At 45.5% G+C, this 57671-nt stretch carries 54 protein-coding genes (1 of these 54 running past the window's edge); 29 read left to right on the top strand and 25 right to left on the bottom strand.

From position 1 onward, the window contains the following. From KIV41_RS03360 to KIV41_RS03345, 4 genes are all read left to right on the top strand, one after another. A protein-coding gene (locus KIV41_RS03360; protein ID WP_285335669.1) for a LapD/MoxY N-terminal periplasmic domain-containing protein crosses the window boundary here: on the top strand, window positions 1-1426 show its 3' portion. The gene continues 488 nt to the left of window position 1, outside the view; 1426 of the gene's 1914 nt are visible here — the last part of the coding sequence; the start codon falls outside the window, past its left edge; it ends in the stop codon at window positions 1424-1426. A gap of 12 nt (window positions 1427-1438) precedes the next feature. Then, window positions 1439-3553, top strand: coding sequence for a type I secretion system permease/ATPase (locus KIV41_RS03355; protein WP_285335668.1), 2115 nt, complete (start codon window positions 1439-1441; stop codon window positions 3551-3553). A 393-nt stretch (window positions 3554-3946) separates the two neighbouring features. Beyond that, window positions 3947-4534, top strand: a complete 588-nt coding sequence (locus KIV41_RS03350; protein WP_285335731.1) for a mechanosensitive ion channel family protein — start codon at window positions 3947-3949, stop codon at window positions 4532-4534. Window positions 4535-4685: 151 nt separating this feature from the next. After that, complete coding sequence (locus tag KIV41_RS03345) at window positions 4686-5252, top strand: flavodoxin family protein (protein WP_045385776.1); 567 nt, start codon at window positions 4686-4688, stop codon at window positions 5250-5252. A gap of 61 nt (window positions 5253-5313) precedes the next feature. Here KIV41_RS03345 and KIV41_RS03340 read toward each other — a convergent pair whose 3' ends face one another. The 3 genes from KIV41_RS03340 to KIV41_RS03330 form a co-directional block, all read right to left on the bottom strand. After that, complete coding sequence (locus KIV41_RS03340; protein WP_128826962.1) at window positions 5314-5586, bottom strand: hypothetical protein; 273 nt, start codon at window positions 5584-5586, stop codon at window positions 5314-5316. Between the two features lie 565 nt (window positions 5587-6151). After that, a complete protein-coding gene (locus KIV41_RS03335) occupies window positions 6152-6478 on the bottom strand; it encodes a hypothetical protein (protein ID WP_231571978.1) in 327 nt (108 codons plus the stop codon). Between the two features lie 48 nt (window positions 6479-6526). Then, on the bottom strand, window positions 6527-7426 hold the full coding sequence (locus KIV41_RS03330; RefSeq protein ID WP_045385775.1) for a LysR family transcriptional regulator: 900 nt from the start codon (window positions 7424-7426) through the stop codon (window positions 6527-6529). A gap of 92 nt (window positions 7427-7518) precedes the next feature. Between KIV41_RS03330 and KIV41_RS03325 the strand changes: the two genes are divergently transcribed. Further along, window positions 7519-8178, top strand: coding sequence for a CatB-related O-acetyltransferase (locus KIV41_RS03325; RefSeq protein WP_285335667.1), 660 nt, complete (start codon window positions 7519-7521; stop codon window positions 8176-8178). A 321-nt stretch (window positions 8179-8499) separates the two neighbouring features. On the opposite strand, the gene KIV41_RS03320 is transcribed toward KIV41_RS03325, so the two are convergent. The 4 genes from KIV41_RS03320 to KIV41_RS03305 all read right to left on the bottom strand — a co-directional run bounded on the left by KIV41_RS03320 (window position 8500) and on the right by KIV41_RS03305 (window position 15390). Beyond that, a complete protein-coding gene (locus tag KIV41_RS03320) occupies window positions 8500-10176 on the bottom strand; it encodes a DUF342 domain-containing protein (RefSeq protein WP_285335666.1) in 1677 nt (558 codons plus the stop codon). An 874-nt stretch (window positions 10177-11050) separates the two neighbouring features. Then, window positions 11051-13075, bottom strand: a complete 2025-nt coding sequence (locus tag KIV41_RS03315) for a tRNA(Met) cytidine acetyltransferase TmcA (RefSeq protein WP_285335665.1) — start codon at window positions 13073-13075, stop codon at window positions 11051-11053. A 115-nt stretch (window positions 13076-13190) separates the two neighbouring features. Beyond that, on the bottom strand, window positions 13191-14165 hold the full coding sequence (locus KIV41_RS03310) for a ParB/RepB/Spo0J family partition protein (protein WP_045385772.1): 975 nt from the start codon (window positions 14163-14165) through the stop codon (window positions 13191-13193). A 7-nt stretch (window positions 14166-14172) separates the two neighbouring features. Continuing rightward, entirely contained in the window at window positions 14173-15390 is a 1218-nt protein-coding gene (locus KIV41_RS03305) for an AAA family ATPase (RefSeq protein ID WP_285335664.1), read from the bottom strand. Window positions 15391-16631: 1241 nt separating this feature from the next. Here KIV41_RS03305 and KIV41_RS03300 point away from each other — a divergent pair. Further along, window positions 16632-18602, top strand: coding sequence for a replication initiator protein RctB domain-containing protein (locus KIV41_RS03300; RefSeq protein ID WP_038887746.1), 1971 nt, complete (start codon window positions 16632-16634; stop codon window positions 18600-18602). Between the two features lie 637 nt (window positions 18603-19239). Here KIV41_RS03300 and KIV41_RS03295 read toward each other — a convergent pair. The 3 genes from KIV41_RS03295 to KIV41_RS03285 are packed head-to-tail and all read right to left on the bottom strand — an operon-like array spanning window position 19240 to window position 21487. Beyond that, the gene (locus KIV41_RS03295; RefSeq protein ID WP_010453696.1) at window positions 19240-19704 is read right to left on the bottom strand and encodes a hypothetical protein; all 465 of its coding nucleotides are present in this window, start codon (window positions 19702-19704) and stop codon (window positions 19240-19242) included. Continuing rightward, window positions 19704-20636 carry an ATP-binding cassette domain-containing protein gene (locus KIV41_RS03290; protein ID WP_045385769.1) on the bottom strand — a complete coding sequence of 311 codons (933 nt, stop codon included), beginning with the start codon at window positions 20634-20636 and terminating at the stop codon, window positions 19704-19706. Before KIV41_RS03290 ends, KIV41_RS03295 begins: the two co-directional genes overlap by 1 nt. Next, window positions 20633-21487 (bottom strand): ABC transporter ATP-binding protein, encoded by an 855-nt coding sequence (locus KIV41_RS03285; RefSeq protein ID WP_045385768.1) that lies wholly within the window; start codon window positions 21485-21487, stop codon window positions 20633-20635. Before KIV41_RS03285 ends, KIV41_RS03290 begins: the two co-directional genes overlap by 4 nt. Window positions 21488-21848: 361 nt before the next feature. Between KIV41_RS03285 and KIV41_RS03280 the strand changes: the two genes are divergently transcribed. Next, window positions 21849-22046: a PA3496 family putative envelope integrity protein gene (locus tag KIV41_RS03280; protein ID WP_045385766.1), complete on the top strand. Its 198-nt coding sequence runs from the start codon at window positions 21849-21851 to the stop codon at window positions 22044-22046. 163 nt (window positions 22047-22209) lie between these two features. Continuing rightward, complete coding sequence (ribA, locus tag KIV41_RS03275) at window positions 22210-23268, top strand: GTP cyclohydrolase II (protein WP_082038694.1); 1059 nt, start codon at window positions 22210-22212, stop codon at window positions 23266-23268. A gap of 80 nt (window positions 23269-23348) precedes the next feature. Here the strand turns inward: ribA and KIV41_RS03270 are convergent, their stop codons facing one another. Further along, window positions 23349-24104, bottom strand: coding sequence for an ABC transporter substrate-binding protein (locus KIV41_RS03270; protein WP_045385765.1), 756 nt, complete (start codon window positions 24102-24104; stop codon window positions 23349-23351). 68 nt (window positions 24105-24172) lie between these two features. Between KIV41_RS03270 and KIV41_RS03265 the strand changes: the two genes are divergently transcribed. From KIV41_RS03265 to KIV41_RS03255, 3 genes are all read left to right on the top strand, one after another. Beyond that, on the top strand, window positions 24173-26092 hold the full coding sequence (locus tag KIV41_RS03265) for an ATP-binding protein (RefSeq protein WP_285335663.1): 1920 nt from the start codon (window positions 24173-24175) through the stop codon (window positions 26090-26092). Between the two features lie 90 nt (window positions 26093-26182). Then, window positions 26183-26392 carry a DUF3283 family protein gene (locus tag KIV41_RS03260; RefSeq protein WP_005428896.1) on the top strand — a complete coding sequence of 70 codons (210 nt, stop codon included), beginning with the start codon at window positions 26183-26185 and terminating at the stop codon, window positions 26390-26392. 136 nt (window positions 26393-26528) lie between these two features. Then, window positions 26529-27245 carry a YebC/PmpR family DNA-binding transcriptional regulator gene (locus KIV41_RS03255; RefSeq protein WP_005428886.1) on the top strand — a complete coding sequence of 239 codons (717 nt, stop codon included), beginning with the start codon at window positions 26529-26531 and terminating at the stop codon, window positions 27243-27245. A gap of 83 nt (window positions 27246-27328) precedes the next feature. Here KIV41_RS03255 and rodA read toward each other — a convergent pair whose 3' ends face one another. The 3 genes from rodA to KIV41_RS03240 all read right to left on the bottom strand — a co-directional run bounded on the left by rodA (window position 27329) and on the right by KIV41_RS03240 (window position 30798). After that, window positions 27329-28411, bottom strand: a complete 1083-nt coding sequence (gene rodA / locus KIV41_RS03250; protein WP_285335662.1) for a rod shape-determining protein RodA — start codon at window positions 28409-28411, stop codon at window positions 27329-27331. A gap of 316 nt (window positions 28412-28727) precedes the next feature. After that, window positions 28728-29738, bottom strand: a complete 1011-nt coding sequence (locus tag KIV41_RS03245) for a DUF2955 domain-containing protein (RefSeq protein WP_285335661.1) — start codon at window positions 29736-29738, stop codon at window positions 28728-28730. Between the two features lie 10 nt (window positions 29739-29748). Continuing rightward, a complete protein-coding gene (locus KIV41_RS03240; RefSeq protein ID WP_285335660.1) occupies window positions 29749-30798 on the bottom strand; it encodes an HlyD family secretion protein in 1050 nt (349 codons plus the stop codon). Window positions 30799-30917: 119 nt separating this feature from the next. Here KIV41_RS03240 and KIV41_RS03235 point away from each other — a divergent pair, with 119 nt between their 5' ends. The 9 genes from KIV41_RS03235 (at window position 30918) to KIV41_RS03195 (ending at window position 39241) form a co-directional block, all read left to right on the top strand. After that, window positions 30918-31838 carry a LysR family transcriptional regulator gene (locus KIV41_RS03235; RefSeq protein ID WP_285335659.1) on the top strand — a complete coding sequence of 307 codons (921 nt, stop codon included), beginning with the start codon at window positions 30918-30920 and terminating at the stop codon, window positions 31836-31838. Window positions 31839-31922: 84 nt separating this feature from the next. Beyond that, on the top strand, window positions 31923-32591 hold the full coding sequence (locus KIV41_RS03230; protein WP_285335658.1) for a hypothetical protein: 669 nt from the start codon (window positions 31923-31925) through the stop codon (window positions 32589-32591). Between the two features lie 9 nt (window positions 32592-32600). Then, complete coding sequence (locus tag KIV41_RS03225) at window positions 32601-33299, top strand: ABC transporter ATP-binding protein (RefSeq protein ID WP_005374479.1); 699 nt, start codon at window positions 32601-32603, stop codon at window positions 33297-33299. Then, window positions 33287-34555: an ABC transporter permease gene (locus KIV41_RS03220; RefSeq protein ID WP_009696539.1), complete on the top strand. Its 1269-nt coding sequence runs from the start codon at window positions 33287-33289 to the stop codon at window positions 34553-34555. The genes KIV41_RS03225 and KIV41_RS03220 overlap by 13 nt, the downstream gene beginning before the upstream one ends. Then, window positions 34548-35333 (top strand): outer membrane lipoprotein-sorting protein, encoded by a 786-nt coding sequence (locus KIV41_RS03215; RefSeq protein WP_045385754.1) that lies wholly within the window; start codon window positions 34548-34550, stop codon window positions 35331-35333. Before KIV41_RS03220 ends, KIV41_RS03215 begins: the two co-directional genes overlap by 8 nt. Before the next feature lie 45 nt (window positions 35334-35378). Then, a complete protein-coding gene (locus tag KIV41_RS03210) occupies window positions 35379-36707 on the top strand; it encodes a hypothetical protein (protein ID WP_045385752.1) in 1329 nt (442 codons plus the stop codon). Continuing rightward, the gene (locus tag KIV41_RS03205; RefSeq protein ID WP_045385751.1) at window positions 36708-37730 is read left to right on the top strand and encodes a sensor histidine kinase; all 1023 of its coding nucleotides are present in this window, start codon (window positions 36708-36710) and stop codon (window positions 37728-37730) included. A 15-nt stretch (window positions 37731-37745) separates the two neighbouring features. After that, the gene (locus tag KIV41_RS03200) at window positions 37746-38537 is read left to right on the top strand and encodes a LytTR family DNA-binding domain-containing protein (protein ID WP_252042162.1); all 792 of its coding nucleotides are present in this window, start codon (window positions 37746-37748) and stop codon (window positions 38535-38537) included. A 68-nt stretch (window positions 38538-38605) separates the two neighbouring features. Continuing rightward, window positions 38606-39241 carry a DUF2268 domain-containing putative Zn-dependent protease gene (locus KIV41_RS03195; RefSeq protein WP_038883347.1) on the top strand — a complete coding sequence of 212 codons (636 nt, stop codon included), beginning with the start codon at window positions 38606-38608 and terminating at the stop codon, window positions 39239-39241. 103 nt (window positions 39242-39344) lie between these two features. On the opposite strand, the gene KIV41_RS03190 is transcribed toward KIV41_RS03195, so the two are convergent. From KIV41_RS03190 to KIV41_RS03175, 4 genes are all read right to left on the bottom strand, one after another. Next, the gene (locus KIV41_RS03190; protein ID WP_171359114.1) at window positions 39345-39839 is read right to left on the bottom strand and encodes a peptidylprolyl isomerase; all 495 of its coding nucleotides are present in this window, start codon (window positions 39837-39839) and stop codon (window positions 39345-39347) included. A gap of 122 nt (window positions 39840-39961) precedes the next feature. Then, a complete protein-coding gene (locus KIV41_RS03185; RefSeq protein WP_285335657.1) occupies window positions 39962-41623 on the bottom strand; it encodes a methyl-accepting chemotaxis protein in 1662 nt (553 codons plus the stop codon). Window positions 41624-41798: 175 nt separating this feature from the next. Then, window positions 41799-42185, bottom strand: coding sequence for a thiol-disulfide oxidoreductase DCC family protein (locus tag KIV41_RS03180; RefSeq protein WP_285335656.1), 387 nt, complete (start codon window positions 42183-42185; stop codon window positions 41799-41801). Between the two features lie 41 nt (window positions 42186-42226). Next, a complete protein-coding gene (locus KIV41_RS03175; RefSeq protein WP_171359111.1) occupies window positions 42227-43000 on the bottom strand; it encodes a DUF4344 domain-containing metallopeptidase in 774 nt (257 codons plus the stop codon). 198 nt (window positions 43001-43198) lie between these two features. On the opposite strand from KIV41_RS03175, the gene KIV41_RS03170 reads away from it, so the two are divergent. Beyond that, a complete protein-coding gene (locus KIV41_RS03170; protein WP_285335655.1) occupies window positions 43199-43831 on the top strand; it encodes a CatB-related O-acetyltransferase in 633 nt (210 codons plus the stop codon). 561 nt (window positions 43832-44392) lie between these two features. Next, on the top strand, window positions 44393-45628 hold the full coding sequence (gene gltS / locus KIV41_RS03165) for a sodium/glutamate symporter (RefSeq protein WP_010453649.1): 1236 nt from the start codon (window positions 44393-44395) through the stop codon (window positions 45626-45628). 90 nt (window positions 45629-45718) lie between these two features. Here the strand turns inward: gltS (KIV41_RS03165) and KIV41_RS03160 are convergent, their stop codons facing one another. The 4 genes from KIV41_RS03160 to KIV41_RS03145 all read right to left on the bottom strand — a co-directional run bounded on the left by KIV41_RS03160 (window position 45719) and on the right by KIV41_RS03145 (window position 48502). After that, window positions 45719-46237 carry an RNA methyltransferase gene (locus tag KIV41_RS03160; RefSeq protein WP_045385743.1) on the bottom strand — a complete coding sequence of 173 codons (519 nt, stop codon included), beginning with the start codon at window positions 46235-46237 and terminating at the stop codon, window positions 45719-45721. A gap of 209 nt (window positions 46238-46446) precedes the next feature. Beyond that, window positions 46447-47277, bottom strand: coding sequence for a hypothetical protein (locus tag KIV41_RS03155; RefSeq protein ID WP_285335654.1), 831 nt, complete (start codon window positions 47275-47277; stop codon window positions 46447-46449). Next, entirely contained in the window at window positions 47277-48134 is an 858-nt protein-coding gene (locus KIV41_RS03150) for an ABC transporter ATP-binding protein (protein WP_285335653.1), read from the bottom strand. The genes KIV41_RS03155 and KIV41_RS03150 overlap by 1 nt, the downstream gene beginning before the upstream one ends. Further along, complete coding sequence (locus KIV41_RS03145) at window positions 48131-48502, bottom strand: GntR family transcriptional regulator (RefSeq protein WP_009706721.1); 372 nt, start codon at window positions 48500-48502, stop codon at window positions 48131-48133. Before KIV41_RS03145 ends, KIV41_RS03150 begins: the two co-directional genes overlap by 4 nt. A 446-nt stretch (window positions 48503-48948) precedes the next feature. Between KIV41_RS03145 and gltS (KIV41_RS03140) the strand changes: the two genes are divergently transcribed. Both gltS (KIV41_RS03140) and KIV41_RS03135 read left to right on the top strand, forming a co-directional pair. After that, window positions 48949-50175, top strand: coding sequence for a sodium/glutamate symporter (gene gltS / locus KIV41_RS03140; RefSeq protein WP_020195065.1), 1227 nt, complete (start codon window positions 48949-48951; stop codon window positions 50173-50175). A gap of 198 nt (window positions 50176-50373) precedes the next feature. Continuing rightward, complete coding sequence (locus KIV41_RS03135; RefSeq protein ID WP_045385738.1) at window positions 50374-51240, top strand: glycerol kinase; 867 nt, start codon at window positions 50374-50376, stop codon at window positions 51238-51240. 86 nt (window positions 51241-51326) lie between these two features. On the opposite strand, the gene nagB is transcribed toward KIV41_RS03135, so the two are convergent. Continuing rightward, window positions 51327-52127: a glucosamine-6-phosphate deaminase gene (gene nagB, locus KIV41_RS03130; RefSeq protein WP_252042170.1), complete on the bottom strand. Its 801-nt coding sequence runs from the start codon at window positions 52125-52127 to the stop codon at window positions 51327-51329. A 385-nt stretch (window positions 52128-52512) separates the two neighbouring features. Here nagB and KIV41_RS03125 point away from each other — a divergent pair, with 385 nt between their 5' ends. Continuing rightward, entirely contained in the window at window positions 52513-52764 is a 252-nt protein-coding gene (locus KIV41_RS03125; RefSeq protein WP_010453585.1) for a DUF3081 domain-containing protein, read from the top strand. Window positions 52765-52863: 99 nt separating this feature from the next. Here the strand turns inward: KIV41_RS03125 and KIV41_RS03120 are convergent, their stop codons facing one another. After that, window positions 52864-53217: a DUF413 domain-containing protein gene (locus KIV41_RS03120; RefSeq protein ID WP_010453583.1), complete on the bottom strand. Its 354-nt coding sequence runs from the start codon at window positions 53215-53217 to the stop codon at window positions 52864-52866. Between the two features lie 147 nt (window positions 53218-53364). Here KIV41_RS03120 and KIV41_RS03115 point away from each other — a divergent pair, with 147 nt between their 5' ends. Next, entirely contained in the window at window positions 53365-54258 is an 894-nt protein-coding gene (locus KIV41_RS03115) for a LysR family transcriptional regulator (protein ID WP_010453580.1), read from the top strand. A 197-nt stretch (window positions 54259-54455) separates the two neighbouring features. Here KIV41_RS03115 and KIV41_RS03110 read toward each other — a convergent pair whose 3' ends face one another. Continuing rightward, on the bottom strand, window positions 54456-54659 hold the full coding sequence (locus KIV41_RS03110; protein WP_081469201.1) for a hypothetical protein: 204 nt from the start codon (window positions 54657-54659) through the stop codon (window positions 54456-54458). 192 nt (window positions 54660-54851) lie between these two features. Between KIV41_RS03110 and KIV41_RS03105 the strand changes: the two genes are divergently transcribed. From KIV41_RS03105 to KIV41_RS03095, 3 genes are all read left to right on the top strand, one after another. After that, window positions 54852-56219, top strand: a complete 1368-nt coding sequence (locus tag KIV41_RS03105) for a DNA-3-methyladenine glycosylase 2 family protein (protein ID WP_252042171.1) — start codon at window positions 54852-54854, stop codon at window positions 56217-56219. Next, window positions 56216-56698 (top strand): methylated-DNA--[protein]-cysteine S-methyltransferase, encoded by a 483-nt coding sequence (locus KIV41_RS03100; protein ID WP_252042173.1) that lies wholly within the window; start codon window positions 56216-56218, stop codon window positions 56696-56698. The genes KIV41_RS03105 and KIV41_RS03100 overlap by 4 nt, the downstream gene beginning before the upstream one ends. Window positions 56699-56806: 108 nt before the next feature. Next, the gene (locus KIV41_RS03095) at window positions 56807-57628 is read left to right on the top strand and encodes a hypothetical protein (protein WP_252042174.1); all 822 of its coding nucleotides are present in this window, start codon (window positions 56807-56809) and stop codon (window positions 57626-57628) included. The last annotated feature ends 43 nt before the right edge of the window (window positions 57629-57671 follow it).

The following is a 57671-nucleotide window of genomic DNA, read 5'->3' as shown; positions in this document are numbered from 1 at the left end:
TCTAATCTCTATCTCTTACATCTTACGCCGCTCATTAAAGCCGCTCGATGCGATTGTGAAGAAGATGCATGAAATCGCTAACAACCAGTTTGGGGACCCGCTAAAACGTCCTAAGACAAAAGATCTGATCGCCGTTGTTGATGGCATTAATACCATGTCTGCGCAAATCGAGCTTTCTTTTAAAGAGCAAGCCAAAGAAGCCCAACGTCTGCGTGCTCAAGCCTACCTAGATCCAATTTCAAAACTGGGTAACCGTTCGTTCTACATTAACCAAGTAGACCAATGGCTCGCAGAACAAACTCAAGGTGGTATCGCCTTGCTACATGCAGAGTACATTGGTGATATCTACGAAACGAAGGACTACCAACGTGCAGATGCGCATGTAAAAGAGCTTTCTCAGCGTTTGAAGAACACCATTGATGTCCCAGGAGCGACAATCGCACGTTTATCTAGTGATGAGTTTGGTTTGCTATTCCCACACATGGATGAAAGCGAACTACGCCTAATGGCTGATAGCATCATGAACTGTGTGAATGGCCTAAATACTGACCCTACAGGCATGGCTAAGCCAAAAGCCTCTCTGGGTGTAGCACACAGTAAAGAAGAGAAAACCAGAACAGAAGTTATGTCTATGGTGGACAATGCGCTGTCAAAAGCGAAGTCAGAACCAGACAAGGCTTACGGCTTCATCGCTAGTGATAGCGCTTCAAGCTTGATGGGTAAACAGCAATGGAAAGCTCTGGTAGAAGAAGCGATTCATAGCGGTTGGATCAAATTCCGTTTTCAAGAAGCGAAAAACTCTTGGGGTAAAGTCTTCCATAAAGAGGTGTTCTCTAGCATTGAAAAAGATGGTGAGACTTACCGTGCGAACCAATATCTGTTTGCATTAGAGCAGCTTGAAGCAACCAATATCTTCGACCAGTACGTCATAGAATCCATGATTTCGATGCTAGAAAGCGGAGAACTCACGGATCCTGTTGCCATCAACATTGCACAAAGCAGCTTGGCTCAACCGTCCTTTATTCGTTGGACAACCAGTATTCTGGAGAAGCATACCAAAGCAGCGTCAATGCTACACTTTGAGATACCTGAAGACTGTTTTGTTGAACACCCACACCACACCGCACTGCTATGTAATGCCATTCGCCAAGCGGGCGCTGAGTTTGGTGTTGATAACTATGGACGTAACTTCCAATCACTGGATTACATTCAAGAGTTCCGCCCTGGGTATGTGAAGCTAGATTACTTATTCACTCATAACTTACATGATGAGAAACAGAAATTCACTTTGACTTCAATTTCTCGCACCGCACATAACTTGGGCATCATAACGATTGCATCACGTGTGGAAACACAAATTCAGCTAGATTTCCTAACTGAACATTTTGTTGAAGTATTCCAAGGCTTCATCGTTGATAAAGATTAAAAAAGGTTAAGGATGAAAGACCCTTTATTAAACTCGCTCATCTACGTTAGCCGATACTATGGGTTAGCAAACTCGCCAGAGGCCTTGATCAACGGCTTACCGTTATCCGATGGCAAGCTAACCCCATTTTTGCTTCCTAGAGCGGCTGAAAGGGCTGGCCTTGTCGCAAAAGAGAACCGTGCAGGGCTGGAGAATATCTCCAGCCTTATCTTACCGGCCATCTTACTTTTAAAAGGCGGCGATTCCTGCGTCTTAAACAGTATTAACTTAGAAAAAAAAGAAGCCGAAGTCACAACACTAGAAAGTGGCTTGGTGCCTATCGCAATCCCACTAGAAGAGCTATTAGAACAGTACACTGGTCGTTACTTTCTGGTAAAAAAGCAGTTTCGGTATGACGAGCGCTCTCCAGAGGTACTAAAAACCAAAGAAGGTCACTGGTTTTGGTCGACACTGTGGCAATCTAAACGCATCTATCGCGATGTTCTCATCGCTTCTTTGCTCATCAATATCTTTGCTATTGCGGCCCCAATGTTTACCCGTTTGGTATATGACAAAGTGGTCCCTAACCTTGCATTTGAAACCCTATGGGTTCTTGCTAGTGGTATTTTTGTTGTCTTCCTGTTCGACTTCCTCTTAAAAACGCTTCGAAACTACTTTATCGATGTAGCAGGTAAAAAGTCCGATATCCTTATCTCCTCTAAGCTGTTTAGCAAAGTCATGGGAATCCGAATGGAATCGCGTCCTCCGTCTGTGGGTGCTTTTGCTCGTCACTTACAAGAGTTCGAATCTATTCGAGAGTTTTTTACCTCTGCAACAGTAAGCGCGTTGATTGACCTACCATTCGCGATTCTATTCTTGGTAATCATTTGGCTTATGGCTGGTGATTTGGTCTACGTACCAATTGTCGGTGTCGTGATTCTCATCATCCACTCTCTATTGATTCAAGGCCCTTTACGTCGATCAATAGAAGAAGGCTCTCGTCTTGCTTCACAAAAATATGCCAACTTGATTGAAAGTCTATCTGGGTTAGAAACCGTTAAATTACTAAGCGCCCAAGGTCAGTTTCAATACCGCTGGGAAGAAGCGGTCGCGCACATGGCAAACTGGAATATCAAGAGCCGCCGCATCACAGACAGCATCCAAAATGCGGCTGGTTTTGTACAGCAAAGTAGTAACGTAGGGATGATCATCTTAGGCGTATATCTCATCGCCAATGGAGATTTGACGATGGGCGGTCTGATTGCCGCAACCATGTTAAGTAGCCGAGCGATTGGCCCACTAGTGCAACTTTCATTACTCTCGACTCGTTACAACCAAGCAAAATCTTCGATGACCATCATCAATCAGGTGATGGAAATGCCCGATGAGCAAGAAGAAGGTAAACGTTATATTCACCGACCAATTATTCAAGGTAAGGTAGAGCTCGATCGTGTCACGTTCCATTACCCGGATGCACCTGTCGCTTCAATCCGTGGTCTTAGCTTGACGATCAATCCTGGTGAAAAGGTCGCAATCATCGGCCGTATTGGTTCGGGTAAAACAACTCTCGAACGCTTGATCATGGGGCTTTATAAGCCAACTGAAGGGCATGTTCGTATTGATGATACAGACATGGAGCAACTCCACCACGTCGATGTACGTCGCAACATAGGTTGTGTTCCACAAGACAGCAACCTGTTCTATGGCTCAATTCGTGACAACATTACACTGGGTCGCCCGCTAGCAGACGACCGAGATGTTATGGATGCGGCTAACCGTGCAGGAGTGACCGTATTTACTCAAGCCGATCCAGCGGGTCTTGAACGCCAAGTTGGCGAAGGCGGGGCAATGCTATCTGGAGGTCAGCGTCAAGCAGTCACTATTGCACGAGCATTTCTTGGTCGCCCACCAGTGCTACTTATGGATGAGCCAACGAGTGCTATGGATAACCGCTCCGAAATGCAAATCAAACACCAATTGACGCAATTAAAACCAGCAGAAACCTTAATCCTCATAACTCACAAAACTTCGATGCTCGATGTGGTTGATCGAATTATCGTGATGGAGAAAGGCAGCATTATTGCTGACGGTCCAAAAGCACAAGTACTGAATGACTTAAAACAAGGCAAAGTAAAAGCCGTTAGTTAACAGGACAGGCTTTTTATGCAAGCCCCGTTTGATACCCATCAGACGGGGCTTATTTATTTGCCATAGTTAAACCAAAATAAGCGAACTCTTCTAAAAACACCCACAAGAGAACAAAACCAACAATGGCGGCTAATCCCATGATTGCCCTTTCGTCTTCTTCCATCGCATCCCTTCCACTTTACACCACACACGTGAGCTACATAGTTAGCTTAGCAGCAGCCAGCAGTACGATGATCAGGCTTAATTCCATCACCGTTTGGAACTGAGATGCAGGTCAAAAATTGTCCAACACAATTATCTCCCCGCTTTCAAAATAGTTAATTACTTGCGAGCGAAAATCGGCTATAACACGCGCCTTCTTAATATTCTCGAGTTGAAGAAATGAATCATTGGATGCACTTGGAGCAAATTGGCCAGTATTTCACTGCCGGCTCTATCGGTTATAAAGTGTTGATGGGCGTCATCATTCTGATCGCTTATCGCTTGCTAAAGAAAATTGCCAACCGCGCGATTCTGAATTTGGCAGAAGCCAAAGGCGTAAACAAAGCACGCTTGAGCTTTATTCAACGCTGTTTCAACGTCGCATTTTCATTTCTGTTTGCCTCACTCTTCGCTATCGTAACCGGAATTGGGTATGGCGATGTCTCTCTATTTCTATCATCGATCTTTGCGGTCTTAGGTGTTGCCTTTATCGCACAGTGGTCGATTCTCAGTAACATCACAGCAAGTTTTCTTATTTTCTTTGTCTTCCCATACCGCGTTGGTGATCGCATCAAAGTCGTAGACAAAGATGAAGACATCAGCGGTGAGATTCAAGAGATCCGCATGTTCCATGTGTTGATCAAGCACGACAACGGCAACCTGATCACTTACCCAAACAACCTGATGCTACAAAAAGCGGTGTTAAAGCTGGCAAAAGAAAAAGCTAAACCTGAAGAGCCAAAAGCTACTGCTCGTATTTATACCCGTAGACAGAAATAACCTTTACCAAAGCCGATGTGATACATCGGCTTTTTGTTTCCTCGCATTTTTTAAAGCCCCTCTTGACCTCAATCTAGCTTGAGGTTTTATCATCCTTTTCAAGCAACACACTCGGGTCTTGCCCCTAACGACAAAACATGAGAAGGATTGTATGCCAAAAATCGCCATTGTTTACTTCACCAATACCAATATTACTGGCCAACTTGCACAAGCAGTCGCTGCCGGTGTCGAGTCACAAGGTATAAACGTCGTTTCCTACCGTATCTTGGGAACCGACATCATTACAGGTCGATACCAAAACTCTGATCTTTTTCAGTCTATTGCACAATGTGATGCCATTATATTCGGTTCACCAACCTACATGGGCAGCGTAGCTGCGCAGTTTAAAGCATTTGCTGATGCTAGCAGTGAATACTGGGGTGAGCAGGGATGGTCGGGCAAAGTAGCCGCAGGGTTCACGTCTGGAGGAGCATTGAATGGCGACCAATCAACGACATTGCAGTATCTTCTTACATTGGCAAGCCAACATGGCATGATTTGGGTAGGATTAGACTCAGCTCATGGTTTTGCTGACAAAGGAATTAATCGCCTCGGAACACAGCTTGGTGTGGTATCTAAGGCAGAAGATGGGCAACTTCATGAAGTAGATGCTGCAACCGCGCGCTATCTAGGACACCGCGTGGCTCACCTGGTTAAACGACTAGCTCATCCAGAATAGCGAGTCTAGAGCAGCGTTGGCCGATCCAGTATCGCTACAGGTTCGGCAAAAAAACCATGACTCATGTAATTAAATATTTGGTAATAGCGGCCTGAACCTCTGCGACTTGTCGCTCGAACAGTTCGAGACATTGTTCGTTGTGGCACTTAGCAACTGGCACCCAGTGCAAACCAGTACCATCATTTAGAGCAAACTCAATCCTGAGCTCGTACTTAGCACCGAAGTAAACTCCGAAGCCAATACCCATTAACACTGATGCTAGCGCTATCCAATAATACCAATTGGGATAGTTCGTATCCCACGCTAACCAAAGTAATGAGGAAGCGATAGACATCCAACACAATGTCTTAAAAAGCTTTTCTCTTATGCTCAGACATTTAATTTCAATATCGTGGACTCGTGATAGAGGATAGACGTCATTCTTCACATAAAACTGATCCCGCTCTATACGAAAGTCATCCACTTTGTACATGCTCGCCAACCTCTCATAAATCACGCAAATTGATTCGGTCTTATGACGATACTAAAGCGCAAATAGCTGCGCACCTCCAATTCTATGTTTTATAAGAGAAATGAGAGCCTGATTTAATATTCATGGTAGAAAAAATCTACTGAACAACTGATTTTTAACACTTTTCTAATGGTCTTAGTTTGGTTTCATTACTTTAAAAAACAGTTCAATAAGCGTTGGTAAGTATCTAACACCAATACGGCTGCCTTTAGAGAGCATCAAACAAGCGATGAAAACTATGCGCGGCACCAACCAGACCTTTAATTCCCATTAAGAAGTCGGTTTGCTGTTGTATACGAATAACAGAAAAGTCACAGGGGACACAAAATTCATGTCCCCAATAAGAATTAGAACTTGTAGCCAACTAGAAGACTAGAAGACTAGAAGACTAGAAGACTAGAAGACTAGAAGTTGTTGCATCGATACCAGCAAAATCTACAACTGAAATTTGAGCATCCAACGTAATTCCATTTTGGAACACGTAACCACCTTGCACAGCGAAACCAATCGAAGAATCTGAGTCACTGACTGATGTGTATGCGTTGTACACGGTCGCTTCCGTATCAGTAGCAGCTAAACCACCCAAAATACGCCAACCGCTCATGCTTTCATAGCCAACCATAAGGTTTGCTTGCGAAGCCTCTACATGCGCGCCTAGATAACCGATTGATGCACTGTCTTCAACGATAGTTGGAACATAAGAACCAGTGTTCACAAGGCCATTGTTACCACAACAGGTTGTTATTGAATAAAAACTACCAAATCATCTGTTGTTTTTGAAAAACTCAATAAATGCTCGTGTCCGTTTCGGTAGATGTTCACGTTTAGGGTATAGAAGATAGAGCGGAAGTATCGCGTTTGTGTGCCAATCGGGGAGTAAATTGACAAGTTGCGCTCGCTCTTGGGGACTCAGTTTTTCCAGTGCAAACTCATCCAGCATCGCGACACCGCAACCAGCTACTGTCGCATCAAGCATCGATTGGACAAGATTAAAGCACAGCACGCTGGATAACGTGACCTTGATGTTTTGTTGATTTTGCTGGTGATGAAAGTGCCATGTATCCAGATTCAATTCAGTATTGCGATAAATAATGTGTTCTAAAAGATGCAAATCTTCTGGCGTGCTTGGTGATGGTTTTGTAGCTAGATACGCTTTGCTCGCGAATGGTTTACAGTGTAAAAAGCGCAGATGATGTCCGACATACCCTTCAGGGGGAGAGTCGGTAAAAAAGAACGCAAGATCAAATCCAGACTCAATCAAATCGAGCGGTGTTTCAGTGAAAATCACCTCAAACGTTACGTCGGGGAATCGCTTACGAAAAGCGATTAATGAAGGGTTGAGTAACTCGGCACCAAATGAGGCGGAAGCAGCAATACGTAAATGCCCAGCAACCTTATCGCTTTCCATCACTTGTTCATTAATCTGTTCCACGTTTTCCATTAAGCCTTTCACTTGGTGATAGAAACGCAGCCCATCGTAAGTAAGGTTAAATTGTCGCGTGGTACGTTGGATAAGCTGAACAGAGAGTATTGCCTCCAACTGTCTGAGCTGACGACTAACATGTGCATTGGAACAGCGCAGCTTCTTAGCAGCACCAGCAATACTTTTCTCTTCACACAATGCAATGTAAATCGGCACGTAACTGAGCCAGTTTATTTCCATATGGTAATTATGAATCTCTAAAATCAATCTACTGGAAATAATAGAAAGGCTCTACACTTCGCACAACTTAAATTTTTGCATGGAGAATACAGATGAACGCTTTTGAAACTTGGTTAACTGGCCAAGTCATAAAAGATCACGTAACGAATCCAAATATCGAAGTTGGGGATTACAGCTACTATTCGGGGTTTTATCACGGGAAAACCTTCGAAGTTCAGGCTGTTCGTTATTTGATGGGCGACAGCGTGACACAACAAGAGTGGCAAAACGGCGCATATGGAGAAGTCGATAAACTGATCATTGGCAAATTTTGTTCAATTGCCTCTGGCGCGACTTTTATGATGGCGGGTAATCAGGGGCATCGTATTGATTGGATTTCCACGTTTCCCTTTTCCCCGGAAGAGTTTGGCGATGGGGCACAAAGCGGCTTTGAGCGTGCCGGTGATACCGTTATTGGCAACGATGTCTGGATTGGCACAGAGGCAATGATAATGCCAGGAGTAACTGTCGGTGATGGTGCGGTCATTGGTGCACGAGCTGTCATCACAAAAGATGTGGCACCTTATTCGATTGTGGTTGCAAACAACCATGTCGTCCGAAAAAGGTTTGATGAGGTCGCAATTGGATCACTACTCGAAATGAAATGGTGGGACTGGCCTTTAGAGAACATCAAACAAGCGATGAAAATTATGTGCAGCGGTGATATAGAAAAGCTCGCTACCTACTACGCTGAGCATATACAGTCACGTTAGAGAAGTCGCTAGCTAAACCCAAGTAGCTTCCAGATGCAGTATTCAGAGCGTCGCCATTGGCTCAAGTTCAAGTAAAACAACACCGTGTTGTAGCGAGCTCTTACCAAGTTATTTGAAACCGTAATCGGAACAATGACACACTTCCAAAGGGTTCCCTTTGCAAATAATAAGGGCCTTGGTTTGCTTACTTTTCTGCCGATTTTTTATTTAAGCCCGCGAGACGTTTAAATCGCACCTGGGTATACGATATAAAATAGCCCAGTTCTGAACTGGGCTAAGTGTTTTTTACTCTAATCCTAAAACTGAATGAGCGACGACAATTTATACTGCGACGTCTTCCTCTTCTAGGTTGGCTGCAACTTTGATCTCATACTGATTGAAGCTAAAAACGCAGCCTCCATGTGTGCGCTTCGTGATCACTTGCTCATCACCAAACTGAACCGTTACGCGCGTAAAAACTCGCTCAGTGGCTTCTACAACATTTTCTTCTAGCAGAACTTCGAAATCAGTTTCTAACGTATTGAGTTTAGATTTGACGTCTTCAAGATGCTTATTATTGCGTTCTTTTAGATCATCAATTTGAGCTTGCTCCTCATCCGTTCGTTCCGCTTTTGGGCGCTTCTTAAATTCAAGTTCTTTACGAATGACTTCCATCGTACCTTCTTGAGCGAGTTTGTATTCCTCTTTTAACGCGCTGATTTTTTCTTTGTATGCCGTGTAGCGAGCAAAGGCTTCCACTTTTGTAGCCGTATCCCCTTCTACACCAAGCTGCAAACATTTTACCTTGTCGCCTACTTTTGCAACCCCACCACTTAAGGTTCCATTGCGCCCAGAAGCATCCAAGACGGTGAGATTATGGCCGCATTTAATATCATTATTCATGCTGTGTACGGCAAGCTCAATATCTTGGCCAGATTGAAGTTCACTAAATTGAGCGTAGTTAGCCTTGATCGACCCCTTGCTTTTGACATGGCAACTCTTGGGTTCACCATCAGGCACGGTATGACCAATAATGCCTTTACCTACTTCAATGTCACCTTGTGCTTGCACATCTGCCGACTCGATAAACCCACCGACGGTGACAGAGCCTGTCGCTTTTACGATCATACCAGACTCAATATCACCAGAAATAAACACATTTCCTTTAAACTTCACGTGCCCAGTATTAACACCAACGCAATTAAGACACAATGCATTGTCTACCTCGATGGTTTTTTCTTTGATCATTGGCATGCCGGAGACCGTTGCCAGCAACAAGTTAGGATCATGTTTTGCTATTTCAGTGCCTTTACCTGGCTTGATTGGGCTATCCTTACCTGCCTGTGGGGGGATGATTTTCCCTTGAACAGTAAATCCTGGCGTCCCTTTCGTTGCAGGAGTCCGACGCATAACCTCATCACCCGCATCAACCGTAATGGTTTCACCCAGATTTTTTAAATCAATCTTATCGCTGTCCGAATTAGCTTGCTTGGGCTTGAGTACACGCTTGGATATATCTTTAACTAACGGCGTAAATATGGCGTCTTTGCCTTTTATGGGCTGCTTACCAACCGCAACAGGTTGGACAAAAGTTTCCCCTGGCTTGAGTTGTGTGCTGACTACCATGACTTTCTTTAGCGCCAATTTATTGATGCCTTTAGATACCTTAGCATTTGCCAACGCTTGCACTATCTCGGGACCACGCAAGCCGCGACCTCCATGTGCGCCTACAACACACATGCTCGCTAGCATGTCATTGTTGCTAAGTTCGACCGAGACTTCAGCATTACGTAATTCAGCAATGATGATTCCATCATAAGCTTCAGCTTTTCTCTCCCTAGCACAATTAATAAAGCGCACAACTTCAGCTTCATCGACAAACAACTTGCTTGCATCCATCTCAGCAAGTTGCTCAGGCAATTCCTTTTGATTTAGCTCACCACCCAGGTCTACATCCCCAGGAATGTGAGCAATAATCTTCTTTTGGTCTTCAGACCATTTAAGACAGAGCTTCCACATATCAGCCACACCAGCTAAACATTTACTGCTTCAGTCTATCTAAAATCGTTTTTGGAACAAAACTCTCAACATCAAGAATCGGGCTCACATCACTAAAGGAGTGAACACTGATTTGTAAGCGTGTATTAAGGCCAGCAAACTATTATGAACTGCGTTTTACACTGTAAATCTCTTTACGATTTTTCCAATACCTTTGCATCGTTGCTCTTTTACACTATCTCTCATTGAGCTCAACAGTAATCGCAGTTGCAAAAAACTTTTGGTTTTAAGTTTACTTAAACTGGCTGTAATAAGTTGATAGTAGGTTCTTTCGGTTATAGCTCAAATGCTGACTTTCATTGCCGAGTCTAACCAAAGAATGGAGAAAATCAGTCTACATAGCAGTTCAGTTCATCAAGGTTTATCGTAGCGGTGACATTCCAATCTGGTGCTTGGACCTCAATGTCGGAAGAAACATGCGATGATCTATTGTGGCAAGTTTTAATCTATTTTGAGTTAGGATCTGAAGATAATTTGTTTTTAACTGGTTTGATAGTTCAGAGCTGAGCGTAATGCACTTCGCCTATGTATTTAAAAGATGATAGCCATAGGCGCCTAAGCTTCTAATTCGGCATCGAACGAGTCTACAGCCCACTCCCCTTCCCTTTGAACATTACTTGCAAAGCGACTTACGAGCGAAGTCTAATAGCATAGACTTGCGTACCGTTTTGACCGTCCGATCAGTCCTTTCGGTCGTTTACACTGTAAATTTGGATCTGCATAAACGGAGAATTTTGGGGGCCATCGCGATAGTAGGAACCCTAAGTAGTTTGTTTGGATTTACAGTGTAAAATCAACGTGGCTAGTCGTCAGCGGTGGAGTACTCAAATACCGTTTACAGTGTAAATTTTGCCAGCAAAACTTGTAGCTCAGAACGAAGTGTCGACTCTACTTGTTTTCGTCCCAATAGCCCGTATTGTCTTGCACACTGACTCCAGTCTTGATTTAACAGCAGCTTACTGATCATCAAATCAGACGCTTCACCGAGGCCATTTTGCCAAAGCCATTGTTGAAGCCATACAGAGACAGATTCAAAACTATTTCCTCCGCAAGCATAATGCTCGATCAGAGATAGCTTTGTTTGATTCAATGGAGATACTTCCATTGGCAGAAAAAACAAACTACGGATTAAAGAAGGTTCTAATCGAGGATAAATTGAAGAAGCGCTCAACGAAATAAGTTCTTCGAATAGAGCTTTGGCCTCCTCAATCCAGCCTTGATAAGGTTGGGGACTGCACTGACGAATCATCAAAAGTGAATAGCAACCACTTGCAGCATCACGCATAGTTCCGAGGCGAATGGCGTCAAAACCAGAACGTTGCCAGAACCGAATCAACTCAGACGTCGCTCCAAAGCTGGTGGAAAGATAAGAGATATGAGATGGAGCATCCTCTTCCAGTTTTGCCAGCATCTGCTGGCCAATACCTTGTCCTTGAAACTCGGGATGAACAGCAATTCTCATCACACGAAGGGTAGAAAGCGCCCCAACTTCTGGATACCCGAGTTGATTAATAATGCTAACTGGAGCCAAATGCCCTTTGGGACGGCGTCTACCAAGTTGAATCTCTTTAACTAGGTTCTCATCAAGATTGCCCTCTTCCACTGTCATCATCACACCGACCACATCACTGTCATGTAGAGCAACGTAAATTTGGCTACATTCATCTTGCAATAGATGCAGTAAATCGCTAGGAGAAGTTTGATAGTGCGCATTAACCAATAGCGCGAAGCATGTATTCAACACGGAAGGATTAGAAATCAATTCTGACTTACGGAGATTGACCAATGTAATCTCGCCAATCTCAGCCACATTAATCGGTTCAAGCTCAGCGTCCAAAAGAAACGCCTCATATAACCATGTCTCTAGTTTGTCATTGGCGCTCCAACGGATAGGCTGTTGAAGATGGTGACTCTTCATTCCCGGTCTTTGTTCTTTCAACCATTCAACAAACTTAAGCGTAAACCCTCGACCACACCCTTCATAGCCATGTATCGTGCTCGAAAAGACCAAACGATGATAATGTTCCGTGATTTGCTTGAGCATTGGCACAGGGATCGCTGCGGCTTCATCGACCAGCAGTAAATCACAATCTGGTAAAGAAGAAAGTAACTCGTCGGGGGCAATAAATTGGATGTACCCTTGCCCTGCTTCCAAGCGGTCTTTCTTAACTCGTTGTGCGGTTGAAAGCAATCGCAAAGCATGCTGATAAACAGATTCAACTGCTTTAATGTTTGGCGCAGTAACCAAAATACGCATTGGCTTTCGTTCAAGTAATTCCGCGCAAGCAATACCTAAAGCGCTGGTTTTACCTCGACCACGGTCAGCAGTCAGCACCAATGGACGCTTGCGATGTCCAGTTACAACTTTCTCAACCAAAGCTACCGCTTCTATTTGTTGCTCGAACTGGTTTTCCTTCGCACCAGATTGCACACTCGATAACTTCGGCAACGGAAGGCTCTGGTCTATCACAGTTAGTTTTTGCCAATGCATTTGCATCCACAAATCAGCTTCGCTTGGATGCTCTGGTTTATTGGCGATAACAAGCAGCAATCCACCGCCAACCAAAGCACCAAGAGCAGCGGTAAAACTGTTGGCGTCAACTCCGCTTCTCGCATCAAACAATAAAACATCGCACTCACGACCAAGCAGCATATTGCCTTGTTTGCCAGAGACACAAAAAGCCCCTTCAAGAGAGCAATCACCGACACAGAACCAGGTCTGATTCGATTGATGTTTGTAAAAGTCAGCAATTAGCGCATCTTGCCATTCGGGTTCACCATAGATAACCACGCCACGACGTTGAAACGTATCATGAGATTGAGTTTGAAGTTGAGAAAGGAATTCAGATTGAGCGAGCATTAGGTATATCCGAGAATTAAACTGACGCCATGTTATCACATCTCGATGCATGGAGACTTTGCCCAATTACAGACATAAAAAAACCGCCCGAAGGCGGTTTCAAAGAAGAAGAGATTTACTTCATTTTACTCTCAACGAAAGCTAGAATCTCGTCCATCAAGCTGTCGTCAACTTTCTTCAAGTTAAGAGCAAGGTTGTTACCTTTACGGCTGTAGCTTGCACGACCTTTAACAAGGTCGACTTTTTCAGCTTTCTTAGTCGGCTTCGCAGGTGCTAATTCTACAATCCAACTTTCAATGCTTTCTGTCACGTCTTTAGTTAAGCGAGCCACGCCTTGAGCCGTGCTTCGCTGCCACAAGTAGCCTTCGGACGTGCGGCACTTATCCAATAGATTTTGCTGCTGTTCACCCGTCAATGACGAAAATTGCTTATGCAGTTTCACGATAGTTGGTCGACCTAAGTCACCTACATTTGGGTAAGCTTGCAATAGTTCTAGAGGCAGAGCAGCCGCTTTTAATGCGCCGCTCACTAAGGCTTCACTACACTGGAACATTTTAGCTAGCGCTTTCTGGTCTTCTGCTTCACCGCTTTCGAGCTTCGCCTGCATCTCTTTACCTTTTTCGTAGAGAGACAGAGGTTTGTGCGCGTTCGCTACATCAGAAAGGAACTTAGCATGATCGGTGTTGATACCATCAGCAACGTAAACCAAGAAGTCTTGTTCAGCCAAGATACAAGACATACGTCGACGGCTACCATCAAGAACTTCAATCTTTCCTTCTTGAGTACGACGACCAACCGCGGGATACTGCTGGCCACGCTCTTTCAATGTGACCAAAACATCCGACAGCGCATGTTCGTTTAAGAAGGACTGCTCACGTGCATTATCTGCAAATACCGTGGTATCTGATGCAACTTTATCTGCTGGGATACGAACCAATTCAAACTGAACTGTGTTCTCACCCGCAACGGCAAGTTCGATCGTTTGTGCTTTATCTTTTGCCGCCGTTTGCGCTTCTTGAGGTGTCGCAACACGACGCTTATTGGTTTTACCAAATAATTTCGCGTTTAATTCAGACGTTTTCAATGCCATTTATTCATTACCCCTGATTTAATGACGGCCAGTTAGAGTGCAGTACGCGCTCTAGTTCTAATGCACTCTTATGAACCGCATCTTGTGCCGTTGCGAGTGTTTTCTTACCACCTTCGAAGTCGCCTACGGTCAAGTCAAACACAGTACTGTAGGTGTCAGCACAGGTTTCGAATGCTCGACTACGAGGAATGGTTGCCATCATAACTTGGTCACCCAAAAGATAGTTCATTTCAGTTAGAACAGAAACTTGCTTCTTATTGTCGTCTTCAAACATGGTTGGCATCAGACGGACAAACTCGAGACCATTCCAATCTTCAGGGAACATCTCATAAACCGTAGGTAGGTGTTGGAAGAAGTTTACTGTTGAAGCCCAATCAAGACGCTTAGCTGCACAAGGAATCAATAGCGCGTTTGAAGCAAACATTGCATTCCAAACCAGCGGGTCAACGTGTGGACCTGTATCAATCATAATCACGTCGAAATCATTCGCGATTTTATCAATCAACTGCTCTTTCAAAAGACGAACGATGTCTAGTGATGGGTCTTCAGACAGAGTCTGCCACGCTTCAGCGTTGAACATTGCATCTTCTGGGAACGCTGAAATTGACTTCAAGTTCGGGTATTGCGTCGGCAACAGCACGTTCTTATGCAGGAATTCACTATCGATTTCAACGCCGTCAGGAACGTTGCCAAGCATGATATCAACCGCTGAGTAGATGTTGTCGTGCTCAGCCACACTGATTTGTGGGTTCAAGAACAGACGTAGAGAGCCTTGAGGGTCAAGGTCAATCAAACAGATACGATAGCGTTTATCTAGGTTTAGTGCCAGACACGCCGCTAAGTGAACCGCTGTCATCGATTTACCCGTACCACCCTTTTGGTTTTGTACGTTGATGATCCAGGGTTTATTCTCAGAATTCTTTTTGCGTTCGTGGAATTTTGGCACTTCTGCCGCATCCATTAGCATGTGTGCTTCTTCAAGCGTAATTGAATAATGGTTGGCATTATTCTTTGTGAATTGATGACCTTCCGCTTCCATCTTACCGATAGCATCATCCAGCTTACGGCGAGTCAAACCTGAACGGGTTTCCATCATTGCCTTAGACATTGGTGGGAAGTAGTTGTCACTACGCTCTTCCAAAACAATCTCAATACGGTCAGCTTGAACTTGTTGCGTAAGTTCTGCTAACTCTTGGAGATTTTCAATTGTTGTTTCTCTTTTCATGCCAAATTCCGTTGGAAGGATATCTGCACTTTATTGTACAGCACTGCAACCCAAAAACAACAAAAAGGTGCACAGACATTTTGAACAATCATCACACATAAAACACTAACAAACGACTGTTTTATGATTTCATCATAAAAATATAACAAAAATTAATCGAATATTAGCGAATAAAGCGATTGATACTTGTGTGGTTTTAAAGTGTTACGACGTCACTTATTTACAATGTAAATATAACGTTTTACCGGAACGATTATAAAAAGGTACTAAATTACGGATAGTGCGAGATGAATCTAGTATTTGATGATGATTCGGCTTTTTTATTTAAAAACACAAAAAGAACCGCCTTGATCATGCGTCCAGTACGTTTAAGTATGTAAAAGGGCAATATTAAACGGAAGTATGATCAAGGGTTCTTCATGATCATACTTCCAGTAAGAACAGAAAATACGAAAGCATGATCAAGGAACTTATGTGTCCTTGCGCGCGACATATCAATTTTTCATTGCGATCAAATTACCGGAAAAATGATCAAGCGCGTTTTGACCTCGGAAGCATGACTTTTCACGGTCAATTTACGGCAGAATGCAGATAGACTGGGGGATGGCAACAAAATAAAGACGTAAAACGCGGAACGATGAAATCAAGCATCATACAAAATGTAGCAAAGACCATCATGATCATGCTTTCGGCGAATCCTTACGAAACCTTTTCAGTTGACAACATTCAAATGAAAAAGCCAAGTTTTCACCAATTGAACATTTTACGCTCAATATTGAGAACAGAACGATGAAATCCCTCTCTCTTGATCATCGATCCGGAGACAAAATGAGTCCACACAAGCGATAGTTGCTATAGAGTTCTCTTGGATTGACTCGATCTTCTGTGGATAAGTTGTAGAAAGATGATGATCATCGTTTCATGAGTGTTTTGATCATCTTTTCAGTGATTTAATGATCATACTTGCGGAGTTATCTGATCATGCTTTCTGCATTTTGTTGATCATTGTTTCGATAAAAACATGATCATAGTTCCGAAGAGGAAACCAAAAATAACTTAACAAAACAGCAGGTTACAGACCTAAAAATTACCAGATCAATAGATCATATAATCAATTAAGATCAGTTTAATCAAAAAGATCAGTTATTTAAAAAACAAAGATTTTTTCTTTATTTATGATCTGTTTTTCTTTATTCTTCGGAACCATAGCAAAACTACGGCTAGTGTGATCTGGATCTAAAATGACAGCTGATGAAAAAATTCTGATTAAAGCACCAAGAAGCCATAAGGATGGACATCTTTTTGAGGTACACGAATCTTCTGCAGATTGGGTAGAACAATACCAACATTTCAAAGGGGTGACTAAAAGTATCTTAGAACTGCTTAATCTAATTTCATTACGTGGATTCAGTAGCAAAGATGGCTTAGTTTCTACGACAGAAATTGTAGAAGCCACAGATGGTCAGCTGACACGTGCGGCATTACAGCAACGTTTACGTGCAGCTGTAGGTATTGGTTTATTTACGCAAACCCCTGTTCGCTTTGAAGAGGGCCTTGCTGGAAAAACCATGCTTCATAAGTTTGTCAATCCTAACCAACTGATTTCTGCCTTGGGAGCCACCAGCTTGGTAACGGAGAAAGTTCGCCAAAATGAGAAGCAAAAACGCTCTAAGGCATTGGCACAAACGCAAGTAAACAAACGCTTACTTAATGAACATGGCCTTAACACACCACCCATGATGAAAGATGAAGCGGATCAGTTTGTTGTCTCGCCAACTAACTGGGCCGGGATCATCGACCAAGCACTAGCACCGCCTCGTACTCGTAAAAGCTATCAGAAATCGATGGTGTCGATCTCTGGCACTAAAGCTGTGATTGAAACGCGATCGTCTAAAAACATCATGACAGTGGACGATCTGATGACGCTGTTTGCGTTGTTTACGCTTACTGTACAATACCATGATCACCATAAAGATCAGTACCACATGGAAGCAGCTCATGTGCCAAATAAAACGCCTTTGTACATCACTGATATCCTATCGTTACGTGGCAAGAAAGACAGTGGCCCCGCTCGGGATTCAATCCGCGACAGTATTGATCGTATTGAATTTACAGATTTTCAACTGCATGAACTGACAGGTCGCTGGCTAAGTGAGAACATGCCAGAAGGCTTTAAGAGTGATCGTTTTCGCTTCATTGCCCGAACCATTACCGCATCGGAAGAAGCGCCTGTTGAAGGTGCCGACGGCGAAATTCGAATTAAGCCAAACTTATACATCCTAGTGTGGGAACCATCGTTTTACGAAGAACTGCTGACACGTGATTATTTCTTCTTGTTCCCACCAGAAATTCTGAAGCAGCATACCTTGGTATTCCAGTTGTATTCGTTCTTCCGTAGTCGAATGGTACGAAGACACACCGATTGCATGTTGTTAAGCGAGTTGAATCAAAAACTTGCTCGTAACATTGAATGGCGAAGATTTTCTATGGATCTGATCCGAGAGTTGAAGCGCTTGTCAGATGGTAAGGGAACGGAAGATCTTTTCGTCGTAAATCTTTGGGGATACCACTTAACGATCGAAACGATGATCCAAAGTGGAAAAGTCACGGATTACCAAATCGATATCAAATGCGATGTGGAAGAGGTGTTACGCTACTCTCGCGCCCGAACCACCAATGCAGGAAAGCGTAATATGGCGCCTACGCTGCCAAACCCACTTCGCAATGAAATGGTTACCCGGCAACAGCTAGACGAGCTCTCAGGTATCATAGACGGCGAATTTGAGCCTATTCAACGTAAAGCGCCTTCTCCACGGGGCAATTTGGGCCGCCGAGTGAAGCAGAAAAAGCACCTAGTAGAGATCAACGCAGATGAGATCACCATTACTCTATCCAAATACACCTCCCCAGAGGCGCTAGAACGCAGCATAACGGCTCTATCGGCAATGACAGGGCACTCCTATGCCTCAATTAAAGAAGAGTGTTCTGAGTTCATTGACAAGCTTGATTGGCTGAGAGTTGGAGAGGAACCACTTCCATACGAGACATTGAGTAAGACGGTTGAGCTATATAATGGTCAAAATGATATCAAGCATCTCACTATTGAACGTTTGATTGCCGGTTTGGCGGTTCGTCGTAAAGTATGTAGGCAGGTGTTTGAAGGTCATGTGGATGATATGGTAATTAGAGCGCTTGATGAAATGGCAATCTAATTACCTGCATTAAAGTGTTATTTGAGCAATAAGTATGACTGATTGATTCTAAATGTAACAATGATTTTCGCTGATAGAATCCAGACTTAACTCTTACAAGGGGCTGACATTGCAGTGCAATTCAGTGACTAATATCTATCTCGAATAGACAACCTTTTGTCCTTTCTGATGATTAATAGATTGGCTCATATTGTTACATTCATTCTGAATAGACTTCGCGAGTTTCCTTTTGGGGACTCGCTTTTTTTTGCCTCAGCTTTGTTAAAGCGCATAAATATGCAAGTGATTTTTTATTGTTCGCAATGTTGCTTAATCTTGATGTTTCACTGCAATAATTGACTAAATGTCTGGAATGTATTTGGCTAAAATAGATTTTTACCGTGAATATTGATGCAAACTTAAGCTTTATTATTCATGTGGTACTTGGTTTCTTGCAAAATGATGACTTTTCTATGACAAAATTGTCATTATGCTGCGTTAAATTTTGTGATGTGAGTCACGCGCTAACGTGCTCACGTTAACATGTTATTTTGGACCTTTTTGGACCATATTGTCATATTCAATAAGAATTGACTTAGCGAGTCTCTTGCGCAAGAGACTCGCTTTTTTTCATTTAAACTTCAGCTCAATTTACCTCTTAGTTAGCCATCTTTCTTTTCATTTCATTCCAACCAAGATAGCTCATCACCTTAACATGTGCACTGATTAGCGTGTCCGAGTTTACCTTCCAGAGGGCTTGCTCTTGTTCATTTTGCTGATTGCAAAACTCTAGCGACAGTACGGTGACATGCTGTAGCCGTTTTAAGCACCAATCTTTAATCAAAACATCAGTCATTGCATCACAAGCCGTATGCTCTAACTTAGCGCTAATGTACTGCAACGTTTGAAATGCTTTATATGGGTCCTGATGCCTGGCATGTTGAAACACTCTAAGTCCACCATCTAACCAACAGGCGATGGCTTTACTCTGTTCATCAGTTAGCTCTGGGCCAAACACAGAAACAGGTGCTTGATATAAGATCGCTTCTAAAGTTTCTACTTGATCATGCTTCCTATTTTCATACCAATCTGAAATCTGATCTTGCCAGGTCATCAAGTCCATTAAGCTGCCTCAGTCCATTGTTTTACAAAGTGATTTGGTCCGATTTGATCATAGTCTTCGACCACAATACTGCTGCGACTTCGGATCTCATCGGCATCTATGGAATAGTTTGGTTCACTTTCTACTAGGTTGCCAAATGGAAGATCAGGATCCGGCACTGCCGAGATCAATAACTTAGTGTATGGGTGTTGAGGGTTCTTTAGTATCGCTTGCGTATCCCCCCATTCTACGATCTGTCCCTTGTACATGACCGCGGTTTCTTCAGCAATGTAATGCGCCGTTGCGAGGTCATGAGTAATGTATAAAAAACCGATACCCAGCTCTTGCTTCATACGTTGCATTAGATTCAATACACCCAAACGAATCGAAACATCCAGCATCGATGTCGGTTCATCAGCAAGAATGAGCTGCGAACCAACTGCAAGCGCGCGTGCTAGATTGACGCGTTGACGTTGACCGCCACTAAGTTCATGAGGGAACTTGTTCAGAGTTTCTTCTGGCAGCTCGACTAAATCCAGCAGCTCTAGCAGCTTGGCTGGGATTTCTTTGTCACTCTTCACTTGCTTATGAATCTTCAGTGGGCGAGTTAAGTGATGACGAATAGTATGGGTTGGGTTTAAAGAGCCAAACGGGTCTTGAAACACCATCTGGACCTTGCTGCGATAATCCTGGATCTCAGCGCGAGCAGTAATGTCGTTGATGTTCTTCCCATTGAAAAGGATCTCACCATCGCTGGCTGGATACACCTTGGTAATTAATCGCGCGCAGGTGCTCTTCCCGCAACCTGATTCGCCCACCAGCGCAAGGGTTTTGCCTGCATAAAGATCAAAGCTCACACCCTGAAGCGCACGGAAGGTTTCTTCTTTGGCGAAGCCACCACCGACTTTGAATTCCTTGATCACGTTTTTCATTTGGATGATCGGTTCACTCATGCTGGTGTTCCTTCCGTTTGCGGTTGTTTATGTACATCGTGAATATTCGGGAACGAAGCCCATAGCTTTTGGGTGTATTCGTGTTGAGGATGATTACGGATTTCGTATGAGCTATTCACTTCAACAATCTTGCCGTGGCGCATGATGGCAATGCGGTCGCACAATTGGCTCATGAGCGCTAAATCGTGGGTAATAAAGAGTACTGAGAAACCAAATTCATCTCGTAGCTGATAAATTTGCTGCAAAATCTCGCGTTGTACCACTACATCGAGGGCGGTGGTAGGCTCATCCATGATGATCAGCTTTGGGTTGAGGGATAAGGCTATTGCGATCACCAATCGCTGACGCATACCACCAGAGAACTGATGTGGATACTCGCCCAAGCGGTTTCGGGGGATATTGACGAGATCGAGAAGCTTCTCTGCACGGTCTTTGGCTTGCTCGTTGGTTAATCCTTTGTGGTGGCGTAATACGTCGGCAAATTGCTCCTGAACGGTGAGAACCGGATTCAGTGAGTTCATAGCACTTTGGAACACCATTGCAATCTCGCTCCAGCGTAGCGTATTAAGCTTATTATCAGGCAGACGAAGGATGTCTTTGCCTTCAAATAGAATTTGCCCACCAGAGATAAACGCGGGCGGCTTGTGCAGACGGTTGATAGAGAAAGCAATGGTACTTTTACCACAGCCTGATTCACCTGCCAGACCAAATATTTCGCCTTTACCAATATCAAAGCTCACCGATTTCACAGCATTGAAGTCGCCGTTGTCGGTGATGTAATCCACACATAACTCTCTGATCTGAATGACAGGATCAGAGTGATATGCCTGATTCAGGTTTAGTTCACTCATCATTACACCTCACCAATACAAAAGATAATTATTATCATTATCAGGTGTGTAAGATTTACGAAAGGCAAAACCGTCCAATCAGTGAAGTGACTCGAAAGTTGAGTGTAATAAAAAGAATTTTTTCCGTTATGGAAGTGTGAATTTACGAGGGAAAAATGAGAGCTGGATCAGCTCACTTTTCGTAGGGGGAATTCTTCAAATTTAATCGCTAAAAACGCGCTTTGCAAAAACTAAATGATGAATCTATTAGCGAGTTAGTGAAAGGTCGAAAGGGGTCACATTTCCCCACAGTTTTTCTTACCTCAGCGGTAGGGGTTTGCTATAGATTAGCCATCGAAAACATGGTGTGTTCGGAGGAAATATGTCCATTAATTCTATCGACCATGAAGAGATGAGCAACATTGCTCACAAGTGGGAGCTCCCAGAAGAAGAATCCGTTGTGAGACCTGAGAAAACTGTGAAGTCTGCCGAAGCAAGACGTCGTATTGAAGCACTTCGTGAAATCCGTGAAAGCGGCTTAAGCGTCGAAGAAGCAAGGGAACTTGGCTTAATTCACTGATTCTCCACTGCGGAATAAAACCTTAGGGTAGTCATAAGGCTGCCCTTTTCATTTTCTGATTTACACCAAATTGTTTGACTTTCTTATCCTGCGTTACTAAACATTATATCAATAGCGATATGCTTTTTGTTGACTATTGAATAGCAACGTCAGGAGTACGATTATGGTTGATCAGATCCTTTTTTATGAACCCGATGAATCTCACGGTTTCCTCTCCAATTTTTGCCAAGTCCCGATCAGAGTCTCTACTCAATTTTGGCCTACCAGCGAACATTATTATCAAGCTCAAAAGTTCAGCGATCCCGAACTAAAAAATAAGATTCTCATTGCTAAAAGCCCCGATGAAGCCTTTGCTTTAAGCCGCAAACATCAGCACTTAGTGCGCGAAGATTGGGATGAAGACAAGCTCTCTGTGATGGCGTTTATCGTACGTGAGAAGTTTCTGCAAAACCCTCAGCTTGCTAAAAAGTTGATGCAGACAGGGAATGCATGTCTAACAGAACATTCGCACAAGGATGCCTTCTGGGGCGACGGTGGTGATGGTTCCGGTCAGAATCATTTAGGTGAGATCTTAATGAACGTACGTGCAGAACTTAAACACCGAGAACCTTATAACTTGGTTCGCTTTGTCGATAGAGCCAAACTGCCCACTCAATGGGGGACATTTGTCATGCATGGCTTTATCGAGAACGCGACGGGAAAAGAGCATCTTGCGTTGGTGTATGGTGAGCCTTCTAAAAGAGAAGCGCCACTGATTCGCTTGCACTCAGAGTGTTTAACCGGTGATGCGCTGTTCAGTACGCGTTGTGATTGTGGATTCCAGCTTAATCGTGCGTTGCAAAACATCGTCGAAGAAGGCAGCGGTGTGTTGCTCTATCTTCGTCAAGAGGGCAGGGGGATTGGTTTAATCAACAAGATTCGTGCGTATCATCTTCAAGATGAAGGAGCTGACACCGTTGAAGCCAATGAGCGTCTTGGCTTTGCTGCCGATATGCGTGATTACGCGTTTTGTAAGGGTATGCTGGAACATCTTGGAATCGATGAAGTGCGTTTGATGACTAACAATCCACGTAAGCTTGCAGCGCTTAAGAAGGTGGACATTAACGTGGTTGAGCGAGTGCCACTACAAGAAGGTAATAACCCCAATAACCAGCACTACTTACAAACCAAAGCCAACAAGCTCGGCCACATGTTCGACCCTAAGTTTGTGGAACAAGATTAGTTGCTGAAACTAGATAAAAATCAAACAGCCAGCTTTTTGAAGCTGGCTGCTTTTTTTTATGACTGATTAAGTGTGAACGACTAGATGTATTTTTTGATGATATCGTCGATTTGTCCCGAACTTTTTAGTTCTGCTAGGCGCTTATTGATGAAGCTCTGCACTTTTGGATTCATCTCCGGAGAGAAAGCCAAATAGATGGAGTAATCTGGAATGACAGAGCTGAAAGATTGGATCTGGAAGTCTCCCATTGGCAGTTCTAAACGTTTGATGTTGTACACCACACGCGATTCCATTTCGACAAACGCGGTATCACCAGGGGTTCGTTGCAGAACGCGATATGCGGCGTCGTAGTCTTTGACGCGCATTTCATTGACGGTACCGTTTTCAAAGAAAGGGCTCAAGTTTGGGTAATCAAAGCCAAGCAGCAGCACAATTGAACGACCTTGCATGTTCTGCATATCGCTGAATTTAAAGGGGACTTTGCTGCTAGAAACCAGTACGTGTTTTACAGTGTAAATAGGTTGTTCTGAGAGGTTTTCCGATTGCACCTTGCCCCAATTCGGGCTGCCATAAGTGACCCAATTCTCCTCTCCGCCCGCTTCAAGTACTGAAATCATGCGCTTAAATGGGTAAGTGTGGTATTTCACCTCATAATCGGATTCGGCAAAGATTGCACTTACGATGTCAGTCACAATTCCGGAATGTTGTTCACCTTGTTGTTCTATTTGGAATGGTCGAGCTTGCTCAGAGATAACGTAGTAGTTCACTTCGCTCGCCATGGTGTGTGCGCTTAAGGCCATAAAACTAAAGCCTAATGTACGTAAGAGTCCTTTCATTCTAACCTCGATTATTGTCGTGACCTGACTATATTTATAGTAGCGCAAGTTTAAGGGATCGATTTCATATGGATACAATAGAGCGAGTTCAACCCAGATTTAGCATCGGGAATCAATTGATGTTGGCGATTTTTGCGTTGAGTTTAATCTTTACCGTGATCAGCTCTTCCATCAGTTTGTATCGTGATTTCAGCGATGATCTTGTTCGCTTGGATAAAGAACTAGAACAGGTGAAAACCAGCTACCTTTCCAGTTTTTCTGCCAGCCTGTGGGTTGAAGACCGAGAACTGTTACGTGCACAGGCTGAGGGAGCCATGCGTTTGCCGTCGGTTGATTACTTAAGAATCGCAACGCCGGATGAAGTGATCTTCGAACTAGGCAGCGCATTGACGGAAGATCGGATCGAGCGTCAATGGCCGTTGAAATACGAAATGGGGACGAAAATTTATGATCTTGCCGAAGTGACGGTGCAATCGGATCTCAGCCCGATCTACCAAGGATTATGGCAAACCTTCTTTTTTCTCGTGATCGCGGAAGCGATCAAGATCTTTTTACTCATCCTAGGTGTTTTATGGGTTACGTTTCGCTTGATGGTGAAACCATTGCAGTTGCTTTCTGGTGCGGTGAGTGATTTCAGCGGTGGCCATGTACCAAGTAAGGTGCAGCTTCCTGAGCGTTGGTTTTTCGACGAAGTAGGTTTGTTAGAACGCAAATACAACCGTAGTGTTGAGCGTGTCAGTGAGCACCAAGTAGAAATCGAAGCTGCGCGCGACAAAGCCGAAATCGCAAACCGTAAGAAGAGCGAATTCCTTGCCACTATGAGTCATGAGATTCGTACACCAATGAATGGAATTATCGGTGTTGCCTCTTTACTCAGCGATACCAAGCTTGATGAACAACAAAAAGACTTGGTCTCCATTATCAACAGTTCGTCAAACTCGCTGATGGTAATCATCGACGACATACTCGACTTTTCCAAAATTGAAGCGGGCAAGGTTGAACTGGAAAGCACGGCCTACAGTCTATTCGATTTGTTGCAGGAGGTTGGACGCCTTCATACTGTCAAAGCCCAACAGAAGGGGCTACAACTGGTTTGCGATATCGATCCTAAGTTACCGCTAGAAGTCGAAGGGGATGTTGGCAGACTTAAACAAGTGTTGAGCAACCTGCTCAGTAACGCGGTAAAGTTCACTGAGCGCGGGCACGTTAAGTTGATGGTGTCACAAGTGAACCGAGAAGATGACGTCGCCAGCGTGCATTTCCGTGTGGTCGATTCGGGGATTGGTATCGCCAAAGAAAACCAACAAGCGGTATTTGAGAAGTTCCAACAAGCCGATGGCAGTACCACGCGTAAATACGGAGGCACTGGTCTCGGTTTAGCGATTTGTAGCAGTTTAGTTGAAGTCATGGGGGGGAATATTCACCTGACCAGTGAACCCGGTCTAGGAAGCTGTTTTGAATTCACCATTCCACTCAATATCGTCAGTGATAAGCTGATCGCCTCCAATACGATTAATGTCCTTGAGTTTCCAAATGGTGACACCAATACCTCTGAAAATACTGAGCTAAAGCCTGACAGTGGAAAACCATGGGTACTGGTGGTTGAAGATACTGAGGTCAATCAGAAAGTAGTGCGTATTATGTTAGAGAAGCTCGGTATGCAAGTTCGAGTTGCTGAACACGGTGAGGAAGCACTTAAACTGTGCCAAGAGCATCAATTCGATCTGATTCTGATGGACTGCCAAATGCCAGTGATGGATGGTTTTGTTGCTACAGAGAATATTCGCAAGATGGGCGTTTGGGGTAAGCAAGTACCGATTGTTGCTTTGAGTGCGAACGTTATCAAAGAAGATCAGCGTCGATGTTTTGCTATTGGGATGAATGAATTTGTTGCTAAACCAGTGACAAAAGAACGCTTGAAGCAAATTTTTGAGCAATACCTGCCGGAATCATTGCAAACGCGATCCAACCCCAAACATGCAACTTGAAATTGATCAAGTAAAGTGTGTTTCACTTCTTAAATGCTAAATCTGTGTGTTATAGTGCGCGGCTAGTATTTAAGTACCTTGAGGCTGTACATGTCGTTCAATCTATCCCTATTGCCGCCTGACGAGAAAAACAAAATCGAACTTGATAAGCAAGCGTCGTTTTTAGTTTGGAAGCTTAAAGAGGCGAAATCTGGTCCTGAGGTAATAGAAGAACAGTTGTCTAAGATTAACGATGCTGATGAGAAAGTGTTTTTTCAACAGGCAGTCGATAAGTACAAACGAGTGATGGGTGTCGCGTAGAGCGGAACGTGGCTATGGTGCAAATCACAGCGGCGAATGAGGTATTCTCCCCATTTCTTTGCAGAGTGAAAAGGTAAAATTCTTCACTCTTTGCTAAAATCCTTCGCATTAAATTTGAATTTAGAGAGACATCCCGATGGGAAGAAGTTTTGAAGTGCGCAAAGCCTCTATGGCAAAAACTGCAGGCGCAAAAATTAAAGTTTATTCCAAATACGGTAAAGAAATTTACATGTGCGCGAAAAACGGTGGTGGTGACCCAGACATGAACTTGTCTCTGAAGCACCTGATCGCAAAAGCGAAAAAAGACCAAGTTCCTGCACACGTTATCGATAAAGCGATCGACAAAGCGAACGGCGGCGGTGGTGAAGACTACACACCAGCACGTTACGAAGGTTTTGGCCCTGGCGGCACAAGCGTGATCGTAGACTGTCTAACAGACAACGGTAACCGTACATTCCAAGACGTTCGCCAATGCTTTGTTAAAGTGGGTGCGAAAATTGGTGTTGAAGGTTCTGTTTCTCACATGTTCGATCACCAAGCGGTATTCCAATTCAAAGGCGAAGATGATGAAATCATCCTAGAAACGCTAATGATGGAAGACGTGGACGTTACTGACGTTGAGCTAGAAGATGGTGTTATCACTGTGTTCGCACCTCACACTGAGTTCTTCAAAACAAAAACTGCGCTTAACGGTGCATTCCCAGATCTAACGATCGACGTTGAAGAAATCACATTCGTTCCTCAGACTCACACGCCAGTTGCGGGTGAAGATGCAGAGAAATTCCAGAAGTTCCTAGATCTTCTAGACGACTGTGACGACGTTCAACAGGTATACCACAACGGCGAACTATAATTCGGTTTTCCAGTTGTAAAAAAGGCTTCCCGAGGGAAGCCTTTTTTGATCGTATAGTTTGCCTGTTTTATTGTGACTAGCGTTTAGGTGTTTCGATACTTGGAATAACACAGTGACATGATCACGCCAAAACAGATACCTTGGGTTAGCATCGCCGTACCACCGTAGCTAAAGAACGGCAATGGGCTCCCCATAACCGGCAATAAGCCACTTACCATGCCTGTGTTGATGAAGGCGTAAAGGAAGAAGCTCATCGCCAATGCACCGCTCACTAAACGACTGAAAAAGTGCTCAGATTGGCACGCCAGCAGCATTACACGTGCGGTAATGAACAAGTACAATCCCAACAACACCACACAGCCAATAAAGCCCCATTCTTCTGCATAGGTCGAAAAGATAAAGTCGGTATGGCTTTCTGGAATAAAGCCTAGCGTGCCTTGAGTCGCATTCATCCACCCTTTGCCCTTCATGCCGCCAGACCCAATCGCAATCAATGATTGAATGATTTGGTAGCCTGAACCCAGAGGGTCCGACTCAGGATCTAGGAACTGGGTGACACGGCTTTTTTGATAAGACTCCATGACAAAGAACCAGAGTATTGGAGCTAGTGTAAGGACGCTCACTAAAAATCCACCAATTATCTTCCAGCTCATGCCTGCAAAGAACAGTACAAACAACGCGTAAATCACGGTGAAGATAGCGCCGTCCAAGTCAGGTTGTAAGGCAATTAAGCCCGCAGGAACAAAGGTGATCAGCAAACAGAAAGCAATTTTTCGAATGTCTGGTCGCCCACCTTCTAGATGCAGCATCCACGCAATCATAATGGGAATGGAGAGCTTGATCAGCTCAGAGGGTTGAAAGCGGAAGAAGCCGATATCGAGCCAACGCTGCGAGCCATTGGTGCTATCGCCAAACAGGGCAACGGCAGCCAAGAGCGAAACCGCAACCAGATACAAATAAGGCGCTGAACGTTGATAACTGGACGCAGGAATCGACGACATGACCAAAATACACACCAGCGTCAAACCGCATCGAGCGAGGTGCTTAAATAGCATAGCTTCATTAAATCCACTGGCACTCCAGAGAGTGAGTGAACTCAATAGCATGATCGGAATGATCGCCATCAAAAGTGGCAAATCAATCCTAGGGAAGAAACGCTTGTTCATCTTCTACAACCTAAAAACGCCCCAACGCGGGGCGAAAACAACCAGAACTCTGCGAGCTCAAACTATTCCGATGCTAAGAATCCAATTTGGAAATAACAGACACCACGCAAAGGTGTGCAAGAGAGGAGTGTGCGACGCCGCCTGTTATGGGTAAGCTGACCTGGAAAGCCGTGGGATGGATAAATACACTAGGCTGAGGTTTTACGCCACACTTTTTATGAGGTTGAAATGGAAATTGGTACAGACAGCGCAATGAAATGAGCGCGATAAGAACAAGAGTCGCCTTAAGTATTGTGCACTTAAGGCGATGGCACGATTAGACTTGGGCTTTTTCCGGTTTGTGCGTGAAATGGTACAGCGCCCAAAGCATAAACAAAGTCACGGTGAGCTCCCAAGCTCGAAGGAAGGTGCTTTCCAAGCCCAGTTCATTGCTGGTCATGTAGAGTTGAATCGGCAGCATGGTCGCCAATAACGCATCGGCATGGACACCTTTGGCTGGGCCTTTCGCTTTTGCCATTGATGCGGTAATCATAAAGGCAAGCAGACCCAATACGATGGTGTAGTAACCGAACGTGGACTGATGCCCAGCCATTAGTAAGGTGAACACTACGGCTAATGCACAGCCGCCCACCTGAGTTTGAAAACGGCGGTCAACCACGTCGATAAAGCTTTTGTGTGTGGTTTGAGTTGCAGCGGCAATCACTGGCACCAAACAAAACGTCGCTGAGATGATGTCGACAATCATCAAGAACGCCACACCAAGACCAATCAACGCGAGTGAAATCGCTCGGTTCTCAAACGTAACAGGCTCTTCTTCAAATGCTGGTGGCTTGCTGCCACGTTCAACAGGGAACAGAGTGACCATGGTTTTTGCGACGACCATGGTAATCAGCATCGATAGCAGGATTTCATGAATGCGCATTGGCATGTCCATAGTGGTGTGCTGAGCAAACACCACAATCAGAATCCAGTTGAAGGTTGGCATTAGCATCTGACCTTTCTTCGGCGGCGTGGTCGCTCTGCGGCGCATAAAGTCGAAGAAGAACAAGCTAATGGTCCACACCACAAACGGATGCTGCGAAAACACTTCAGTTACCACTAATGCTGCACTTGCTGCTAATAACGTAGGTAGCAAGGTGCGAAGCAGACCAAGCCAAGAATAGTCTTTGTTCTTGGTCATGATGATGGTTGGGTACAGCGCCAGATAAACTGGAGAATCAAGGTTCAGCAGTTTGCCCAGCACCATACAAATTGTCACAGTAAGGGCGACACGCAGTGCTTCATTACGCTCAGAGCGATTTTGAAACAGGCTTTCGAAGGTCCACATGGTTCACCCCCTAGTAGATGTAGCGGAACATCGCCACCAAGTGAATCCAAGCCGAGCCAATGACATCCATGATTGGATTGCCGCTTTCAACGATCACACTTGCTCGTGAACCAGAAATCATCGACGGATCCAGCTCGTTGACCGTAATGCGGGTACGTACTTTCTGTTGCTCACGGATCCAACGAGTATCATTGGTCACGCTAGAAAGCTGCCCATTAGCATTGTTGGTATCGTAAATCGCACGCTCTTGGCTGCTGACTTCACCACTAAATACTTTGCCCGGTAGCGCATCGAAGGACACCAACACTTCGCGACCATTAGTTAGCTTATCAATGCCTTTTTCGTTGAAGTCTGCACTGATCCACGCATGAGCTTCGTCCACCAGCGTCAATGACGCTGTGCCTTGTGTGATGTAGCTGCCTGATTGCAGTTGCAAGTTAGTTACCACGCCTTCAGTTTGCGCCACGATTTGGGTATGGCTTAAATCCAGCTCTGCGCTGGCAAGCTTTGCTTCTGCCAACTCGATAGCTGCCGTACGGTCTTGAGTAGAAAGCTCTGCTTCAATACGTTTCACTTCTGCGTTCGCTGCTTCAACCGCGCTGCTGGCGACTTGTGTATTGGTGATCGCGTCATCAAGTTCTTGCTCTGTTGCCAGCCCTTTGTTGCGCAGTTTTTGGTTACGCGTCAGTTTTTGCTTCGCGTTGTGGTATTCGAACTCGCGTTGGCTTTGGGTTTGTTTCGCTGCTGCCAATTGTTGCCATTTCGCGGAATCTGATTCACGTGCTTGGCGCAGTTCGGCTTTGGCTTGTGCCACTTTCAATTGGTAGCTGCTGGCATCGATAGCAAACAGTGGCTGACCTTTTTCAACCAATTCACCGTTATTCACCATCACATCCGTAATCACGCCAGATACCTCCGGCGCAATGGTTGCGACATTACGATGCAGTGTCGCTTGGGTGGTGAAAGGGGAAACATTGTCTGAGGTGACTAAAAAAGCGGAGAACAAAGCTGCCGCTGAAAAAACAGTGTATATCGCGTATTTATAAAAATTTTCTTTCACGTCTGTACCTAGTATTCATTCGTTATTACGCGCCGCGTTCACGGCATATTCGGGTCTCTTTTCTACGTGGGCTAGGTTATACTCATCTAAAATTGGAAAAAATAACCAATGGAAGAAGTATGAATTCCATATTTGGAAACGTTGATGATCTGTACCTGTTTTGCTCAGTGGTTGAGCAAGGCTCTCTGCTCGCAGCGGCGAAAAAGCTCGAACTGCCAGTCTCTACCATGTCTCGTCGCTTATCGGCGCTGGAAGCGCGTCTAGGGATGAGATTACTGGAGAAGAAAGGCCGTGAGTTGGTGGCAACCGAGACAGGCTTACAGGCGTTTGATCAGCTCAGCAGTGCGATGTCGCAGATTGAATCCGGCATCTTGCAGCTCAATCAGCAAAGCCAAGAAGTGGAGGGGCGAATCCGATTGGTGATGCCAAGCCGCTTTTACAATGACTTAGTCGATAAGGTGGTTGAGGATTACATCAAAACCTATCCAAAAGTGACCATTGATCTTCTGCTTAGCCAAGTGAATTCGATTCCAGAAACCGATCGTGATCTAGTGGTGACGTTCGATTTGGATGGTTTGGACGATATGATCGCGCGCCCATTGTTTAAAGTAGAGCACGCTTTCTTTGTTAGCCCTGAATATCTAGCGCAAGCGGGCGGCAATATTGAAACCTTACAAGATTTAGCCAAGCAAGACTGGGTAGCCAGCACACACACCACACAAGTGCCTATCTATCAGCAAGACAAGCTGGTGGACATGCTCAACTGCAAGCCGCGTTTAGTGGTCAATGACATCACCGCGGTGATCAAAGCGGTGGAAAACGGTTTGGGAATTGCGTCGATCCCATTACGCCACGTTAAGCCTGAATTGAATCTCGTGCGCGTCGCAACATCCTACAGCCGCGGGGATCGCGAAGCCTATTTGGTTTATCGTCAGCGTAACTATCAGCCTAAAGCGCTGACCTTAATGGTCGAAGCGATTTTGCAGGCTTCAGAGGAGCGAAACCATTCATCCTCTCTCAATACCATTCACTCCGCATAACTGCCATTGGTCGCATGCAAAAGCAGCGTGCGATCTTCTCCCTTAATCTGAAACCATCAAATCACGTTCAACTAAGGACAGTACATGATGGTTTCTCAATCTCGCTCAATCAAAGCTCTTAAACTGGCAAGTACGTTTATCGCCGCATTTGCACTCAGCAGCAATCTGGCTCTGGCTAACCCAAACGAGCGCACACTCAGTCAATTCAACCAAGCGGCGCAGGGTGACTCTGGTTTAGTTGATACCGTTTACGGCGAATTATCCAAACAACTTGAAGAGCAGGGCGCAACGCCGGTGACCTTGGTTTACTTGGGCAGTGCGGAGACGTTGCAAGGTCGTGAGGCGTTTATGCCTTGGAACAAGATGAAGTTCACCGAGCGCGGTCTTGCCACAATCCAAAAAGGTTTGGACTTAATGGCGAATCAGCCAGTACCACTGCAAGAGCAACAACGCTTACAAGGCTTGCCGGAATACCAATTAGCCACCGCCATGGCAGCCACCACATTTACTTCTCTACCTGACATGTTCAATCACTTTGAGCGTGGCTACGAGCTGTACCTTTCATTGCTCGATGAGCCGAGTTTTAGCCAACAACCTTTCGCGGCTACTTCGTGGATTTATCGCTACGCCATTGAAGCAGCACTACGCGCTGAAGATGTCCAACAAGCCAAAACATGGTTAGCGCAAATGGAGAAGTTGGGTGACAGCAATTTAGAAACGCAAACCGCGAAAGCGCTGCTAGCGAAATATTAGGGAGGCGTCATGATCGTTTTTAATCAACTTAGTCGCGATTACGCCCTTGGCAGCCAAACCGTGCGTGCATTGCGAGACGTGTCTGGTGAAGTATTTGCCGGCGAAATGGTGGCATTGTGTGGACCGTCGGGCTCAGGCAAAAGCACCTTACTTAACGTGCTTGGCATGCTGGATACTCAATACCAAGGTCAGGTGACGTTTGCTGGCAGCCCATACCCAACCGGACAAATGCAGGCGGCGAAAATGCGCCGTGAAAAGCTTGGTTTTGTGTTCCAAAAATTCAATCTTGTCCCCGTGATGACAGCGTTAGAGAACGTGGCTTATCCGCTACACCTCAACGGTTTTTCAAAAGCAGAACAAACCGAGCTCGCCACACAAATGCTAGAACACGTTGGCTTGGGTGAGTTTATTCATCACATGCCCGATAACCTATCTGGCGGTCAGCAGCAACGCGTGGCAATTGCTCGTGCGTTAGTGCACAAACCAGCGTTGGTGATTGCTGATGAGCCAACCGCAAGTCTTGATAGCCAAACTGCCAACAAGGTCATCGACATTATGAAAGGGCTTGGACACGAGCTTGGCACCACTTTTATCGTCGCTACACACGACCCTCGTATGGCATCCCGCTGTGACCGCACCATTGAGTTGGTGGACGGCAAAATTACCCAAACGCACGCAAGTGTGGAGGAGGTTTCATGGGCAAGCTAATTCCTGTTTCGGTTCGCCTTGCTTGGTTGAACCTGCAACGCAATCGCCGCCGCAGTTTATTGTCGATGCTGATCATCGCCATTGCCGTGTTTGCATTAACCAGTGCAGGTGGCTTTGGCCTGTACACCTACGACAGTTTGAAAGAGTCGACAGCGCGTGACACGGGGCATCTGACGTTAACCACACCGGGTTACTTCGCTAAAGAAGAAGAGATGCCACTGAGTAACGGTTTAACTCACGCCGACGATATCACCAAGCAATTGATTGGGTTGAATGAAGTGCGAGGTGTGCAACCACGAGTTGAGTTCAGTGGTTTGATTTCCAACGGTAACAAGTCCTCGATCTTTATCGGCATTGGCGTGAACGAGCGCGAATTCGATATGAAAGGACCGTTTTTGGATGTGCGCGAAGGGCAAACGCTGTCCAACATTCACGCATCGCGTTATGACCCTGCAGAGCCAGAAGTGATGCTCGGTGTTGATTTGGCGAACAACCTAAGCGTGCACGTTGGCGATTGGATTACCTTGCTGGCGACCACAACTGACGGCGCATTGAACGCGTATGACTTCAAAGTACGTGGCATCTATTCAACAGGCGTACCAGAGCTTGATAAACGCCAGTTGTACGTGCACATCAACAGCGCGCAATCGTTGTTGGGCTCAGACAAAGTCAGTGCGTTATCTGTCTTCTTGTTCGACACCAGTTTAACTAACCAAGTCGAGCAACAAGTGGCTTCGGTTCTGAGTAAGCAAAAGCAGAACTTTGGCGATCAAGATATTGAGATTACGCCTTGGCAAGAACGTGCGTTCTTCTATCTCAAAGTGAAAGATTTGTACGACCGCATCTTCGGCATCATGGGCGCAGTAATGGCGTTGGTAGTCTTTGTCGCCCTGTTCAACACCATGACCATGTCGGTCACCGAGCGTACCCGTGAAATTGGCACCTTGTCAGCGCTTGGTAGCTACCCTCGCGAAATCATTGCTGGGTTCTTGCGCGAAGCAGGGTTACTTGCGGTGATTGGCAGCTTAATCGGCGCTTTGTTTACTGCGTTAGTCACCGTCTTACTGATGGTCGTGGATGTGCAAATGCCGCCACCGCCAGGACGCACAGAAGGTTACCCATTGACGATTTACTTCTCTTGGGAGCTGGTGGCTGTCGCAGGATTCGCGGTATTGATGATTTGTTTGGTTGCGGCGTTTTTCTCGGCACGCAAAGGGGTGAACAAGCCAATTACGGAGGCACTGATTTATGTTTAATTTCAAATCACTATTACCAATTGCACTGCTGACGGTAAGCGGCATCGCAAGCATGAATGCCAGTGCGAATGAAACTGCGCTAGATGCACTGCAAGTTGCGCAATTGATTGAAAAAGCGGACAGTTACCGCTTGCACGATGATTCCTCCAAAGTGGTGTCACTGGTGCGCTTATATCAAGACCAAGAGTTAGATAAAACTCGCCTCTATCACGTGTACACGCGCCCAAATCGTGAATCACTGGTGGTGTTCAAATCTGCGGTTGAAGCCGGGCAAAAGATGCTGATGATGGGCGACAACTACTGGCTGCAAATGCCAAAGAGTCGCCGTCCGATTCGTATTACGCCGATGCAAAAGCTGCTTGGTGAAGCGTCTATCGGCGACATCTCAACCCTGACGTGGAGCCAAGATTATCAAGGTGAATGGAAAGCGACAGAAACTGTTTCGGTGAATGGAGAAAGTGTTGCGGCTTATCACCTTGCCTTAACCGCGAAAACCAAAGGGGCGAGTTATCAGAAGATCGACTTGTGGTTGTCTGAGCAAGATGCGTTTCCAATCAAAGCTGATCTTTATTTGCGCTCTGGCAAACTCGCCAAGCAAGCGCAATACGGACGTGCAACCGACAACGGCGAAGACTACGTCAGTGAGATGACCTTGCTTGATAGCATTCAGCCGAGCAAAAAAACCGTTATCGAGTACCAAGAAATCGTGCCTTGGCAACTGGACAATAAGTTCTACAACCCAAGCTATTTGCCTAAAGCCAACACGACTCAGCTTTAGTTTCAACTCCGTAAACAGAGCGATTAAAACGAGCAAGGAAGTCACATGAAACCGCACCAGCTTAACCTTAACAAAAGCACCAGTCTGTTGATTGCTGCGTCATTGTGTGTGGGCGCTGCAGCCCCAGTTTTTGCCAATGATGAACTGAGTTTTGAGTGGGATTGGGCTGTCAGTTACGAAACTACCAAGCAGCGTGATAGCGCATTTATGCAGGCGCAGGGCAGTTCTCGTGATTCACTTAATGCACTGTTGGATGTGCAGGTGAATTATCAGAACTTCAGTGGTTTGTTCGCTCTGTATAGCCAAGGTTTGTACCTCAATCAACAAGGAAAGAGTGATTGGTGGAGTGAAGCTGATAACCAATTGCTGATTAGAGAGCTGGCTTGGCTAGGGGAGTGGCAAGTCGGTGATACCACTCTTGATGTGAGTTTGGGTAAGTTACGCGTGGATTGGGGCGTGGGTTATGGCTACCGACCTTTGGATCTGTTTAAGCCTTATCGACAAAACCCGGTTGGCTTAGTCGCAGAAGAGGGGGCGGGTGTGTTTTCACTCTCACACTACGATATGGCAGGCGAGTGGACGGTGATTGCAACGGATTCAAGCTGGGGGCAACAAGACCAGAGTGCTCTTGATCAAGCCGCAGAGCAGCAAGGTGTTGGTATTCGTCGATACGCGCTGGTGGGGGACACCGAGTATCAACTTATTGGTTATTACGATGATGTGCGCCGAGGTTTGCTTGGCGCCAGTGCCATTGCGGTGTGGGATGAATCCATCGCCATGCACGGTTCCATGCTGTGGCAAAAGCAAAGTGTCGGCTATCAGTTTCAGCAGGCTGATCTTTACCAACCCGTTTCGGTTGAGGAGCAGGGAAGCGCATTCCAAGCCTTAATTGGATTGAACTGGGCAAACCAAGCCGGACACAACGTGATTGCTGAATATTGGTACGACAGCAGAGCATGGTCGAAAAGCGAATGGCAACAAGCAATAGAGCGCGGAGAATTACTCTCTCAACCCCTTAATTCCCAAACGTCTCTACTTGCGACAAGCTACGCTCAAGGGTTTCAGCATGCCAATATCGTTCAGCATAACGTAATGCTGCACTGGAGTTGGGATGTAGAAGCATGGGCTGCATGGAACGGCAAAGCAAATATGGGCTGGCTAAGTGATGTAACCCCCACGTTGGATGTGATGTTGTCGCCACAAGATGGTGGTGTGATTGTCACGCAGTGGCTCAACTACCAATGGATTGATACTGGCGATCAAAGTGTAGAAGTGGAAGTTGCCGCACGCTTTTTAACCGGAGACGACCAATCTGCTTACGCACAAATCAATGATAAGCATATGATTGTATTTAACATCAAAGGGAAATTCTAAATGTGTTCAGCAAAATCAGTGGTGAAAAGTGGATGGCCGCGTAGCTTATTAGTGACCACGGCATTTTGTCTCTTTATCGCAGCAATGACGCTCTCGGTTTGGGGCGGTCCATTCTACATTCATGTGGTGGTTAGCTTTGGATTTGGCTATTCGGCTATTTTCTTCTCATGGTTGATTGACCGTTTGTTTCCAACCATTCCACGTATGATAGAAGTGGTGTGTTCGCTTGTTGCTTGTTTATTGTTTGGGGTGATTAATGCGCAATTTTGGCTCGGAGAGTATTTTGGTATCTCCGATATGATCCCTGTTGGTTTAATGGGATTACTGTTTAGCGGTATGTGTTATTTCTATTTTTACTCGCGTGAGAAAGAGGCGGTTGCTCAGCGAGAGTTGGAAGCCATCAAACGCGAGAAAGCAGAGCAAGATCGTGCGCTGTTGCTGAGTCAGCTTAAGCAGATGCAAAGCCAGATTGAACCGCATTTTTTATTCAATACCTTGGCAAATATCAGTGCGCTCATGTCGCAAGATGTCGATAAAGCCAAGCTGATGCTAGAACAGTTAACCGCGCTGCTGCGTGCAACGCTTAAAAGCTCACGTGAAGAACACACCACCATAGACAATGAAACGGCGTTACTTGAGGCTTACTTGGGCATTCAGCAAACCCGTTTGGGTGATCGACTCAGTTACAAGATTGAGGTGGAAGAGGGGTTAGGCAGAACCGAATTACCGCCGATGATGCTACAACCCTTAATAGAGAACGCTATCATCCATGGTATTGAGCCAAAGCGTGAAGGTGGCGAAGTGAGTTTGCTCATTAAGCGCGAACAGCAGAACTTGAAGATTGAAATCAGAGACACAGGTGTTGGCTTGAATCACGTTAGTGGGCACATGGGTTCAGGCGTGGGTTTAAGTAATCTCAAGCAGCGAGTTGAAGCTTTGTTCGCAGGGCAAGGAGAGGTTTCTATCAGTGAGTCTGCTCAGGGTGGCGTTTGTGTTCGCCTGAGTTGGCCAATGGAATCGTAATCAAGGAAGAAAGGAATGAATACAGGGTTTACTGCCATTATTGCTGATGATGAACCACTATTGAGGCGTCATCTTGATAAAAGCCTAGCTGAAGTGTGGCCAGAGCTAGAGGTAATTGCCAAAGTCGCAGATGGTGAACAAGCGTTGCAAGCCATTGAACACAGCCAACCTGACATTGCGTTTCTCGATATTCGTATGCCAGTGTTGGATGGCATGACATTAGCGCAAAAACTCAATCAACTCGCCAACCCACCTTTGATTGTATTTGTCACTGCGTACGATGATTACGCCATCAAAGCCTTTGAACAAAATGCCGCCGATTATTTGCTCAAGCCTATCTCGGATGATCGCCTCCTGACGACGTGTGAAAGAGTGAAAGCACGCCTTGCTAAGCGAGAGCAAGAAAGCAGTAATGCGCAGATGAGCAGCCTATTAGAGCAGTTGCAGCAATTATCCGCGCCACAAACGCCGCAATATCTTCAGTGGATCAAAGCGACGCAAGGGGAAGATATTCATCTGATCGCCACGTCTGATGTGTTGTATTTCAAAGCGGAAGAAAAATACGTTTCTGTGTATGCCCAACAAGGACAAGGCAAAGTGCAAGAGTATTTGATTCGTACATCGTTGAAAGAGTTGATAGGGCAGCTTAATCCAGAACAGTTCTGGCAAGTGCACCGTTCAAGCGTGGTGCAAGTATGCAAAATTAACAAAGTAAACAAAGACTTTGCTGGCAGAATGTTTGTGCATGTTGGGGAAAACAAGCTCCCCGTGAGCCGTGCATCTCAAAGTTTGTTCAAAGGGATGTAATCGCTAGAACTGCTCACTCTTTACACTGTAAACTCACAGCTCTTAACCCACATTATCAAGGAAGATAAATGAGCTATCGCGTAACCCTGCTAAATGCGACGGGAGAGTTGTCTCCACTCGCTGAGTATTTGCATCAGAAACTTGATGATCTGAGCTCACAACTTTCTAGTTACTTTGATCTCAGTAACATCGACCTGACCGTTAGCCCGTTTGATCGCAATGATGTACCGCAGACGGGGATTGGTGGCTATTGCTTAAGCGCCTATCGTGTAGAGATTCTGCTTGATACTCAACGTGCAGATATTAAAAACGTTATTGAGAAAGAACTGGCTGCGGTGCTAGCGCATGAGTTGCATCACCTGTTCCGTATGCGATCGGGAGAGAATGGCGTTGCGCTTGGTGATGTGCTGATTATGGAAGGGTTAGCTTGTCATTTCGAACGTAAGGTGAATGGAGGCATCACTCCGAGCTTGTTTGAGCAAATCAAAGATCAAGATTGGCGTCCTTTTTATGCTGAGATGAAAGACAAGCTGACCAGCTTAGATTACAACTTCGACGCTTACTTTCTTGGCAGTGATGAAAGCCGCTGGCCGAAATACATGGGGTATTGGGTTGGGTACAACCTTGTCGCTGAATATCTGGTGGACTTTCAAGGCTCTGAGCTTGATTTAGTCGGAGCAAAAGCCGAGCTTTTCTATCAATAACTCCGGCACAAGCCAGTCATAAAAACAAAAAGCGCCTAAGTCACCAGACATTAGGCGCTTTTTTCGTTTTATAGTGATGACCTCTCCGAAGAGGCGAACGTGCTTATTCGCTGATCGTCACTTTCTCAATAATGATTGGATCGCATGGTACATCATCGTGACCAAGCTTAGAGGTCGTTTTCACTTTCGCGATGCGATTTACGACATCCATACCCGCAGTCACTTTACCAAACACCGCGTAACCCCAGCCTAGGTTGGTGGTTGCGGTGTGGTCTAGGAAATCATTGTCTTCCAAGTTAATGAAGAACTGTGCCGTTGCAGAGTGCGGTGCATCGGTACGCGCCATTGCTATAGTGCCAACAAGGTTCTTTAGACCACGGTTTGCTTCGTTCGCGATCGGGGCGCGTGTTGGCTTTTCTGCCATGTCGTCGGTGTGACCGCCACCTTGGATCATAAAGCCATCGATAACGCGGTGGAAAATGGTGCCGTCGTAGAAGCCATCTTCACAGTATTTTTTGAAGTTCTTTGAGCTAACTGGTGCTCGTTCTAGGTTCAATTCAATTTCGATGTCACCGAAATTGGTGGTCATGATAATCATCTTGTTTTGCCCTTATAGGTGCTAAGTTGGCGGCATTATAGCTAAGTAGTATTATGATAGCAGAAATAAAAACAGCGACTTTTTGGCGTCGCTGTTTGCATGTTGAGTGTTTGAGGAAAGCTCTAGACTGTAAAGCGACCGACCAAGTCGTACAGTTCGTTGGCTTTGTGGTTAAGGTTGCCACTGCCTGCACGGTTTTGGTTGGCAAGGTGCGCCGATTGGCTGCTTTGTTGAGAGATCACTTCAATACGTTGTGAAATCTCTTGGCCAACTTGGCTTTGCTCTTCGGTTGCTGTTGCGATCAGCGTGTTCATGTCCATGATGTTAGCAATTGCGGCTTGGATTTCTTGCAGTGCGGCAGAGGCTGCTCGTGCTTCTTCAACCGTTGCTTCACCGCGCGCTTGGCTCGAACCCATGGCTTTCACTGCCGCATCCGACCCTGCCTTCAACTGTTCAATCATCTGATGAATCTCACCAGTACTGTCTTGAGTGCGGCTCGCTAACTGACGAACTTCATCAGCTACGACGGCGAAACCGCGTCCTTGCTCACCCGCACGCGCCGCTTCGATTGCAGCATTCAATGCCAGTAGATTGGTTTGTTCGGCAATGACTTGGATAACTTCTAGAGAAGACGATATGTTTTGTACATCGCTCTCTAAACGAGAAATCACTGAGCCTGCTTCAGATACTTCTACAGCCAATGCTTCAACAGAGTTCGCTGCGGAGTCTACGATGTGCTTCGCTTGTTGTGCATTCTCATCGGCATCTTTTGCTGATTGCGCAGCTTGGTTAGCGTTGCTGGAAATCTCGTGCGCCGTTGCTGTCATCTCGGTCATTGCCGCAGCGACTTGCTCGGTTTCTTCTCGCTGACCAGAGGCAAGTTCGTCAACTTGAGAAGCTCGCTGAGACATATTGTTGGTTTCAGAAACGACTTCTTCACCAACATGGCTCACACTCTTAATAATACCCTGTAGGCTTTCTACAAACTTATTGAAGTTGTTACCGAGCTGTTTGAACTCAGGCACATTTGATTCTTCCATACGCGCAGTCAAGTCTGCATCGCCTTGTGCGAAAGAGTGAATTGAAGCATCAAACTGCTCAATAGGCTTCATGATACTGCGGTTAACAAACACAGCGAAGACCCCAACGATGGCGGCAATCGAGACACAGAACAGAGCGATAGCAGTCAGTGTTGTGTTGAGAGCTTGGTGCGCGGCTTCTTCCATGTTTGCCACAATGGCATCGATATCGTCAGTGTAGAAGCCCGTACCCAGCATTAGATCCCATTCAGGAATAAAGACGGAGTAGCTTAGTTTTGGTAGGGCTTCGCTCTGACCGAGTTTCGGGAAGTAATAAGTGGTGAACTCGCCAGTTTTGGAGTTTTTGAGCAAGTCCTGAATCAGGTAGTTGCCTTTCTTATCCTGCAAGTTATAGAAGTTTTCCCCGATGCCTTTAGTGTTTTTACCCACCACGACACGCACGCCTTTTGAATCGTAACCGAAGATGTAGCCGGATTGACCAAACTCTAACTGTTTCAAGGTAGGCAGTGCTTCTTCAAGTGAGGCGTTTTGAGCGAGTAGCGGTTCGACAGCGGAACGCGCCATTTGGACGTAGTTTTTGAGCTCGGCTTTTTTCATCTCCATCATCTGACTTCGTGTCTGCTCAATTTCGTGTTTATTGTAGGCGGTGGTTTGTAAATAGGTAAACCACATCATACCTATGGCTATGGTTAGAACAGGTATGATGGAAAGAATATAGAGTCGCTTTCTTATGGTTAGATTCATGTAGACTTCCTTACTTCTCGGCTCTGCGATACAGTGTTATGGGCTTGTCCCCACAACTGTTATGTTCATATTTTGTTCTTGTTATGGTTAAAGACTACCCGAACTAAACTGAGAGAAGTATTGGAAATTGCAAATCTAAGACTAAGGTATTATCTAAACTGGTAACCGATCACATTTAACGTGAACACGAACCGTTATTGCAGCGAGAAGTGCCCGTTAACCAGTAGGAGACGCGGTAGCGGTTTTTGGCAAATTTGAGGTAAAGCCAGTCTGCAATAGGTTTGATAATGCGCCAACGCAGTGGAGCGTATAACCAACCACGACCAACCAACTGCCATGCTCGATGAGTTACATCCAACCCAAGCAGAAGTTCGTCCTTCTCGTTGAGGGCGTGCAAAATGGTGTTGGCTTGCTCAGGATCGATCTGTGGATAATCAGCAAATGCGTCGCTGTAGATATCGACGGTTTTGATCTGCTGCTTGGTATCGCGCTGTTTTAGTGCGTTCATCTCTTTGGCGCACAAGGGACAAGTGCCATCGTAAAATACGGTCAGTTTGGCCATGATTGAACTCATTGTTGGCTGTTCTTATCCCTTTTACGCAATTATTTTTCTTTTAGTTCATTGTCTTGCAAGTAATGCAGCCAATTATCGCGGATGTTGCCGTAATTGAATTGGCAGAACTCTTTGCGATCACGTAAGTAGTCTTTTTCTACTTCATCGAGTAAGGCTTTGTATTGCTCAGGATCGCTGCCGTAAACCAGACACAGGGTAGAGAAGTAACGCTGCAGATCGAAACTGTGCTCATCAATGTACTCGCCAAAATCGTAGTAGTCCGGTCTGTCGTCGGATTCGAATGCGAACATGTCCGCAGCACTGATCGCCACATCGGCACCGTCATCAACGTAATCAATCAGCAAGATGGTGGCGAAGTTATCGACCGCATCTTCCTCTTTACCCAATACAGGAATGTTTTGATCGGCAATGAAAGCGTGTCCACCTTCGTGCAATAAAGTGTGCAGCAAAGTATCGAGTGCGCCTGTTTTCGGTGCTTTACCGTAACGTTCTTGGTACTTGTTGTTGGTAAAGTAATTGAATGATTCTAGATAGAAGGTGTAGGGAATGTGGATGGTGTGGGATTCTGGATCGTAAAGCGGACCATCTTCACCACCGTAGGTCAGCGTTAATGTTTGATCAAACGGGAAATAATCATCAGAAAGCTGGACAAAGATATCGTTCACTTCACTGTTTTCAATTACTTGCGCAGCAAAGCGATCGTCGGCCGTTTCCGTTGGGAGGTATTCGATTTTAATGTTTTCGCTCGCAGACGCTGTGGCAGCAAACAGCAGCAGAGAGGTAAACGCAGAGTGACTTTTCATTTTCGGAATCTTGTTATTTGTTTGGTTTACTTGAAAATTATACATGCTTTTTATAGTGTGCGCGCTGGAGGGCACATTGATGAATAATCCATTACTACTGAAACCCCGCATCCAATAGGCGTCGTTGACTGAGAACGCAGCAACAACGCCACGAGAAATCGTTCCGTGGCATACATTTACTCTATTGAGGTAACTGCCATGAAAAAACACTGGTCCAAATTTCAGTACCTGCACCAAGTGGTGCAAAACCAAAATATCCACATCAAAGGCACCCACAGTTACTACAGCGATTGTTGGGATAACGGCTTTGAAGATTCGGTCGTGCGCTATCTGCATGGCGATGAAGTCAGTAAAGCGTGGCAGCCAAGGTGGGAAATCGATCAGCTTTACATTGGTGACTACGTTTGTATCGCGGCTGAAGCGGTCATTTTGATGGGCGGCAACCATAATCACAGGACGGACTGGTTCTGCCTGTATCCGTTCCTTGATGACGTTGAGCAATCTTACCAAGGCAAAGGCGATACCGTGATTGGTGACGCAGTTTGGATTGGCATGCGTGCGATGATCATGCCCGGTGTCACCATTGGGGAAGGCGCAGTGATTGCCGCAAACAGCGTTGTGACCAAAGATGTCTCGCCTTACACCGTGGTCGCAGGATCTCCGGCAAAGCCTGTTAAGCTTCGCTTCGAGCAAGACACTATTGATAAGTTGCTTGATCTGAAAATCTATTCGTGGAACGAGGCTAAGTTCGAGGCTCTTCGTGCTTTCATCTGTAGCAATAATATTGAACAGTTGATCGTTGCGGAAGCAAACTATGAAGGTGGCGAATAACACTGAAATGAGGAAAATTTTCAGCGATATGTTATAATCCCGCTCCGTTGTAACGAGAACGCTTGTTGCAAGCTTGAGAATTTCCCTGGATTCGGCTCGTTCAAAATTCCATGAGTCAGAGTTTTTAAACTACGATGGGATACAAGCAAACCCAAATGTTAGGGCGCCATTTCGGCGCTCTATTCGTTATGACGGGAAGGAACTTTGCTCGATAGTGATGATCACTTTCTGTTTATGTAAGGGAGCCCGATAGCGGTTCAGAAAGTGTCACTCGGACAATACTCACAACATGATATCCGTCTCGTACAGGCAGTCATTTTTGCTTGTCTATGAAGAGGATAAGAAGGAGCTTAACAGGCTCCTTTTACATTTTAGGGCTTGCGAATAGCGCGTAAATCAGAACATCGCTTAACGACCGTCCCTTAAACTAGCCTAAGGCGCATTTAACACAACCTTTTGAGTATTTTCGGAAAAATTTGGCGAGAAAATTTGCTATTGAACAGAGCTTAAACTAACACTCAATCATTACGGAGGATGAAGAGAACAATAATAAGAGGCGATATGAATCATTTAATATCTGTAGGTGCACTGGAATCCTTTTTGGTTGCGATTAGTGTGCTTTTTTTGGGGCATTTTATTAATGCTAAACTACCGATCTTAAAGAAATTCAACATACCTGAGCCGATTGTAGGTGGCTTGATTGTGGCCTGCATCATTACTGCTCTTCATTTTAACGGCATCGATTTGGAATTCGACTTGCCGTTGCAAAATACATTCATGCTGATGTTCTTCTCTACCGTTGGTTTGGCAGCAAATTACACTCAGTTAATGAAAGGGGGCGCGAAGGTTTTTATCTTCTTAGCAGTCGCGTCGTTCTACATCATCATTCAAAACGGTGTCGGTGTTTCACTGGCAGCGGCATTGGGTTTAGATCCGCTGATGGGGCTTATCGCTGGTTCGATTACTCTATCAGGTGGTCACGGCACGGGGGCGGCGTGGTCACAAACTTTCCAAGACGTTTACGGTTTGAATAACGTATTGGAAATCGCGATGGCGTCAGCAACATTCGGTTTGATCATCGGTGGTATCATCGGTAGTCCGGTTGCGCAGCGTCTGGTCGAAAAGAATAACATTGAATCTGAGTATGGTCGTGGTGGTCGAGATGCCAAAACCCACGAGAAATTCCCAGAGTTGGTGACGTACAACGAGTACGAAGAAGACAAAGTAACCGCGAAAAAAGTGGTTGAGAAACTGTTCTTCCTATTGATCTGTGTAACAGGCGCTAAGTACGTAGAACAATGGGTGAGCACTTACGACATTCAATGGCTGATGATTCCAGACTTCGTTTACGCGTTGTTCATCGGTGTGATCATCACTAACTTCTTGGAAGTGACCAAGATTCGTAAGTTGGATGCCGAAACAGTCGACATGTTAGGTACGGTGTCGCTGTCTCTGTTCCTAGCTATGGCTCTGATGAGTCTGAAACTGTGGAACATCTTCGACCTAGCGATCCCATTCTTGGTGATTCTGGGCGTGCAGTCAGTGATTCTGGCTATCTTCACCTACTACGTAACGTTCAAGGTGATGGGCAGCAACTACGATGCTGCGGTTATCGCAGGTGGTCACTGTGGTTTCGGTTTGGGTGCTACTCCAACGGCGGTAATGAACATGGGTTCTATCGTAAACCGCTTTGGTCCATCACCACAGGCGTTCATGGTTGTGCCGATTGTTGGTGCCTTCTTCATCGACATCGTTAACTTGATCATTCTACAAGGCTACATTTCGTTCCTTGGCTAGATAGATTAAGACGCCAAATAAAACAAAAGGTCACAGTGTTGCTGTGACCTTTTTTGTATCTGGCGTTTGCCAACGACGAGCTGCGTCTGTCTATACGCAAGCTTTCATTTTCAAGCGGTTCTTGTTGTCGCGATTAGCAAGAACTTGCTGGTGGTCATCAATTACCCCCAATGTTTTCGCCATGCGATCGTAAAGCACAACGTTCACCGTCGCGGCTAGGTTCATACAACCATGAGTTGGTACGTACACCACGTGATGCGCCTTATCGACCATCTCTTGCGGCAGTGAGCCGTCCTCCGGCCCAAACACATAAATCGCGTTCTCTGGATGAGTGAAGTGCGGTAGCGCCGTTGCACCGACCACTAACTCAACACAAACGATTTCCACATCGTCGGCAACATTAGCAGTGAGGTCTTCCATCTCCACTAATTGAATGCGCTCTTGTGAGTTCTGGGTGTCGGTCTGGAATTTGACTGCGCGGCTGTAGCGTGTGCCGTTGTAACGAACTTGCGCAGCGTCGTAGCAGCCTGCGGCTCGCAATACAGCGCCAACGTTGGTTGGACTCTTTGGATTGTACAGTCCAATAATGGCTGTTGGCATGGTGGTCATGGTTGATGTTCTGCTTTTCAAAAATTCTTAATAACAGCGCTAGGCGCATTAAGCGGGAGATTATGAACTTAACCACGCCGAAGCGCTATTGTTATAGGCTGATTATTTTTGCGTTGAAGCAAAGAGAATGAAGATTGATGGTGCTGAAAATGAAAAAGCGAGGACAGTACCTCGCTTTTGATGTGTGGTTTTGCTTGTGCTTGTGCTTGTTAGTTCACGGTGCGGCTGAACTTGATGCTAGCTGTCCAAGCAAGCACACCGATGAAAGCGTAAATCCCAACGTTCATCCAACCTGCATCTGGAATCGCGCTGAACGGGTTTGGCGCAAGAATCGCGTGCAGTGGTAGGTAGAAAATCGCTGAGAAGAAATCATCCAGATCATAGAAGTTGAACATTGCAATCGGCATCCATCGCAGTGCGTAAATACCAATCAAGATGACCAACAAGGGGGAGTTCACTTTCTGTGAGATTGCCATTGCGGTTAGTGCGAGCGGCAATAGCAACACGCCAGCCACTACCATTCGAAGCAAGAATTCAACCCAGTTCAGCAGTACGAAGCCCAGTGATGCTTGTCGATACAATAACGCCAACTGGTGGTCCGTTGAGACATTCAACATCCACAGCATAAAGTCCGCAGCGAAAACCAATACCGAACACACTAACGGAATCACCAATAAACCAAACGTCAGCTTCACCAGATGGGTTTTCACGTCACTGACAGGCATACTGCGCCAAAACATGATACTGCCCTCTGAGCGCTCTTTACGCAGCGTTCTTGGGAAGTATTGAGTGCCAAGCAGGATAGACAATAAACCAATGCCACCTGTGATCAGCATGTTGACGTCATCGCCTAGTTCTTTGTGGATGTCACTGACATCACCGCCAAAGCTCATTTGGAAGAACATATTGTGTTGCAGTGTCGAGCTACTCATCAAGCTGACAAACAGCAGCACACCACAGGCAAACATAAATAACGGCACGCGTGTAACCAATGGGTTCTCTAGCCATTCTTTACGCAACATCGCGACAATCGATTTCATTACGCTGCCTCCTTCTGCAATGCCAAGAACAGATCCGCAAGCTTGACGCCATACACATCACCCAGCCCAGCAACTTGCTCTGCGTATTGGGAAGACAGCAACCATTTAGTTGTGCCCAAGCCTTTTTGTGATGACAGTGGCTTCAGCGCTTCGATTTGCGCGCGATGTTCATCACTGGCATCGAGAATGAAGTAATCTTCGCTGATGCAGTCCATTGAGGTTTGCAGAACAGATCGACCGTGTTTAAGGATCAGCACGTCCGTCAGTAGATGTTCGATTTCCGATACTTCATGGCTCGCTATGATCAACACACGCTCGCCATCGTGGAACCATTCCAGCAAATGACGGTAGAAGGTATCGCGATAAACCAAATCCAAGCCAAGCGTTGGCTCGTCCAGAATCAGAATCTGTGTATTGGTTGCGATGACAACGGCCAAGTGCAATTGCACCTTCATGCCTTTCGATAGGGATTTGATACGCGCACGCGGCTTGATGTCGGTTTGACGAAGCATGGCATCGGCTTTGCTGCGATTGAAACCTGGGTGTACGCCCTCGGTGTAATCGAGCAGCTGAGCAACGGTCATCCAGTTTGGCAACACGTTCACATCCGAGATGTAAGACAAGCTCTGCATGATTTTGTCGCGTTGCATGATTGGCTCAAAGCCGTTGATACGAATGGTGCCCTGATATTCGTGTGCACCGAGTAGGGCGTTAATGAGAGTCGATTTACCCGCACCGTTATGACCTAGCAAGCCAAGCACTTGACCCGCTTGTAGATCAAAGCTCACGTCATGCAGCGCTTCACCCTGCTGACGATATTGCTTGGAGACGTGTTTTACACTGACTAATGCGCTCATTGATCACCTTCAATATGTGTTTGGATTTGTTGGATAAATTCATCAAGTGACATATCCAGACGTTGTAATGTGTCGGCGATCTGCGGAATTTGTTGTTCAAGGAAACGGGCTTTTTCATCAGCAAGCAGCTGTTTTTTTGCACCTTGGGCGACAAACATGCCTTGCCCACGTTTCTTCTCAATCAATCCTTCATCAACCAATAACTGATAGCCCTTCATGACTGTCAGGTGGTTGATCTTCATATCCGCAGAGACACTGCGTACCGAAGGCAAAGCTTCGCCCTCTTGCCAGATGCCTTGCAATATTTGCTGGGTGATCTGGTCAGCCAACTGACGGAAAATCGGTTGGCGATCATGCCAATGCGTCATGATTGGTTTCCTTGGCTGAGTTGGTGTTATATATACGTATAACACCTTGGCGATGGGATAGAAAGCGCCAATCTTCTTGCGCTGTTTTCTCAATCACTTTTGTCGATGAAAATTCGACACAGTTTGCACCAGAGTTTCACGCAAAATTTGCACGCAATCGCATACGTTTTAGCCCTCAAAGATTGGCAAAAAATTGATCACTTCTCATAAGTTGAGAAGTGCGAAAAAACGAGAAAATTGCGCCACAAAACTTGGTGAAAAAGTGTGTTTTTTCATTGAGTGAGAATTGGGTGAATATTCGAGTTATTGCTTTCTTATTTAATGAGAATCTAGTGGGTTTGGACCCTAGAAAACCACACGTTCAGTAGGCACTCTGACCTGCCTAAATACCGCTCAACCTGCGAGTTGTTACTCAAAGGATGAGAAAAAGGAGGCAAAGAGGTTTTATGAATCAGGTCATTTCTGTCGGTCCACAAGAGTCGTTTCTCGTCGCTATTTGTGTGTTGTTCTTGGGACAATTCGTTAACGCTAAATTACCGATCTTAAAGAAATTCAATATTCCCGAGCCAATTGTGGGTGGTTTGATTGTCGCATGTGCGATCACCGCGATGCATTTCAATGGCGTGGATTTAGTTTTCGATTTACCGCTGCAAAACACTTTCATGTTGATGTTCTTCGCTACCGTTGGCTTAGCAGCGAACTACACCCAGTTGATTAAAGGCGGCGCTAAGGTATTTATCTTCTTAGCTGTAGCATCGGTGTACATCCTTATCCAAAATGCGGTCGGTGTCTCCTTGGCAACGGCGCTCGGCTTAGACCCGCTAATGGGCTTGATTGCAGGTTCGATTACGCTGTCTGGTGGTCACGGTACGGGCGCAGCATGGTCACAAACCTTCCAAGACATGTACGGCTTGCACAACGTTTTAGAAGTGGCAATGGCATCCGCTACCTTTGGTTTGGTGATTGGTGGCATCATTGGCAGCCCAGTAGCGCAGCGCTTGATCGATAAACGTAACCTTGAATCTGAATACGGGCGTACTAACCAAACTCACGAACGTTTCCCTGAATTGGTGACCTACAACGAGCACGAAGAAGACCGCGTAACCGCGAAAAAAGTGGTCGAGAGCTTGTCGATCATCCTGCTGTGTGTCACTGGTGCTGGCTACTTAGAAGGTTGGGTGAGCAGCTTTGGCATCAAATGGTTGATGATTCCAGATTTCGTTTACGCACTGTTTATCGGTGTGGTGATCACCAACATCATGGAAGTGACCAAAGTTCGCAAAGTGGATGTTGAGACGGTCGATATTCTTGGTACGGTTTCGCTGTCTCTGTTCCTAGCGATGGCGCTAATGAGTCTAAAACTATGGAACATCTTCGACTTAGCAATCCCGTTCCTCATCATTTTGGCGGTGCAATCGGTGATTCTGGCGGTTTTCGCTTACTACGTGACATTCCGTGTGATGGGCAGCAACTACGATGCAGCGGTTATCGCAAGTGGTCACTGTGGCTTTGGTCTGGGCGCAACCCCAACGGCAGTCATGAACATGGGCTCTATCGTTAACCGCTTTGGTCCATCACCACAAGCCTTTATGGTGGTGCCTATCGTTGGCGCGTTCTTTATCGATATCGTTAACCTAGTGATTCTGCAAGGCTGTATTTCTTTTATTAAGTAATCAGCTACGCTCCACAAAACAAAAGCCAGTCCCGAGAGACTGGCTTTTTTGATTTGGCAAGTGAATACCTCTATTCTTACTTCAAGCAATGAAATCAATGCGTTAATATGCATATGTTGTTCATAGAACGATAAGATTAACGGGTAGCAATGTCAGAGTTAGGGTTCTTTATTCGCGATATTTAGGAGTTAGCGCGTTATGTCAGAGAAAATTTCCACATCGGCGTTAGCAAAAATGCGCCAGATAGAAGCCAAGCTGTTGTTTTCTGATCTGAAACGCGCGGGTTACATCGTGCGTAAAGACGACCACTGGATTTTGACCGAAGAGGGCACTAAGTACGGTGGTGAGTATGTCGATCACCCTAAATTTGGGCCGTTCATCGTTTGGCCAACCAATTTGCACATAGAGCTTGCGACGTCCTCTGGCAAAACCTACAGCGCTACCCAACTGGGCGAGAAGCTCAAACTCAATGCCAAACGCATGAACCAGTTGTTAAGCGAGTTAGGTTGGATTAGCAAATCTGACGAAGGTTGGAGCCTGACCGAAGCGGGCATACGTGCTGGGGGTCACTTGCGTGTCGATAAGGAATCGAATCATACCTTTGTGGTGTGGCATGACATAGTGTTGCGTAACAAGCGCCTTAAGCAGTCAGTGATTGAGTTTTTGGGGCAAGATGCCGAGTCTCATTCCACGGACAAGTCCCTTTCCAACTTTCGTCAAAAGTTTGAAGCCAAACACCGCACTTTAGACGGGCATTACGTTCGCTCCAAAGGGGAGCTGTTAATCGATAATTGGTTATATTTAGCGGGCGTAGTGCATGCGTACGAACGCCAACTACCAATTGCCCAAGACGTGACCAGTGATTTCTATCTGCCTAGTGGCAAAGTTTATTTGCAATTTTGGGGTAGTGACACCGGCGAGATGTCAGAAGCGGAGCAAGAGAAGATTCGTGCAGTGTACAAACAGCACAATTTCAACTTAATTGAAGTTGAAGCGAGTGAGGTAGATAGGTTAGATGAAGTGCTACCGAAACGCCTGCGCCAGTTTGGTATTCAAGCCTATTAGCCGCACAGTTATCTAGAAACGAAAAACCCGTGAGCAGTCACGGGTTTTGTCTATTCAGCGTTTATCTTTGGTCGTCATCCGAAGGATTAGAAACCTTTGATGTTTTCCGCTTCTAGTTCAGAGAAGTACTTAACCGTCTTCACTTTAAGTTCTTGTTGTGAAGGCTCATCACAAACGATCACTGCTTTAGGGTGAAGCTGAAGTGCAGAAACCGTCCATAGGTGGTTTACGCTGCCTTCTACAGCTGCTTCTAGAGCAAGTGCCTTGTTGTGACCTGTTACTAGGATCATTATTTCTTCAGCGTCTAGTAGCGTACCAACACCGATAGTCAGTGCGTACTTAGGCACTTGGTTGATGTCGCCATCGAAGAAACGAGAGTTCGCGATACGAGTGTCTTCTGTCAGTGTCTTGATGCGAGTGCGTGAAGACAGAGAAGATGCTGGCTCGTTGAATGCGATGTGACCGTCGTTACCCACGCCGCCCATGAATAGGTTGATCTTGCCGTAAGACTTAATTTTGTCTTCGTAGCGCTGACATTCCGCTTCATGATCTTCCGCGTTACCGTTAAGAAGGTTGATGTTCGCTTCTTGGATGTTTACGTGGTTGAAGAAGTTGTTGTACATGAATGAACGGTATGATTCTGGGTGATCCGCAGGGATACCAATGTATTCATCCATGTTGAATGTTACAACGTGTTCGAAGCTTACTTCACCAGCTTGGTAAAGTTCGATTAATGCTTTGTAAGTTGCTAGAGGAGTGCCACCAGTAGGTAGACCCAGAACGAATGGACGCTCAGCAGTTGGTTTGAAGTCGTTAATACGCTTAGCGATGTGTGCTGCTGCCCACTTGCCTACTTGTGCTGCCTGAGCTAACGGGATAAGTCTCATTTTGTGCCCCTAGTTATTGGAATTTAAGATGTCCTGAAACATTAATTCGCATTATAAAATAAGTAATGGCGAACTGCTATTGTTTTAGGTCAAAAATTTGCTTTTTCTTTAATCAATGTTGCTTTTCTCAGCAGTTTTCACGTTTGCTTACGATAATAGCTCACTTACATAGAAGGCGTTTGTGTCGCTAGACTAGCTGTTTAGTGTTTAAAATTTATGACTGAAATTAAGTTTTTCATGTAACTGATACGTTGAATAGAGGGTTGTTCTGTAAGATAAAGTAACAAGAAAATGCGGAAGTTATGATCTTACGCAACCTATGGTGTGGCACGGTGTTTTTTCTTTAACCATACTTAAATCGAGTTTATTGCTGAGGAAAATCGCAATGAGAAATGAACTAGACGCCACCAAAGTGCTGCAAGCATATGAATGTGTCATGAACAAAGGCACGCCAACGGAATTCGGTAAAATATATGAAGGGGTTGAAGCATTCTCTGATTATGATGGCTACAACGTTTTTATGCGAGGGAATGGCGTGGAATTGAAAGTGGGATTCCATAACACCTATCACTTGGAGTATGACCAAGAACACCTAAAAGACAGCTTCCTGAAGAAGGTTGCAATGCTGGCCAAATAGTGGGAAGTGAGCTTATTGAGTTGAAAAAGCCCTTAAAGAAATTACTTAAGGGCTTTTCTTTGACTCATCCAAGCGTGAACGCTTGGAGAGGGGCTGGAATTAATCGTCTTCTGCTAAGCTCTCTTCTGCATAGTCATCTGACGCTTCTGGTTTGTTGCGGCCGTTTAGCGTGTGAAAGCGTTTGCGACCACGAGCCAGTTGGACGTACTTCAACCAAGTGCGTTCGATTTTTGTTTTCGCTTTGCCTGGGTTTTCTAGAACTTTCACGAAGTGTTTTTCTTCGGAGTTCTCAGGTGTCAACTCGCCTGACTCTAGGCCAAGCATAGTATCCCCATAAATTGTTAGGATTTCCTCTTCTGAGAGAGTAAAATCGCCAGACTTTGCAAAGCCGCGCGGAAATTTTACGTTGTCGTAAAAACGTTTTTTGCCATGACGAAATTCAGTGTCAGACATATCAACAGCCTCTGTAACCGTTATTGATGAATGTGATGAATTACGGCGAAATTAGGCGCAAAGCTAACAAAAGAAAAACAAAACTTTTTTGTCGTCAAAATTTTAATTAGTTGTTAATCTGGTTTTATATTGACCAGGAGATGGTTTATGGATGTAAAGGTCTTTCGAACATTTTTAGAGCTGGCAAAGGTTCGTCACTTCGGACGAGCTGCTGAGAACTTATACATTACTCAAGCCGCAGTAAGCGCACGCATCAAACAACTCGAAAGTTATTTCGATACGCAGTTGTTTATTCGTGATCGAAATAACATAAAGTTGACGTCTGCAGGCGAGCGTTTGATCGGCTATGCAGAGGTGATGGTCACCACTTTACAGCAAGCTAAGCTCGAATTATCCCTTGAAGATGGTAAAGCATTACAGCTCACTATGGGTGGTACGCCGAACATTTGGGATGCTTACCTGCAAAATTGCTTGAGTGTGGTAACAGACTCGTTCAGTGGTTATGGCTTTATGGCGGAAGTCATGGGTCGTGAAATGCTCAGCCGCAGTCTTTTAGAGCGTACTCTCGATATGGCGTTTGCCTTTGACCAAATCAAAGCGGATGAGCTCAACTGCAAAAAAGTAGCGGATGTGGTGCTTGTGTTAGTTTCTACCGAGCCTGATTCTCTTGATACCGTATTTGGTAAAAAATACGTGTATGTGGATTGGGGTACACGCTTCGCTTCTGAGCATGCGGAACGTCACCCAAAAATCCCTGCCCCTTACCTTCGCACTTCTACCGCTCGTATCGCATTAGACTTCGTTTTAGAGAAAGGTGGTAGCGCATACCTACCAGCATCTTTGGTTGAGCCATTTATCGCAAGCGGGCAGCTCTACAAGGTGTCTGGCGTAGAAGATTGGTACCGCCCTATCTATTTGAGTTATCGCAAAGCTAGCACGTCTGTAGAGGCGATTAAACAGGTTGAAGAACTGGTTAAAGACATCGACCCTCTCACCGCGTATAGCTTGCAGCAAATCGCAGACATTCCTGTCGACGAGTAGAGATGATTTGTCATCTTCTAAGTGAGATTAAGAAAAGCTCTTGGTATAAAACCGAGAGCTTTTTATTTGGCTCTTCCTGAACCTAGAGTTACGGCAGAATGCATCCAGTGCTGCGCTATTAAGTCAGGTAGATGAACGACAAAAAAAAGAGCACAATAAATTGTGCTCTTTTGCCATTACAAGGGAGATAGGAGTAATTACAGGTTCATTAAACTTTCGAGTGAATCTTCCACACAATTGTAGTGATAAGTCCTTATGCTGGTGCCATCAGTTGTATTAATTTGAATTTCTGAAATTTCATTATCCGAGTCACGCTCAATAATGCCTATAGAGTGTTCCACCGATCTGCTAGTAATAACCTTGTGATTTCTAAGTACAATCACGCACGTATGTAAGTCCATGCCAATTCCCTTTAGCCGACGTTGTTGTGTTGTTCTTACCTAACCTTAGTGCACAAATTGACTAATGCCACATTTTCTCATTATTGAGTTCCGAAAATGGCTAACCTCATTCTGCATTGCAATCTACAATGTATGTGTACTGATTGAGCCCTAATGTTGGTTCTAAATGAAGGATGAAAAGGGAACACTAATATGACCATCAATCCATACGCTTCTTTAACCAGGGAGCAGTGCCAGAGAGCGCGTATGGCACGAGACAGTCGTTTTGACGGACGCTTTTACATTGCAGTGAAAACCACCGGCATCTTTTGTCGCCCTATCTGTCCTGCCAACTTACCGAAAGAAGAAAATGTCGAGTATTTCACCGATAAAACTCAAGCTTTGAAGGCTGGGTATCGCCCTTGTTTGCGATGCCGACCCGATAGCGCCCCAGGCTCTTGGGCGTGGAAAGGTGTCGAGACAACATTTCAACGCGCGATCACAATGATCGATCGCGGAGAATTGCAGAACCAGTCCCTTGCTGCATTATCGAAGCGCCTAGGGATCTCAGATCGTTATTTGCGCATGCTGTTCGAGCAATATCTTGGAATGTCACCCAAGCAATACGCTCAATACCAACAACTGATGTTTGCCAAGCAGTTGCTACACTCGAGCTCCATGTCAGTCTCTGAAATTGGGTTTGCCGCGGGGTTTAATAGTACGCGACGTTTCAATGATGCGTTTCAAAAAATCTTGCAACTAACGCCATCTCAAATACGCCGAAAAGAGTTTGATGGCATGGAGACGAATCGAATTGTATTGCCTTATCGCGGTGCGTTGAATTGGCAACATATGCTTGATTTTTATCGCTTACGTGCAATTGAGGGAGTGGAGCAAGTTACTGAAGATGCATACCTGCGCAACGTTTCTCTGGATGGCTGTCAGGCGCGATTCAAGGTCACTCAGGGCGAAGGTTACCTTGAGATGGAGTTTGATATTGAAGACGTAACCAAGCTGCTGAGTCTCGTGGCTGGTGTGCGTCGTATGTTCGACCTCGACGCGGATATCTGTACGGTGGAGCAGCACCTTGAATACATTGCGCCGGGATTAGTCAAAACACAGGGTATTCGTATTCCAGGCGTGTGGAGTGCATGGGAAGCCGGAGTTCGTGCTGTGTTAGGGCAGCAAGTATCGGTCAAAGCGGCGATTGGGCAGCTTAATTTGTTGGTAGAAACGCTCAGCAACGACCAGCAAGTACGTCACTTCCCAACGCCAGAAGCAATTGCCTGTGCCGATGTCAGTTTTTTGCGCATGCCGCAAAGTCGTAAAGACACATTGGTGCGATTTGCTCAGTACATGCAGCAGAATCCAGAAGCTGATCCGCAGCAATGGCTGGAATTAAAAGGCATTGGTCCGTGGACGGTGAGCTATGCGCAATTGCGTGGCCAATCTCAGCCTAATTGTTTTTTAGATAAAGACTTGGTGGTGAAGAAAGCCATGCCAAACTATCCGTCATTGAATGCTCATACTGCGTCGCCTTGGGGCAGTTACGCGACTTTTCACTTATGGAATCAATCATGAAATCACTTTATACGGTAATGCCAAGTCCGTTAGGCGCTGTGACCATTCAAGCCAATGAGCAAGGTTTGCTGGGAATTTGGTTTGAAACCTGTACCACCAAACCAGACGATTTGGGAGAGCGTGATGATCAACATGCGGTGCTCAGCCAGACTGTTACTCAATTGGAAGAATACTTTGCTGGGCTGCGTAACGAATTTGACTTACCCCTTGCAGCGACAGGTACGGATTTCCAAACTCAAGTGTGGCATGCACTAACGACCATTCCTTATGGTGAAACATGGAGTTACCAAGATCTGGCGAATGCCATCGGTAATCCGAAAGCGGTACGCGCGGTGGGGCTGGCGAATGGTAAAAACCCAATCTCGATTGTGGTGCCTTGCCATCGTGTGATTGGCAAAAGTGGCAAGCTCACAGGCTATGCGGGCGGGGTAGAGCGCAAACAGCGATTATTGGCATTGGAGAAGGGCTCACCACTTTAAGTGAGGCCATTCTCAGAATCCGGCAAGGTTTACCTTATTTGCTTCGATTTTGTGTAGGGTTGTTGAGCTAATAAGCAATCCAGAGCAATGAAAAAGGATAATAAGGACATGTCTTTCAAAACGGATTTTGATGCATTCATAAACCAAAGTTGGCAGCAGCATGAAGCGCAGCCACAACAAACATACACTCAATTAGAACAAGCGCTTAGCGAGGTGGAAGACACTAACCATGCTGAGCGCATCTTATCCTTGATGCTGCACACTTCCATTGGTCATTTACACGATCCAAAGCAGTTTCTTACTAGTTTAGATAAACTCGAAAACGGCGTTGCAACTCAATGTTTGGCACGCCAGAGAGCTAAAGCGGTAGCGCAGTATTTTATTGACCGAAATACGGACCACATCGCTGATTTAGACGATGTCGACCAGCGCCGCGTGTTTGCTCAGATTGCCAACGAGCTATCGGCGATGAATGAGCTAGAGCAAGCGAGCACATGGTTAGTGAATGCAGCTGCTGGTCTAGAGTCAGACAAGGTTGTAGAGCCGTTAGCGCGCTCGATTGCCATTACGGGTAACAACCTTGCTTGCCAATATGAAGAGCTTGAGGCGCGCTCTGAAGCGCAAATAGAACACATGTTAGAAGCGGCGACACTGGCACTTGAGTATTGGAAGGTTGCTGGTGGTTGGATGCAAGAAGAGCGCGCAGAATATCGCTTAGCCATGAGCCTACTTAAAGCAGGACAACCACTCAAAGCCAAAGTACACGCTGATCGCTGTGAGGCAATCTGTCGCCAAAATGGTGAAGATGCTTTTGAGCTCTTCTACGCTCATGATTTGTTGATGTTAGTGCACTATCACTTAAGCCAAGCGAGCAAGCAAACACTGACGGTGGATGACCAGAAGTATTGTGAGAACTCGCCATTGGCGTAATCTTTTCGTTAGCGAACTAGAACAAACAAAAATGTATGGTCCG

The sequence above is a fragment of the Vibrio sp. D401a genome, assembly GCF_030248515.1.
In the GTDB taxonomy this organism is placed as follows: domain Bacteria; phylum Pseudomonadota; class Gammaproteobacteria; order Enterobacterales; family Vibrionaceae; genus Vibrio; species Vibrio rotiferianus.
This window is presented reverse-complemented; position numbering and strand designations above follow the sequence as displayed.

Bases quoted from the DNA above. Each gene is read 5' to 3' on its own strand.
- gltS (WP_020195065.1), top strand. From the start codon at position 48,949: ATGAATCAGGTCATTTCTGTCGGTCCACAAGAGTCGTTTCTCGTCGCT.
- KIV41_RS03100 (WP_252042173.1), top strand. From the start codon at position 56,216: ATGAAATCACTTTATACGGTAATGCCAAGTCCGTTAGGCGCTGTGACC.
- KIV41_RS03320 (WP_285335666.1), bottom strand. From the start codon at position 10,176: ATGTGGAAGCTCTGTCTTAAATGGTCTGAAGACCAAAAGAAGATTATT.
- KIV41_RS03155 (WP_285335654.1), bottom strand. From the start codon at position 47,277: ATGAAATCGATTGTCGCGATGTTGCGTAAAGAATGGCTAGAGAACCCA.
- KIV41_RS03160 (WP_045385743.1), bottom strand. From the start codon at position 46,237: ATGACCACCATGCCAACAGCCATTATTGGACTGTACAATCCAAAGAGT.
- KIV41_RS03345 (WP_045385776.1), top strand. From the start codon at position 4,686: ATGCCAAAAATCGCCATTGTTTACTTCACCAATACCAATATTACTGGC.
- rodA (WP_285335662.1), bottom strand. From the start codon at position 28,411: ATGAACAAGCGTTTCTTCCCTAGGATTGATTTGCCACTTTTGATGGCG.
- KIV41_RS03255 (WP_005428886.1), top strand. From the start codon at position 26,529: ATGGGAAGAAGTTTTGAAGTGCGCAAAGCCTCTATGGCAAAAACTGCA.
- KIV41_RS03190 (WP_171359114.1), bottom strand. From the start codon at position 39,839: ATGATTATCATGACCACCAATTTCGGTGACATCGAAATTGAATTGAAC.
- KIV41_RS03315 (WP_285335665.1), bottom strand. From the start codon at position 13,075: ATGCTCGCTCAATCTGAATTCCTTTCTCAACTTCAAACTCAATCTCAT.
- KIV41_RS03180 (WP_285335656.1), bottom strand. From the start codon at position 42,185: ATGGCCAAACTGACCGTATTTTACGATGGCACTTGTCCCTTGTGCGCC.
- KIV41_RS03135 (WP_045385738.1), top strand. From the start codon at position 50,374: ATGTCAGAGAAAATTTCCACATCGGCGTTAGCAAAAATGCGCCAGATA.
- KIV41_RS03205 (WP_045385751.1), top strand. From the start codon at position 36,708: ATGTGTTCAGCAAAATCAGTGGTGAAAAGTGGATGGCCGCGTAGCTTA.
- KIV41_RS03245 (WP_285335661.1), bottom strand. From the start codon at position 29,738: ATGTGGACCTTCGAAAGCCTGTTTCAAAATCGCTCTGAGCGTAATGAA.
- KIV41_RS03210 (WP_045385752.1), top strand. From the start codon at position 35,379: ATGAAACCGCACCAGCTTAACCTTAACAAAAGCACCAGTCTGTTGATT.
- KIV41_RS03235 (WP_285335659.1), top strand. From the start codon at position 30,918: ATGAATTCCATATTTGGAAACGTTGATGATCTGTACCTGTTTTGCTCA.
- KIV41_RS03265 (WP_285335663.1), top strand. From the start codon at position 24,173: ATGGATACAATAGAGCGAGTTCAACCCAGATTTAGCATCGGGAATCAA.
- nagB (WP_252042170.1), bottom strand. From the start codon at position 52,127: ATGAGACTTATCCCGTTAGCTCAGGCAGCACAAGTAGGCAAGTGGGCA.
- KIV41_RS03330 (WP_045385775.1), bottom strand. From the start codon at position 7,426: ATGGAAATAAACTGGCTCAGTTACGTGCCGATTTACATTGCATTGTGT.
- KIV41_RS03230 (WP_285335658.1), top strand. From the start codon at position 31,923: ATGATGGTTTCTCAATCTCGCTCAATCAAAGCTCTTAAACTGGCAAGT.
- KIV41_RS03310 (WP_045385772.1), bottom strand. From the start codon at position 14,165: ATGGCATTGAAAACGTCTGAATTAAACGCGAAATTATTTGGTAAAACC.
- KIV41_RS03295 (WP_010453696.1), bottom strand. From the start codon at position 19,704: ATGGACTTGATGACCTGGCAAGATCAGATTTCAGATTGGTATGAAAAT.
- KIV41_RS03325 (WP_285335667.1), top strand. From the start codon at position 7,519: ATGAACGCTTTTGAAACTTGGTTAACTGGCCAAGTCATAAAAGATCAC.
- KIV41_RS03355 (WP_285335668.1), top strand. From the start codon at position 1,439: ATGAAAGACCCTTTATTAAACTCGCTCATCTACGTTAGCCGATACTAT.
- KIV41_RS03195 (WP_038883347.1), top strand. From the start codon at position 38,606: ATGAGCTATCGCGTAACCCTGCTAAATGCGACGGGAGAGTTGTCTCCA.
- KIV41_RS03220 (WP_009696539.1), top strand. From the start codon at position 33,287: ATGGGCAAGCTAATTCCTGTTTCGGTTCGCCTTGCTTGGTTGAACCTG.
- KIV41_RS03110 (WP_081469201.1), bottom strand. From the start codon at position 54,659: ATGGACTTACATACGTGCGTGATTGTACTTAGAAATCACAAGGTTATT.
- KIV41_RS03170 (WP_285335655.1), top strand. From the start codon at position 43,199: ATGAAAAAACACTGGTCCAAATTTCAGTACCTGCACCAAGTGGTGCAA.
- KIV41_RS03150 (WP_285335653.1), bottom strand. From the start codon at position 48,134: ATGAGCGCATTAGTCAGTGTAAAACACGTCTCCAAGCAATATCGTCAG.
- KIV41_RS03175 (WP_171359111.1), bottom strand. From the start codon at position 43,000: ATGAAAAGTCACTCTGCGTTTACCTCTCTGCTGCTGTTTGCTGCCACA.
- KIV41_RS03105 (WP_252042171.1), top strand. From the start codon at position 54,852: ATGACCATCAATCCATACGCTTCTTTAACCAGGGAGCAGTGCCAGAGA.
- KIV41_RS03290 (WP_045385769.1), bottom strand. From the start codon at position 20,636: ATGAGTGAACCGATCATCCAAATGAAAAACGTGATCAAGGAATTCAAA.
- KIV41_RS03185 (WP_285335657.1), bottom strand. From the start codon at position 41,623: ATGAATCTAACCATAAGAAAGCGACTCTATATTCTTTCCATCATACCT.
- KIV41_RS03115 (WP_010453580.1), top strand. From the start codon at position 53,365: ATGGATGTAAAGGTCTTTCGAACATTTTTAGAGCTGGCAAAGGTTCGT.
- KIV41_RS03125 (WP_010453585.1), top strand. From the start codon at position 52,513: ATGAGAAATGAACTAGACGCCACCAAAGTGCTGCAAGCATATGAATGT.
- KIV41_RS03285 (WP_045385768.1), bottom strand. From the start codon at position 21,487: ATGAGTGAACTAAACCTGAATCAGGCATATCACTCTGATCCTGTCATT.
- KIV41_RS03340 (WP_128826962.1), bottom strand. From the start codon at position 5,586: ATGTCTATCGCTTCCTCATTACTTTGGTTAGCGTGGGATACGAACTAT.
- KIV41_RS03280 (WP_045385766.1), top strand. From the start codon at position 21,849: ATGTCCATTAATTCTATCGACCATGAAGAGATGAGCAACATTGCTCAC.
- KIV41_RS03200 (WP_252042162.1), top strand. From the start codon at position 37,746: ATGAATACAGGGTTTACTGCCATTATTGCTGATGATGAACCACTATTG.
- gltS (WP_010453649.1), top strand. From the start codon at position 44,393: ATGAATCATTTAATATCTGTAGGTGCACTGGAATCCTTTTTGGTTGCG.
- KIV41_RS03260 (WP_005428896.1), top strand. From the start codon at position 26,183: ATGTCGTTCAATCTATCCCTATTGCCGCCTGACGAGAAAAACAAAATC.
- KIV41_RS03095 (WP_252042174.1), top strand. From the start codon at position 56,807: ATGTCTTTCAAAACGGATTTTGATGCATTCATAAACCAAAGTTGGCAG.
- KIV41_RS03225 (WP_005374479.1), top strand. From the start codon at position 32,601: ATGATCGTTTTTAATCAACTTAGTCGCGATTACGCCCTTGGCAGCCAA.
- KIV41_RS03300 (WP_038887746.1), top strand. From the start codon at position 16,632: ATGACAGCTGATGAAAAAATTCTGATTAAAGCACCAAGAAGCCATAAG.
- KIV41_RS03350 (WP_285335731.1), top strand. From the start codon at position 3,947: ATGCACTTGGAGCAAATTGGCCAGTATTTCACTGCCGGCTCTATCGGT.
- KIV41_RS03145 (WP_009706721.1), bottom strand. From the start codon at position 48,502: ATGACGCATTGGCATGATCGCCAACCGATTTTCCGTCAGTTGGCTGAC.
- ribA (WP_082038694.1), top strand. From the start codon at position 22,210: ATGGTTGATCAGATCCTTTTTTATGAACCCGATGAATCTCACGGTTTC.
- KIV41_RS03215 (WP_045385754.1), top strand. From the start codon at position 34,548: ATGTTTAATTTCAAATCACTATTACCAATTGCACTGCTGACGGTAAGC.
- KIV41_RS03120 (WP_010453583.1), bottom strand. From the start codon at position 53,217: ATGTCTGACACTGAATTTCGTCATGGCAAAAAACGTTTTTACGACAAC.
- KIV41_RS03270 (WP_045385765.1), bottom strand. From the start codon at position 24,104: ATGAAAGGACTCTTACGTACATTAGGCTTTAGTTTTATGGCCTTAAGC.
- KIV41_RS03305 (WP_285335664.1), bottom strand. From the start codon at position 15,390: ATGAAAAGAGAAACAACAATTGAAAATCTCCAAGAGTTAGCAGAACTT.